The organism is Streptomyces sp. NPDC050534 (assembly GCF_044457745.1).
GTDB lineage: Bacteria > Actinomycetota > Actinomycetes > Streptomycetales > Streptomycetaceae > Streptomyces.
Map to the genome: position 1 here is coordinate 229,299 of NZ_JBITHF010000007.1, position 56,242 is coordinate 285,540.

The 56,242-nt window shown below is 71.4% G+C and carries 50 protein-coding genes and 1 pseudogene (2 of these 51 only partly in view); 35 read left to right on the forward strand and 16 right to left on the reverse strand.

Annotated features, from left to right (window positions below; translation table 11 throughout):
• Nucleotides 1–84: the 3' end of a proteasome subunit alpha gene (gene prcA / locus ACIBN2_RS23875; RefSeq protein ID WP_399137023.1), read on the forward strand. Its footprint begins 678 nt before the window's first position; 84 of the gene's 762 nt are visible here — the last part of the coding sequence; its start codon lies off the left edge, out of view; its stop codon occupies nucleotides 82–84.
• A gap of 70 nt (nucleotides 85–154) precedes the next feature.
• On the opposite strand, the gene ACIBN2_RS23880 is transcribed toward prcA, so the two are convergent.
• The gene (locus ACIBN2_RS23880) at nucleotides 155–1,171 is read right to left on the reverse strand and encodes a LacI family DNA-binding transcriptional regulator (protein WP_399137025.1); all 1,017 of its coding nucleotides are present in this window, start codon (nucleotides 1,169–1,171) and stop codon (nucleotides 155–157) included.
• A gap of 101 nt (nucleotides 1,172–1,272) precedes the next feature.
• On the opposite strand from ACIBN2_RS23880, the gene ACIBN2_RS23885 reads away from it, so the two are divergent.
• The 11 genes from ACIBN2_RS23885 (at nucleotide 1,273) to ACIBN2_RS23935 (ending at nucleotide 12,669) form a co-directional block, all read left to right on the forward strand.
• Complete coding sequence (locus tag ACIBN2_RS23885) at nucleotides 1,273–2,532, forward strand: MFS transporter (RefSeq protein WP_399137027.1); 1,260 nt, start codon at nucleotides 1,273–1,275, stop codon at nucleotides 2,530–2,532.
• 9 nt (nucleotides 2,533–2,541) lie between these two features.
• Entirely contained in the window at nucleotides 2,542–3,903 is a 1,362-nt protein-coding gene (gene pafA / locus ACIBN2_RS23890) for a Pup--protein ligase (protein WP_028801611.1), read from the forward strand.
• Between the two features lie 126 nt (nucleotides 3,904–4,029).
• Nucleotides 4,030–5,034 carry an FKBP-type peptidyl-prolyl cis-trans isomerase gene (locus ACIBN2_RS23895; protein WP_399137030.1) on the forward strand — a complete coding sequence of 335 codons (1,005 nt, stop codon included), beginning with the start codon at nucleotides 4,030–4,032 and terminating at the stop codon, nucleotides 5,032–5,034.
• A gap of 60 nt (nucleotides 5,035–5,094) precedes the next feature.
• Nucleotides 5,095–5,466 carry an FKBP-type peptidyl-prolyl cis-trans isomerase gene (locus tag ACIBN2_RS23900; RefSeq protein WP_399137032.1) on the forward strand — a complete coding sequence of 124 codons (372 nt, stop codon included), beginning with the start codon at nucleotides 5,095–5,097 and terminating at the stop codon, nucleotides 5,464–5,466.
• Nucleotides 5,467–5,597: 131 nt separating this feature from the next.
• A complete protein-coding gene (locus ACIBN2_RS23905) occupies nucleotides 5,598–6,551 on the forward strand; it encodes a helix-turn-helix transcriptional regulator (RefSeq protein WP_399137034.1) in 954 nt (317 codons plus the stop codon).
• 19 nt (nucleotides 6,552–6,570) lie between these two features.
• Nucleotides 6,571–7,611, forward strand: a complete 1,041-nt coding sequence (locus ACIBN2_RS23910; RefSeq protein WP_399137036.1) for a helix-turn-helix transcriptional regulator — start codon at nucleotides 6,571–6,573, stop codon at nucleotides 7,609–7,611.
• 69 nt (nucleotides 7,612–7,680) lie between these two features.
• Entirely contained in the window at nucleotides 7,681–7,974 is a 294-nt protein-coding gene (locus ACIBN2_RS23915) for a hypothetical protein (RefSeq protein ID WP_399137037.1), read from the forward strand.
• Between the two features lie 10 nt (nucleotides 7,975–7,984).
• Nucleotides 7,985–8,179, forward strand: coding sequence for a hypothetical protein (locus ACIBN2_RS23920; protein ID WP_393865078.1), 195 nt, complete (start codon nucleotides 7,985–7,987; stop codon nucleotides 8,177–8,179).
• A gap of 261 nt (nucleotides 8,180–8,440) precedes the next feature.
• Nucleotides 8,441–8,728, forward strand: coding sequence for a Sec-independent protein translocase subunit TatA (gene tatA / locus ACIBN2_RS23925; RefSeq protein WP_399137040.1), 288 nt, complete (start codon nucleotides 8,441–8,443; stop codon nucleotides 8,726–8,728).
• 47 nt (nucleotides 8,729–8,775) lie between these two features.
• Entirely contained in the window at nucleotides 8,776–9,726 is a 951-nt protein-coding gene (tatC, locus tag ACIBN2_RS23930) for a twin-arginine translocase subunit TatC (protein ID WP_399137041.1), read from the forward strand.
• Nucleotides 9,727–9,813: 87 nt separating this feature from the next.
• Entirely contained in the window at nucleotides 9,814–12,669 is a 2,856-nt protein-coding gene (locus tag ACIBN2_RS23935; protein WP_399137043.1) for a DEAD/DEAH box helicase, read from the forward strand.
• A gap of 58 nt (nucleotides 12,670–12,727) precedes the next feature.
• On the opposite strand, the gene atzF is transcribed toward ACIBN2_RS23935, so the two are convergent.
• From atzF to ACIBN2_RS23955, 4 genes are read right to left on the reverse strand one after another with little or no spacing between them, the layout of a single operon-like run.
• Complete coding sequence (gene atzF / locus ACIBN2_RS23940) at nucleotides 12,728–14,428, reverse strand: allophanate hydrolase (RefSeq protein WP_399137044.1); 1,701 nt, start codon at nucleotides 14,426–14,428, stop codon at nucleotides 12,728–12,730.
• Nucleotides 14,425–17,937, reverse strand: a complete 3,513-nt coding sequence (locus tag ACIBN2_RS23945) for a 5-oxoprolinase/urea amidolyase family protein (RefSeq protein WP_399137046.1) — start codon at nucleotides 17,935–17,937, stop codon at nucleotides 14,425–14,427. The genes atzF and ACIBN2_RS23945 overlap by 4 nt, the downstream gene beginning before the upstream one ends.
• Nucleotides 17,934–18,572 (reverse strand): urea amidolyase associated protein UAAP2, encoded by a 639-nt coding sequence (locus ACIBN2_RS23950; RefSeq protein ID WP_399137047.1) that lies wholly within the window; start codon nucleotides 18,570–18,572, stop codon nucleotides 17,934–17,936. Before ACIBN2_RS23950 ends, ACIBN2_RS23945 begins: the two co-directional genes overlap by 4 nt.
• A gap of 20 nt (nucleotides 18,573–18,592) precedes the next feature.
• Nucleotides 18,593–19,417: an urea amidolyase associated protein UAAP1 gene (locus ACIBN2_RS23955; protein WP_399137049.1), complete on the reverse strand. Its 825-nt coding sequence runs from the start codon at nucleotides 19,415–19,417 to the stop codon at nucleotides 18,593–18,595.
• A 171-nt stretch (nucleotides 19,418–19,588) separates the two neighbouring features.
• On the opposite strand from ACIBN2_RS23955, the gene ACIBN2_RS23960 reads away from it, so the two are divergent.
• The 6 genes from ACIBN2_RS23960 (at nucleotide 19,589) to ACIBN2_RS23985 (ending at nucleotide 25,090) form a co-directional block, all read left to right on the forward strand.
• Nucleotides 19,589–20,224 carry a TetR/AcrR family transcriptional regulator gene (locus ACIBN2_RS23960; RefSeq protein ID WP_399137051.1) on the forward strand — a complete coding sequence of 212 codons (636 nt, stop codon included), beginning with the start codon at nucleotides 19,589–19,591 and terminating at the stop codon, nucleotides 20,222–20,224.
• A 248-nt stretch (nucleotides 20,225–20,472) separates the two neighbouring features.
• Nucleotides 20,473–22,065 carry a sensor histidine kinase gene (locus ACIBN2_RS23965; RefSeq protein ID WP_399137053.1) on the forward strand — a complete coding sequence of 531 codons (1,593 nt, stop codon included), beginning with the start codon at nucleotides 20,473–20,475 and terminating at the stop codon, nucleotides 22,063–22,065.
• Nucleotides 22,062–22,469 carry a roadblock/LC7 domain-containing protein gene (locus ACIBN2_RS23970; RefSeq protein ID WP_016434374.1) on the forward strand — a complete coding sequence of 136 codons (408 nt, stop codon included), beginning with the start codon at nucleotides 22,062–22,064 and terminating at the stop codon, nucleotides 22,467–22,469. Before ACIBN2_RS23965 ends, ACIBN2_RS23970 begins: the two co-directional genes overlap by 4 nt.
• Nucleotides 22,466–22,876: a DUF742 domain-containing protein gene (locus tag ACIBN2_RS23975; protein ID WP_399137055.1), complete on the forward strand. Its 411-nt coding sequence runs from the start codon at nucleotides 22,466–22,468 to the stop codon at nucleotides 22,874–22,876. The genes ACIBN2_RS23970 and ACIBN2_RS23975 overlap by 4 nt, the downstream gene beginning before the upstream one ends.
• Nucleotides 22,857–23,477: a GTP-binding protein gene (locus ACIBN2_RS23980; protein ID WP_399137057.1), complete on the forward strand. Its 621-nt coding sequence runs from the start codon at nucleotides 22,857–22,859 to the stop codon at nucleotides 23,475–23,477. The genes ACIBN2_RS23975 and ACIBN2_RS23980 overlap by 20 nt, the downstream gene beginning before the upstream one ends.
• 128 nt (nucleotides 23,478–23,605) lie before the next feature.
• On the forward strand, nucleotides 23,606–25,090 hold the full coding sequence (locus ACIBN2_RS23985) for a cytochrome P450 (protein ID WP_399137058.1): 1,485 nt from the start codon (nucleotides 23,606–23,608) through the stop codon (nucleotides 25,088–25,090).
• 288 nt (nucleotides 25,091–25,378) lie between these two features.
• Here ACIBN2_RS23985 and ACIBN2_RS23990 read toward each other — a convergent pair whose 3' ends face one another.
• Both ACIBN2_RS23990 and ACIBN2_RS23995 read right to left on the reverse strand, forming a co-directional pair.
• On the reverse strand, nucleotides 25,379–26,665 hold the full coding sequence (locus ACIBN2_RS23990) for a hypothetical protein (RefSeq protein ID WP_399137060.1): 1,287 nt from the start codon (nucleotides 26,663–26,665) through the stop codon (nucleotides 25,379–25,381).
• Nucleotides 26,666–26,943: 278 nt separating this feature from the next.
• Complete coding sequence (locus ACIBN2_RS23995) at nucleotides 26,944–27,891, reverse strand: RluA family pseudouridine synthase (protein ID WP_399137061.1); 948 nt, start codon at nucleotides 27,889–27,891, stop codon at nucleotides 26,944–26,946.
• A 68-nt stretch (nucleotides 27,892–27,959) separates the two neighbouring features.
• Here ACIBN2_RS23995 and ACIBN2_RS24000 point away from each other — a divergent pair, with 68 nt between their 5' ends.
• Nucleotides 27,960–28,568: a GNAT family N-acetyltransferase gene (locus tag ACIBN2_RS24000; protein WP_399137062.1), complete on the forward strand. Its 609-nt coding sequence runs from the start codon at nucleotides 27,960–27,962 to the stop codon at nucleotides 28,566–28,568.
• Here ACIBN2_RS24000 and ACIBN2_RS24005 read toward each other — a convergent pair.
• The gene (locus ACIBN2_RS24005; RefSeq protein ID WP_399137064.1) at nucleotides 28,565–30,124 is read right to left on the reverse strand and encodes an amino acid permease; all 1,560 of its coding nucleotides are present in this window, start codon (nucleotides 30,122–30,124) and stop codon (nucleotides 28,565–28,567) included. The genes ACIBN2_RS24000 and ACIBN2_RS24005 overlap by 4 nt on opposite strands.
• Before the next feature lie 225 nt (nucleotides 30,125–30,349).
• Here ACIBN2_RS24005 and ACIBN2_RS24010 point away from each other — a divergent pair, with 225 nt between their 5' ends.
• From ACIBN2_RS24010 to ACIBN2_RS24020, 3 genes are all read left to right on the forward strand, one after another.
• Complete coding sequence (locus tag ACIBN2_RS24010; RefSeq protein ID WP_399137066.1) at nucleotides 30,350–30,970, forward strand: PadR family transcriptional regulator; 621 nt, start codon at nucleotides 30,350–30,352, stop codon at nucleotides 30,968–30,970.
• Nucleotides 30,971–31,141: 171 nt separating this feature from the next.
• The gene (locus ACIBN2_RS24015; protein ID WP_399137067.1) at nucleotides 31,142–32,158 is read left to right on the forward strand and encodes an ATP-binding cassette domain-containing protein; all 1,017 of its coding nucleotides are present in this window, start codon (nucleotides 31,142–31,144) and stop codon (nucleotides 32,156–32,158) included.
• Nucleotides 32,155–32,931, forward strand: a complete 777-nt coding sequence (locus ACIBN2_RS24020) for an ABC transporter permease (protein ID WP_399137069.1) — start codon at nucleotides 32,155–32,157, stop codon at nucleotides 32,929–32,931. The genes ACIBN2_RS24015 and ACIBN2_RS24020 overlap by 4 nt, the downstream gene beginning before the upstream one ends.
• A gap of 83 nt (nucleotides 32,932–33,014) precedes the next feature.
• On the opposite strand, the gene ACIBN2_RS24025 is transcribed toward ACIBN2_RS24020, so the two are convergent.
• On the reverse strand, nucleotides 33,015–33,863 hold the full coding sequence (locus tag ACIBN2_RS24025) for a siderophore-interacting protein (protein WP_399137071.1): 849 nt from the start codon (nucleotides 33,861–33,863) through the stop codon (nucleotides 33,015–33,017).
• A gap of 101 nt (nucleotides 33,864–33,964) precedes the next feature.
• On the reverse strand, nucleotides 33,965–34,894 hold the full coding sequence (locus ACIBN2_RS24030; protein WP_399137455.1) for a 5'-3' exonuclease H3TH domain-containing protein: 930 nt from the start codon (nucleotides 34,892–34,894) through the stop codon (nucleotides 33,965–33,967).
• Between the two features lie 193 nt (nucleotides 34,895–35,087).
• Between ACIBN2_RS24030 and ACIBN2_RS24035 the strand changes: the two genes are divergently transcribed.
• From ACIBN2_RS24035 to ACIBN2_RS24050, 4 genes are all read left to right on the forward strand, one after another.
• Nucleotides 35,088–36,140, forward strand: coding sequence for a glycine betaine/L-proline ABC transporter ATP-binding protein (locus tag ACIBN2_RS24035; protein WP_399137072.1), 1,053 nt, complete (start codon nucleotides 35,088–35,090; stop codon nucleotides 36,138–36,140).
• On the forward strand, nucleotides 36,133–38,745 hold the full coding sequence (locus ACIBN2_RS24040) for an ABC transporter permease/substrate binding protein (RefSeq protein ID WP_399137073.1): 2,613 nt from the start codon (nucleotides 36,133–36,135) through the stop codon (nucleotides 38,743–38,745). Before ACIBN2_RS24035 ends, ACIBN2_RS24040 begins: the two co-directional genes overlap by 8 nt.
• 695 nt (nucleotides 38,746–39,440) lie before the next feature.
• Complete coding sequence (locus ACIBN2_RS24045) at nucleotides 39,441–40,007, forward strand: helix-turn-helix domain-containing protein (RefSeq protein ID WP_399137075.1); 567 nt, start codon at nucleotides 39,441–39,443, stop codon at nucleotides 40,005–40,007.
• A gap of 5 nt (nucleotides 40,008–40,012) precedes the next feature.
• The gene (locus ACIBN2_RS24050; protein ID WP_399137457.1) at nucleotides 40,013–40,732 is read left to right on the forward strand and encodes a helical backbone metal receptor; all 720 of its coding nucleotides are present in this window, start codon (nucleotides 40,013–40,015) and stop codon (nucleotides 40,730–40,732) included.
• Here ACIBN2_RS24050 and ACIBN2_RS24055 read toward each other — a convergent pair.
• Nucleotides 40,659–41,825, reverse strand: a complete 1,167-nt coding sequence (locus tag ACIBN2_RS24055; protein WP_399137076.1) for a TDT family transporter — start codon at nucleotides 41,823–41,825, stop codon at nucleotides 40,659–40,661. The genes ACIBN2_RS24050 and ACIBN2_RS24055 overlap by 74 nt on opposite strands.
• 70 nt (nucleotides 41,826–41,895) lie before the next feature.
• On the opposite strand from ACIBN2_RS24055, the gene ACIBN2_RS24060 reads away from it, so the two are divergent.
• Nucleotides 41,896–42,807: a LysR family transcriptional regulator gene (locus ACIBN2_RS24060; protein ID WP_399137077.1), complete on the forward strand. Its 912-nt coding sequence runs from the start codon at nucleotides 41,896–41,898 to the stop codon at nucleotides 42,805–42,807.
• Nucleotides 42,808–42,858: 51 nt separating this feature from the next.
• On the opposite strand, the gene ACIBN2_RS24065 is transcribed toward ACIBN2_RS24060, so the two are convergent.
• Nucleotides 42,859–43,563, reverse strand: coding sequence for a gamma-glutamyl-gamma-aminobutyrate hydrolase family protein (locus tag ACIBN2_RS24065; RefSeq protein WP_399137079.1), 705 nt, complete (start codon nucleotides 43,561–43,563; stop codon nucleotides 42,859–42,861).
• 53 nt (nucleotides 43,564–43,616) lie between these two features.
• A complete protein-coding gene (locus tag ACIBN2_RS24070) occupies nucleotides 43,617–44,351 on the reverse strand; it encodes a FadR/GntR family transcriptional regulator (protein ID WP_399137081.1) in 735 nt (244 codons plus the stop codon).
• 93 nt (nucleotides 44,352–44,444) lie between these two features.
• Here ACIBN2_RS24070 and ACIBN2_RS24075 point away from each other — a divergent pair, with 93 nt between their 5' ends.
• The 4 genes from ACIBN2_RS24075 to ACIBN2_RS24090 all read left to right on the forward strand — a co-directional run bounded on the left by ACIBN2_RS24075 (nucleotide 44,445) and on the right by ACIBN2_RS24090 (nucleotide 48,937).
• The gene (locus tag ACIBN2_RS24075) at nucleotides 44,445–45,809 is read left to right on the forward strand and encodes a glutamine synthetase family protein (protein ID WP_399137083.1); all 1,365 of its coding nucleotides are present in this window, start codon (nucleotides 44,445–44,447) and stop codon (nucleotides 45,807–45,809) included.
• A gap of 11 nt (nucleotides 45,810–45,820) precedes the next feature.
• Nucleotides 45,821–47,194, forward strand: coding sequence for an aldehyde dehydrogenase family protein (locus ACIBN2_RS24080; RefSeq protein ID WP_399137085.1), 1,374 nt, complete (start codon nucleotides 45,821–45,823; stop codon nucleotides 47,192–47,194).
• Nucleotides 47,191–47,973, forward strand: a complete 783-nt coding sequence (locus tag ACIBN2_RS24085; protein ID WP_399137087.1) for a 3-oxoacyl-ACP reductase — start codon at nucleotides 47,191–47,193, stop codon at nucleotides 47,971–47,973. The genes ACIBN2_RS24080 and ACIBN2_RS24085 overlap by 4 nt, the downstream gene beginning before the upstream one ends.
• 67 nt (nucleotides 47,974–48,040) lie before the next feature.
• Entirely contained in the window at nucleotides 48,041–48,937 is an 897-nt protein-coding gene (locus ACIBN2_RS24090) for a DUF2510 domain-containing protein (protein WP_399137458.1), read from the forward strand.
• Between the two features lie 16 nt (nucleotides 48,938–48,953).
• Here ACIBN2_RS24090 and ACIBN2_RS24095 read toward each other — a convergent pair whose 3' ends face one another.
• Complete coding sequence (locus ACIBN2_RS24095; RefSeq protein WP_399137089.1) at nucleotides 48,954–50,156, reverse strand: amino acid deaminase/aldolase; 1,203 nt, start codon at nucleotides 50,154–50,156, stop codon at nucleotides 48,954–48,956.
• A gap of 280 nt (nucleotides 50,157–50,436) precedes the next feature.
• Here ACIBN2_RS24095 and ACIBN2_RS24100 point away from each other — a divergent pair, with 280 nt between their 5' ends.
• Both ACIBN2_RS24100 and mycP read left to right on the forward strand, forming a co-directional pair.
• A complete protein-coding gene (locus ACIBN2_RS24100) occupies nucleotides 50,437–51,990 on the forward strand; it encodes a hypothetical protein (RefSeq protein WP_399137091.1) in 1,554 nt (517 codons plus the stop codon).
• 77 nt (nucleotides 51,991–52,067) lie between these two features.
• The gene (mycP, locus tag ACIBN2_RS24105) at nucleotides 52,068–53,213 is read left to right on the forward strand and encodes a type VII secretion-associated serine protease mycosin (RefSeq protein ID WP_399137460.1); all 1,146 of its coding nucleotides are present in this window, start codon (nucleotides 52,068–52,070) and stop codon (nucleotides 53,211–53,213) included.
• Here mycP and ACIBN2_RS24110 read toward each other — a convergent pair whose 3' ends face one another.
• Nucleotides 53,214–54,173 carry a serine hydrolase gene (locus ACIBN2_RS24110; RefSeq protein WP_399137092.1) on the reverse strand — a complete coding sequence of 320 codons (960 nt, stop codon included), beginning with the start codon at nucleotides 54,171–54,173 and terminating at the stop codon, nucleotides 53,214–53,216.
• A gap of 150 nt (nucleotides 54,174–54,323) precedes the next feature.
• Between ACIBN2_RS24110 and ACIBN2_RS24115 the strand changes: the two genes are divergently transcribed.
• Nucleotides 54,324–55,079, forward strand: a complete 756-nt coding sequence (locus ACIBN2_RS24115) for an SseB family protein (protein WP_399137094.1) — start codon at nucleotides 54,324–54,326, stop codon at nucleotides 55,077–55,079.
• Here ACIBN2_RS24115 and ACIBN2_RS24120 read toward each other — a convergent pair.
• The gene (locus ACIBN2_RS24120; protein WP_399137095.1) at nucleotides 55,076–55,435 is read right to left on the reverse strand and encodes a DUF1844 domain-containing protein; all 360 of its coding nucleotides are present in this window, start codon (nucleotides 55,433–55,435) and stop codon (nucleotides 55,076–55,078) included. The genes ACIBN2_RS24115 and ACIBN2_RS24120 overlap by 4 nt on opposite strands.
• Nucleotides 55,436–55,780: 345 nt before the next feature.
• On the opposite strand from ACIBN2_RS24120, the pseudogene infC reads away from it, so the two are divergent.
• Nucleotides 55,781–56,242: pseudogene (gene infC, locus ACIBN2_RS24125) on the forward strand (translation initiation factor IF-3) (it continues 235 nt past the right edge of the window).

Consider the following 56,242-nt stretch of genomic DNA (forward strand, 5'->3'; position numbering starts at 1 on the left):
TCGCGGCTCCTGGAGAGCGGCGGGGCGGCCACCGAGGCCGAGAGCTCCGACGAGGCCGAAGGCCCGGACGCCGACGACGAGTAGTCCGCCTCCGCCTCACCTCACCTCACCCTTCGTGTGCCCCGGCCGCCGCCCGGCCGGGGCACAGGGCGTTCTAGGAGGCGCCAGGCGGGGCCGTGGACCCCCGTACGACCAACTCGACGGGGATGTCGCCGGCCTCCGGTGCACGGCCTTCCAGGACCGCCAGCAGGGCCCGCATGCCGCGCTCGCCGAACAGCTCGGCATCCAGGCGTACGGTCGTCAGCTCGGGATCGAGGGCGGTGGCGAGGGCGAGGTCGTCCAGACCGGTGACGGAGATGTCGTCGGGGACCCGCAGACCTAGCCGCCGGGCCGCCTTGTAGGCGCCGGCCGCCAGCTTGTCGTCGTCGCACACCAGGGCCGTGGGCAGGGGGCCGGGCGCCGACAGAGCCGCCTCTGCGGCGGTCAGGGCGCCCTCGATGGAGATCGGCGCCCGGGCCGTCCGTACGGAGGTGCCGGGCACCGCGCCGACGCGCAGGGCGAGCTCACGCGCACGTACCTCGAAGGTCCAGGACGCCACGTCCGCGGCCAGGTGCAGGAAGCGCCGGTGACCGAGACCCAGCAGATGGCCGACGACCTGGCGGACGCCGTCGGCGATGTCCAGGTTCACCGTCGCGGCGCCGAGGCTGCCCTCCGGGTCGCTGTCGAGCATCACCAGGGGCAGCTGGTCGCCGCGGATCGCGGTGAGGGCGTCCGCGGCCATGGAGGAGGCGATGACGCCGTCCAGGGCGGCCTGGGCGGACGCGAAGGGGTCGCGGGCGGGGCCGATGCCCTCGGGGGAGGGGTACAGGACGACGCCGAAGCCGTGCTCCGCGGCGACACGCGCGGCTCCCGTGTAGACGCCCGCGAAGAACTCGGTGGTCAGCGCCGGGACGACGAGCAGCACCGTACGGGTGCGGCCCAGGCGCAGATTCCGGGCGGCGAGGTTGGGGCGGTAGCCGAGCTCGCGTGCGGCCTCCCGTACGCGCTCGGCGGTGGCCTCGGAGACGCGGCCGCGCCACTTGTCGCCCAGCACGAGCGAGACGGCGGCCTGGGATACGCCCGCCGCCTGCGCGACGTCACGGCTGGTCGGGCGCGTACTGCTGCGTGCCACCGCGGGCCTGCTCTCTTCGACCGGGGCCTTCGCCTGGACTGTGAACAGCGCACATGCTACGTATGAGAGTCGGGGTTATACGTAACACTTGGAGGCGGGACATGGCCGCGGGATACCTGGAGATCCTCAGGGCGAGACACGCGGCCCGGCTGCTGACCGGCACGCTGGTGGGGCGGCTGCCCAACGCGACCGCCGCGATCGCCCTGGTGCTGTTCGTCCGCGCCGAGGGCGGCACGTACAGCCTGGCGGGTGTCCTCGCGGCGGTGTACGGCGTCGCCAACGCCGTCGGCCAGCCCGTCCTCGGCCGGCTGGTGGACCTCCACGGCCAGCCCCGTGTCCAGCTGCCCGCTGCCGTCCTGTCGGCCCTCGCGATGGCGGGCTTCGCCTTCTCGGGCACCGACCCGCTTCCGCTCGCCTGCGCGTGCGTGGCGGCCGCCGGGCTCTTCACACCGCCCCTGGAGGGCGGTCTGCGGGCCCTGTGGCCGTCGGTGCTGCGGCGGGAGGAGCAAGTGCACACGGCGTACGCCATGGACGCCGTGGCGCAGGAAGTCATGTTCACGGTCGGCCCGTTGCTGGTGACGCTGTGCGTGTCGCTCTGGTCGGAGCGGGCGGCCCTGCTGGCGCTCAACGCCGTGGGCGTGCTCGGCGCCCTGTCGGTGGTCCTCTCGCCGCCCTCGCGCGCGTGGCGTTCGGCGCCGCGCGAGGCGCACTGGCTGGGCGCCCTGCGCGCCCCGGGGCTGCTCGCGCTGCTGGGCGCGTTCCTGTTCGTCGGCATCGCGCTGGGCTCCATCACGGTGGCGTCGGTGCCGTACGCGGACGACCACGGCGGAGACGCCGTGTACGGCTGGCTGATGGCCGCGCTGGGGCTCGGCGCGCTCGTCGGAGGGACGGTCTACGGGGCGCGGCGGTGGACCGGCGAGCCCGCGCGCCGACTGCAGGTCCTCGTAGCCCTTCTGGCGGTGTGTTACCTGCCGCTGACGCTGATGCCCGGCGCGGTCGCCATGGTGCTGCTGACGGCCCTCGCCGGGCTGTTCCTGGCCCCCGTCATCGCCTGCGCGTTCGTGCTCGTCGACCGGCACGCGCCGACCGGCACGGTCACCGAGGCGTTCTCCTGGCTCGTGACGACGTTCACCGTGGGAGCGTCCGTCGGAACGGGCCTCGCGGGCCCGGTCGTCGAGGCGGGCGGGGCGCTGTGGGGCTTCGCCGTACCCGGCGCCGCGGGCGGTGTGTCGCTGCTGGTTCTGCTGGCCACCGGACGGGTCCTCGCAGCTCCCGCGGGTGGCGCGGTCGTTGCGGCTTCATCCGAAAATGATCCGAACCGAGCCGCCGAACCCCGTTTCAGCTCAGGGGATCGGGCGTAATGTTCACTCATGGACCGCCGCATTTTCGGGCTGGAGAACGAGTACGGCGTCACGTGTACGTTCAGGGGACAGCGCCGCCTGTCTCCCGACGAGGTGGCGCGGTACCTCTTCCGCCGTGTCGTGTCATGGGGCCGCAGCAGCAATGTCTTTCTGCGAAACGGCGCCCGCCTCTATCTCGACGTGGGCTCACATCCGGAATACGCGACACCCGAATGTGACAACGTGACCGAACTGGTCACCCACGACAAGGCCGGCGAGCGCATTCTGGAAGGGCTACTGGTAGACGCCGAACGACGCCTGCACGAGGAAGGAATCGCGGGCGACGTCTACCTCTTCAAGAACAACACCGACTCGGCGGGCAACTCCTACGGCTGCCACGAGAACTATCTCGTCGCGCGCCACGGGGAGTTCTCCCGGCTCGCGGACATCCTCATTCCGTTCCTGGTCACGCGCCAGCTGCTGTGCGGGGCGGGCAAGGTGCTGCAGACGCCGCGCGGCGCGGTGTACTGCGTCAGCCAGCGGGCCGAGCACATCTGGGAGGGCGTCTCCTCGGCGACGACCCGCTCCAGGCCGATCATCAACACCCGCGACGAACCGCACGCGGACGCCGAGCGCTACCGCCGCCTGCACGTCATCGTGGGCGACTCCAACATGTCCGAGACGACCATGCTGCTCAAGGTCGGCGCGACCGACCTGGTGCTGCGCATGATCGAGGCGGGCACCGTGATGCGGGACCTGACCCTGGAGAACCCGATCCGGGCGATCCGCGAGGTCAGCCACGACATCACCGGCCGGCGCAAGGTGCGTCTGGCCAGCGGCCGCGAGGCGTCCGCCCTGGAGGTGCAGCGCGAGTACTACGAGAAGGCCGTGGACTTCTGCGAGCGCCGGGGTATCCGCACCGGCACCGTCGAGCAGGTCCTGGAGCTGTGGGGCCGCACCCTGGACGCGATCGAGGCCGAGGACCTCGACCGGATCGGCACCGAGATCGACTGGGTCATGAAGTACAAGCTCATCGAGCGGTACCGGGCCAAGCACAACATGACCATGTCCCACCCGAGGGTCGCGCAGATAGACCTCGCCTACCACGACATCCACCGCCGTCGTGGCCTGTACTACCTGCTCGAGAAGAAGGGTCAAGCAGCGCGGATCTGCAACGACTTGAAGATCTTCGAGGGCAAGTCCGTTCCCCCGCAGACCACCAGGGCCCGGCTGCGCGGCGACTTCATCCGCCGGGCCCAGGAGCAGCGCCGGGACTTCACCGTCGACTGGGTCCACCTCAAGCTCAACGACCAGGCGCAGCGCACGGTGTTGTGCAAGGACCCGTTCCGTTCGGTGGACGACAGGGTGGAGAAGCTCATCGCCGGAATGTGAGCAACGCGTTCCGGTGAAAGGCCGGAACGCAACACGGGCGCCGTACGTTCTCAGTGCGGCGCCCTTCTCACGCCGTAGAGTTGCGCGCACGCCATCCACAAGATCGACCGATACGAGGCCCCCACCGTGCGCCGACGCTCCCTTCTGATCGCCGTACCCGCAGGACTTGTCACCGTCGCCGGCTGCGGCGACAACAACAAGTCCGACTCGAGCAAGGCCAGCGACAGCGCGTCGCCCTCCGCCTCGGCCACATCCGCCGCGCCGCCGCCGAAGGTCGTCGACGGCCCGCTGCCGGCCATCACGGCGGGTACGAAGTTCGGTGAGAAGCCGACCGTCGCCAAGGGGACCGGCGACCCGTCGAAGCAGCTCGCGGTGAAGACGGTGATCGCGGGAGGCGGCAAGACGGTCGCCGAGAACGACTATGTGCAGGCCCACTACCTCGGCCAGGTCTGGAACACGGCGAAGGTCTTCGACAACTCCTACGACCGCAAGACCCCGTTGCTCATCCAGCTCTCCGAGGGCAGCATCATCGACGGCTGGCGGTACGCCCTCCAGGGCAAGAAGGTCGGCAGCCGCGTCCTCTTCTCCGTGCCGCCCACCTGGGGTTACGGCAAGCAGGGCAATGCGCAGGCGGGCATCAAGGGCACCGACACGCTGGTGTTCGTGGCCGACATCCAGGGCGCGTTCAACGCGTCCAGCTCCGCCAAGGGCACCGACGTCCCGCAGAACGACGCGAGCCTGCCGAAGGTCGGCACCAACACCGACGGCAAGGCGCCCTCCATCGACATCCCCAAGAAGGACGCGCCCACCGGCCTGGTGGCGAAGTACGTCATCGAGGGCGACGGCGACGTGGTCGCCGCCAAGGACAGCGTCCTGGTGCAGTACAAGGGCGTGTTCTGGGACAACGGCAAGGAGTTCGACTCGACGTACAGCCGCAAGGCCCTGACGTCGTTCGGCCTCCAGCAGGTCGTCAAGGGCTGGGCGCAGGGCCTGACGGGCAAGAAGGTCGGCAGCCGCGTCCTCATCGTCATCCCGCCGAAGCTGGGTTACGGCGACAAGCCGCCGGCCGGCAGCGGCATCAAGAAGGACTCCGTGCTGGTCTTCTCGGTCGACATCCTCGCGAAGATGTAGCCCGCCGGGATGTAAGACTGTGTGTGTTGCCTTTCCGCAGACAAGCAGGAGCTGAAAGACGTGAGCATCGAGAAGCCCGAGGTCGACTTCCCGGGCGGCGAGCCCCCGGCGGATCTCGAGATCAAGGACATCTGGGAGGGCGACGGCGCTGTTGCGCAGGCGGGCCAGACCGTCACCGTCCACTACGTGGGCGTTGCCTTCAGCACCGGTGAGGAGTTCGACGCCAGCTGGAACCGCGGCACCCCGTTCCGCTTCCCGCTGGGCGGCGGCCGCGTCATCGCGGGCTGGGACCAGGGCGTGCAGGGCATGAAGGTCGGCGGCCGCCGCCAGCTGACCATCCCCGCCCACCTCGCCTACGGCAACCAGAGCCCGACCCCGGCGATCAAGCCGGGCGAGACTCTGATCTTCGTGGTCGACCTCGTCGCGGTCTGACTCCCGGATCCGACCGGACCCGATCACCTGGGGCCCATGCCTGTCCAGGCATGGGCCCTCGGCTTTTGCCACGCCACTTCGGGGCGGTACGGTCAACGTCGTCAAGCACCATAGGGAGGCGAAGGGCGTCGATGGCCATTGCCAAGGCGGAGCGGCTGATGAACCTCGCGCTGTGTCTGCTCGGGACCCGGCGGCCGCTCAGCAAGCGCGAGCTGCGCGAGTCCATCGAGGCCTACCTCGAAGCGGGCAGCGACGACTCCTTCAGCCGCATGTTCGAGCGCGACAAGGACGATCTGCGCGAACTCGGCCTGGTCATCGAGACGGTGGAGAACCTCGACGGCGAGACCGGCTATCTGGCCCGCCGCGACAGCAACCGCCTGCCCCCGATCACCCTCGACGCCGAGGAGGCCGCCGCCCTGGGGCTCGCCGCCAAGGTGTGGCAGCAGGCCCGGCTCGCCGGAGCGGCCAGCGGCGCCCTGCAGAAACTGCGCGCGGCCGGCCTGCCCGAGGACGTCGACCCGTACGAGGCCCATGGCGCCCTGGAGCCGCGCATCCCGGTGCACGAGGCCGCCTTCGAACCGCTGATGCTGGCCTGCCGCGACCGCCGTCCGGTCGCCTTCGACTACCGCAAGGCCACCGCCGCCCGCCCCGAGCCCCGGCATGTCGAGCCGTGGGCGCTGGAGTGCTGGCGCGGCCACTGGTACCTGGCCGGCTGGGATCGCGACCGGGGCGCCGAGCGCGTCTTCCGGCTCTCGCGGATCACCGGCAAGGTGCGCAGCCGCAGCGGGCAGTTCACCGCTGCCGTACCCGACGTGGTCACCGTCCGCGAGACCGTCGCGAGCTGGGCGGGGGAGACCGCCGACCGCTCCGCGCTGATCCGGCTGCGCGCGGGGGCGGGGTACCCCCTTCGGGCGAAGGCCACCGCGGTGCGGGAACTCGGCGACGGCTGGGACGAGTTGGAGATTCCGTACGGGCACGGGCTGGACGCCTGGCTGGTGGAGTTCGGGCCGGACGTGGTCGTCCTGGAGCCGGCCGAGCTGCGTGCGGACGTGGTGGACCGGCTGCAGGCCGTGGCCAAGGGCTGAGGGGGAGCGGAGCAGGACAGTGGCAGGTAAACCGGTCAGGCCCGTCAACGCCATCGACCAGACCCGGCGGATGCTCTCCCTGGTGACGTATCTCAAGGAGCGTCCCGGAGCGCGGGTCGAGGACGTCGCGCGCGCCTTCGGCATCACCGAGGACGAGCTGGTCTCCGACCTCGACGTGCTGCCCATGTGCGGCACCAGCTTCCGCGGCGGCGACCTGCTCGACATCGACACCGACGGCGAGCGCATCTGGTGGCACAACGCGGCCGCCCTCGGCGAGGAGGCGGCGGAACCCCTGCGGCTGGCCGCCGACGAGGCGACCGCGCTGCTGGTGGCCGCCCGCGCGGTGTCCACGCTCCCGGGGCTGCGCGAGGGCGACCGGCAGGCGCTGCTGCGCGCCACCGCCAAGGTGGAGACCGCGGCCGGCGAGGCGGCGGGCGCCAGCTCCCGGCTCTCGGTGACCTTCGAGTCCGAGGGCGGCGTCTTCGCCGACGTCGACCGCGCGATCGCGGAGCGCCGCCGGCTGTGGATCCGCTACTACTCGCCCGCGCGCGACGAGCTCAGCGAGCGGGAGATCGACCCCATCCGGCTGGTCAGCGTCGGGCACACGTACGTGGAGGCGTGGTGCCGCCGTTCCGAGGCGCGCCGCACCTTCCGGCTGGACCGGGTCGCCGAGATCAAGATCCTCGACGAGCCGGCCGCGCCGCCCGAGATCGAGCTGCGGGACCTGTCGGAGGGGCTGGTGCAGCCCGCCGCCGAGGACCCGGAGGTCGTGGTCGAGGTCGGCCCGGGCGGCCGCTGGGTCGCCGAGTACTACCCGCACGACAGCGCGGATGAGCTTCCGGACGGCGGGCTGCGTATCAGCCTGCGTACGCCCGACCCCGCCTCGCTGCGGCGGCTCGCGCTGCGGCTCGGGCGAGACGGCAGGATCGTCACTCCGCGTGACCTCGCCGACAGCGCCCGCCTGGCGGCCCGTGAGGCACTGGCTGCGTACGACGGCGCGGAGGCGCGGGGACCGCGCGGTGAGCTTGTGGTGGACGACGGGCAGTACGACAGGGAGTGAGCCGGGGGGAGGACCGGCACCGGCCGAGGCGCCCGAAGGCGAACGACCCGAGGTAGAGGAGCAGGAGCTTTGAGCGAGTCGTCGGTGTCTGGAGTGCAGGACATGTCGGTGGCGGCGGCCTTCGCCGGGATGAGAAGCGTGTCGCCGGTGACGTTCAGGGCGGGCTGCCCGGAGTGCCGCGGCAGCTTCGAGCTCGCCGCCGGTGCGCTGCGCCTCGCCATCGGCGCCTCGAGCCGCACCACCTTCTACTCCTTCACCTGCCCCGACTGCGGCTCCTCGGTCCGCAAGCCGGCCGGGGAGCGGATCGTGGAGCTGCTGACCGGCGGCGGGGTCAGGACCCTGCGGCTGCACCCCACCCTCTAGGCTCGACCCCATGTTCTGGCCGATGTTCGCGGTAGCTGTGGGTTTCCTGGGTCTCGCCGTGCTGGCGGTGTTCGCCGTGCGCGTGTTCCTGGAGGCGGAGCGTCTGGGCAGGCAGGTGACGGACTCGGCCCGCCGTATCAACCGGGCCGCCGAGGACCTGGAGCGGGCCGCCGTGAGCACGGCCCGCGCGGTGGACTCGGTCTGAGTGCCGCTGTGCGAGCCATGTGAGTCCTGTGCCGGAGGCGCTTTGGGCCGCTTCGGCCTGTCACCGGGGCCACCCTGGCAGGTACCCTGCTGGTCGCGGCCCGGAGAACGAGGCGCGGACCGCGGACCGGGAGTACGCACGGGGATTGCCTGACGTTTACCCCTGAGCGTTACGATCGCTGCCAAGACGGTCGATCGGACATCAGTCCGACCGGTCGGACAGCACCCACCCCCAGCCGCCTCGGTGAGAAGGTAAAGACTTATGTTCGGAAGGCTCGGCGCCCCCGAGATCATTCTCATCCTCGTCGTCGTCATCCTGCTGTTCGGCGCGAAGAAGCTTCCCGACATGGCGCGCTCGCTCGGCAAGTCCGCCCGCATCCTCAAGAGCGAGGCGAAGGCGATGAAGGAAGAGGGCAGCAGCACCGCCACGCCGGCCGGCCCGCCGAACAACGGCGAGCAGCCCCCGGCGCAGCGCACCATCCAGGCCGCCCCCGGCGACGTGACCAGCTCCCGCCCGGTCAACGAGCCGACGGACACCACCAAGGCCTGATGCTGGGCCGGACGCCTCCGGCCTGCCGCACGAGATGAGGATGTGGGTTGCCCAAGCCTGCCCGCAAGAAGGAGAAGGATCCCGAGGGGCGGATGCCCCTTGCGGATCACCTTCGTGAGCTCCGCAACCGGCTCGCGAAGGCCATGCTGGCCATCGTGGTCGTCACGGCCGTGGCCGCCTTCTTCTACAACGACATCATCAACTTCATCACCAAACCGGTGCTGGACTCGGTCGGCTGCGGCCAGACCTTCGAGCAGCTGGCGAAGTCGCACGTCAAGAACCACCAGTGCGCGCAGATCACGATCAACGGTCTGCTCACGCCGTTCACCCTGGCGCTGAAGGTGTCCCTGATGGCCGGCGTCGTGCTGGCCTCCCCGGTCTGGCTGTACCAGCTGTGGGCCTTCGTGGCACCCGGCCTGCACCGCCACGAGCGGAAGTACGCCTACGCGTTCGTCTGCACCGGCGCACCGCTGTTCTTCGCGGGCGCGTACTTCGCCTACCGGGTGCTGCCGACCACGGCGAAGGTGCTGATCGGCTTCACGCCGAAGGACGTCAACAACCTTCTGCCGCTGGACGATCTGCTCGACCTCGTCACGCGCATGGTGCTGGTCTTCGGCCTCTCCTTCGAGCTGCCGCTGCTGCTGATCATGCTCAACCTCACCGGGATCCTGACCGGCAAGCGGATGCTCGGCTGGTGGCGCGGGATGATCATGGCCATCACGGTGTTCGCGGCGATCGCGACGCCGAGCACCGACCCGCTGACCATGCTGGCGCTCGCCGGGCCGATCTGGGTGCTGTACTTCGGCGCGGTGGTCTTCTCGCTCCTGAACGACCGGCGCAAGCGGCTGCGCGACGCCGAGGGCCCCGACGACGACGAGGCCTCGGACCTGGACCTGACCCCCGAGGACATCGGCGAGGTCGAGACGGTCTCCGCCAGCCGGGCGCTGCCCGAGCAGGCGAGCACGGACCGGGTCAACGGCTATGACGACGTGACCTGAGTCCCGGCCCGGACAAGTCCGCGAGAGGTGCCCCCGTCCCCGGTGACGTGGGCACCTCTCGGCGTTTGACGGCCCGGGTTCCGGATAATGATCGTCCTGTTGTCAGTGTGGCCCGGTACGCTCGAAAGCACGATGACAGAGGACCTCTCCCCGGCCGAGCGGTACGCGGCTGCCCGCAGGCGCGCTGCCGAGCAGGCCACCGCGCTCGCCTCCTTCCGCGAGATGTACGACTTCGGCCTCGACCCCTTCCAGATCGAGGCCTGCCAGGCGCTCGAAGCGGGCAAGGGCGTACTGGTCGCGGCGCCCACCGGCTCAGGCAAGACGATCGTGGGCGAGTTCGCCGTCCACCTCGCCCTGGAACAGGGCAAGAAGTGCTTCTACACGACCCCCATCAAGGCGCTGTCGAACCAGAAGTACGCCGACCTGTGCCGCCGTTACGGCGCGGACAAGGTCGGCCTGCTCACCGGCGACAACAGCGTCAACTCCGGCGCCCCGGTGGTCGTGATGACCACCGAGGTGCTGCGGAACATGCTGTACGCGGGCTCGCAGACGCTCCTGGGCCTCGGCCACGTGGTGATGGACGAGGTGCACTACCTCTCCGACCGCTTCCGCGGAGCCGTGTGGGAGGAAGTGATCATCCATCTCCCCGAGTCGGTGACCCTGGTGTCACTGTCCGCGACCGTCTCCAACGCCGAGGAGTTCGGCGACTGGCTCGACACCGTTCGCGGCGACACCGAGGTGATCGTCTCCGAGCACCGGCCCGTGCCGCTGTTCCAGCACGTGCTCGCCGGGCGGCGGATGTACGACCTCTTCGAGGAGGGCGAGGGCAGCAAGAAGGCCGTCAACCCCGACCTCACGCGCCTGGCGCGCATGGAGGCGAGCCGCCCTTCCTACCAGGACCGCAGGCGCGGCCGGGCGATGCGCGAGGCCGACCGCGAGCGGGAGCGCAGACAGCGGTCGCGGGTGTGGACCCCGGGACGCCCGGAGGTCATCGAACGGCTCGACGCCGAGGGCCTGTTGCCCGCCATCACCTTCATCTTCAGCCGCGCGGCCTGCGAGGCGGCCGTTCAGCAGTGCCTGCACGCCGGACTGCGGCTCAACGACGACGAGGCGCGCGGCAAGGTGCGCGCCCTCGTCGAGGAGCGCACGGCGTCCATCCCGACCGAGGACCTGCACGTCCTCGGCTACTACGAGTGGCTGGAGGGCCTGGAGCGCGGGATCGCGGCCCACCACGCGGGCATGCTGCCGACGTTCAAGGAGGTCGTCGAGGAACTCTTCGTGCGCGGCCTGGTGAAGGCCGTGTTCGCGACCGAGACGCTGGCACTGGGCATCAACATGCCCGCGCGCTCGGTGGTGTTGGAGAAGCTCGTCAAGTGGAACGGCGAGCAGCACGCCGACATCACCCCCGGCGAGTACACCCAGCTGACGGGTCGTGCGGGCCGGCGCGGCATCGATGTCGAGGGCCACGCCGTGGTGCTGTGGCAGCGCGGCATGAGCCCCGATCACCTGGCGGGGCTGGCGGGTACGCGCACGTATCCGCTGCGCTCCAGCTTCAAGCCCTCGTACAACATGGCGGTCAACCTGGTCGAGCAGTTCGGCCGGCACCGCTCGCGCGAGCTGCTGGAGACGTCCTTCGCGCAGTTCCAGGCCGACAAGTCGGTCGTCGGGATCTCGCGGCAGGTGCAGCGCAACGAGGAGGGCCTGGAGGGCTACCAGGCCTCCATGACCTGCCACCTCGGCGATTTCGAGGAGTACGCGCTCCTCAGGCGCGAGCTCACGGACCGGGAGACCGAGCTGGCCCGGCAGGGCGCCGCACAGCGGCGCGCGGAGGCCGCGGTCTCGCTGGAGAAGCTCAAGCCGGGGGACGTCATCCACGTACCGACGGGCAAGTACGCCGGTCTCGCGCTGGTGCTGGATCCGGGGCTGCCCGCCGGGCGGTCCAACGGCCATCGCGGCTTCGAGCACCACGACGGGCCGCGTCCGCTGGTGCTGACGGCGGAGCGTCAGGTCAAGCGGCTGGCGTCGATGGACTTCCCGGTGCCGGTCGAGGCGCTGGAGCGGATGCGGATCCCCAAGTCCTTCAACCCCCGCTCCCCGCAGTCCCGTCGGGACCTCGCCTCGGCGCTGCGCACCAAGGCCGGGCACATCCCGCCCGAGCGGGCCCGCAAGAAGCGGTCCCTGGCCGTCGACGACCGCGAGATCGCACGGCTGCGCACCGCGATTCGCGCGCATCCCTGCCACGGGTGCAACGACCGTGAGGACCATGCGCGCTGGGCCGAGCGGTACCACCGGCTGCTGAAGGACACATCGCAGCTGGAGCGGCGTATCGAGGGCCGTACGAACACGATCGCCCGGACCTTCGACCGGATCGTGGCGCTGCTGACCGAGCTGGACTATCTGCGGGGTGACGAGGTCACCGAGCACGGCAAGCGGCTGGCCCGGCTCTACGGCGAGCTGGATCTGCTGGCGAGCGAGTGCCTCCGGGCCGGGGTCTGGGAAGGGCTCGGTCCCGCGGAACTGGCCGCGTGCGTCTCGGCGCTGGTGTACGAGGCGCGGGTCGGCGACGACGCGATGGCCCCGAAGCTGCCGTCCGGCAAGGCCAAGGCCGCGCTCGGTGAGATGGTGCGGATCTGGGGGCGGCTGGACGCGCTGGAGGAGGACTTCCGGATCACGCAGACCGAAGGGGTCGGGCAGCGCGAGCCGGATCTCGGGTTCGCCTGGGCCGCGTACATGTGGGCCAGTGGTAAGGGGCTGGACGAGGTCCTTCGGGAGGCGGAGATGCCGGCCGGGGACTTTGTGCGGTGGTGCAAGCAGGTGATCGACGTGCTGGGGCAGATCTCGGCGGCGTCGACTTCTGTGGAGGGCTCGACTGTGGGGAAGGCCGCGCGTAAGGCGGTTGAGGAGTTGCTGCGGGGGGTTGTGGCCTACTCGTCCGTTGGGTGACGGGTGTTGTTCGGCGGGTGCGGGTCTGTTGTGGCTGGTCGCGCAGTTCCCCGCGCCCCTAAGAACCCTGCCCTGAGCGGTCGTTCAGATAGGTCCGCCAGCTGCCGTGATGTGTGATGTCCTCGGCGTTCTGCAGGGCACTCGGTTCGCACAGGAAGCCGGGGGCTCGGGTGCCGTCCGCGAGTTCGACGCTGCCCAGGGTCATCGGGCGGGGAAGTGCCGCCAGCAGGCGGCCCAGGCCGGTCGCCGGCAGGTGCCAGATCTCCGTCTCGATCTCGGCTCCGCCCTCGCCCACGTACACCAGGCCGGGCTTGGGCGGCGTCGTCTGCAACGCGTGCAGGCGGTAGACGGGGGCCGTTGTGGTCGTACGGTCCAGGTGGGCGCCCAGGCCGAGGAGTTGGGGGTTCAGGGGCTGGCCGGTCAGGTGTGCGCCCATCACCGCGAGCCGTGTTTCCGGCTGAAGCAGTCCGGCGATTCGGGCCAGGCGTTCGTCCGTGAAGGCCGGCCCGATGAGCATGACGCCGAAGGGGAGGGCGTTCACCTCGGCGGCCGGGACGGCCACCGCCGCCAGGTCGAAGAGGTTGGTGGAGTTGGTGAAGCGGCCGAGGCGGGCGTTGGCGGTCAGGGGGTCGGCCGCCACCTCGGCGAGGGTCGGGTGGCCCGTGGTGGTGGGGAGCAACAGGGCGTCCGCGTCGGCCAGTTCGCCCAGGGCCCGGGCGCGTAGCGCCGCCAGGCGGTCCATGTCCGTGAAGAGGCGGTGGGCCGGGATGTCGCGGGCGCGGGTGATGATGCCGGCGACGGTGGGGTCGAGCGCCGTGGTGGCCTCACCCTCCTCCGCGATCAACTTGTCGACAAAGGCTCCTACCGCCGTGTAGCGCTCCGCGACGAACGCGCCGTCGTAGAGCATCGCCGCCGCCTCGGTGAACGGGGTCAGGTCGAGGGTGCGTACGTCGGCGCCGGCCGACTCGAGCTGCCGCACGGCCGCTTCGTACGCCTCCGCCCAGCCCTCGTCCAGCTCGCCCAGCTGGTCGCGGGGCGGGACGGCGACGCGCCACGGGCCCGGGGCGCGCCGGGGGAGCGGAGGCAGGTCCCGGTCCGCTGGGGCGGCCATGAAGGACAGTGCCCGCTCGGCCTCCGGGAGGGTGCGGGCGAACACCGTCACACAGTCGAGAGAGGCGCAGGCCGGGACCACTTGGGCCGTCGGGACCAGGCCGCGGGTCGGTTTGAGGCCGACGATGCCGTTGAGGGCGGCCGGGACCCGGCCGGAGCCCGCGGTGTCGGTGCCGAGCGCGAGGTCGACGATGCCCAGGGCCACCGCGACGGCTGATCCCGAGCTGGAGCCGCCGCTGATGCGGGACGGATCGTGGGCGTTGCGGACGGGGCCGTAGGGCGAGCGCGTGCCCACCAGGCCCGTGGCGAACTGGTCCAGGTTCGTCGTGCCCAGCACGAGCGCGCCCGCCGCGCGGAGCCGGGCGACGACCGGTGCGTCACCTTCGGGCCGGTAGGCGTACGCCGGGCAGCCCGCGGTGGTGGGCAGGCCGGCCACGTCGATGTTGCCCTTCACCGCCAGCAGGCGCCCCGCGAGCGGGAGCCGCTCACCCGCCGCCACGCGCGCGTCGATCGTCCGGGCCTCCGCTTCGGCCTCCGCCCGTGGGCGCAGATCGATCCAGATCTCGGGGCGGTCGACGGCCGCGATGCGGTCGTGGGCGGCGCGCACTCGGGTCACTGCGGACATCTCTCGCTCCTCGGTCTGTCTCACTGCGGCGCCGGGGCCAGGACCAGCAGTGCCGTTCCCGCCTCGACCTGGTCGCCCGGCCCGGCCAGGATCTCCGTCACCACGCCGCCCGCCGGCGCGTGCACCCTGGATTCCATCTTCATCGACTCCAGGGCCAGGAGCGGTTGTCCTGCCTCCACCTTGTCACCGGGCTTCACGTTCAACTGCCAGACGCAGGCGGCGAACTCGGCCTCGATGAGCCGGCCGCCCGGCGGGACCGTCACCTCGGCCGGGGGAGCCGCCGGTGCGGTCGCCGCCTCCGCGCGTGCGAACTCGCCCGCCGCCTCCCACGCGTCCCGCTCCGCCGCGAAGGCCGTCTGCTGCCGGGACCTGAACTCCTCTATGGAATCGGCGTTCTCGGTGAGGAACCGCTGATATCCGGCGAGCGAGAAGGTGCCCTCCTCGATGCGGGGCACGAAGCGGCCGGACGTGATGTCGGCGCGCAGTTCGAGGAGTTCCTCCGCGTCCACCGGATACCACCGGATGCGGTCGAAGAAGCGGAGCAGCCAGGGCGAGCCCGGCTCGAACGCGCCCCGCTGCTGCCAGCCCGACCACACCTGCGTCGTACGCCCCACGAACTGGTAGCCGCCCGGACCCTCCATGCCGTATACGCACAGGTAGGCGCCGCCGATGCCGACCGAGTTCTCGGCCGTCCAGGTGCGTGCCGGGTTGTACTTCGTGGTCACCAGGCGGTGCCGCGGGTCCAGCGGGGTGGCGACCGGTGCGCCCAGGTACACGTCGCCCAGGCCCAGAACGAGGTACTCCGCGTCGAAGACGGTGTCGTAGACGTCGTTCACCGACTCCAGGCCGTTGACCCGGCGGATGAACTCGATGTTCCACGGGCACCAGGGCGCGTCGTCGCGGACGCCCGCCATGTAGCGGGCGATCGCCTCGCGGGTCGCCGGGTCGTCCCAGGAGAGGGGGAGGTGGACGGTGCGGGAGGGGACGACGAGCTCGTCCGTGGGCGGGAGCGCGGCCGCGATCTCCCGTACCCGGCGCAGGAGTTCGTGCTGGGCCAGGCGGCCGGGGACCGTCCGGATCTGCAGGGAGCGGATGCCGGGGGTGAGGTCGGTGACGCCGTCGAGGGCCGCCGCGGCCACCGCTTCCATCAGTGCGTGGACGCGCATGCGGAGCGCCAGGTCGAGCTGCATCGGCCCGAACTCGACCAGCAGGTTGTCGTCGCCGCTGCGACGGTAGGTGACGTCGCCGTCCCGGGCCAGTACGCCGCCGTCCTCGATGTCCGCGCGCGGCGAGCCGTCGACGGCCACCGGCGTGAAGCGCACCGTGTCGCCTGGCCGGAGCTGGCCGAGCTTCCAGCGTTCGGTGCTCAGGACGGTCGCAGGACAGACGAATCCGCCGAGCGAGGGGCCGTCCGGGCCGAGCAGCACGGGCATGTCGCCGGTGTAGTCGACGGCGCCGACGGAGTAGGGCGTGTCGTGGATGTTGGACGGGTGCAGGCCCGCCTCGCCGCCGTCCGCGCGCGCCCAGCGCGGCTTGGGCCCGACCAGCCGTACACCGGTGCGGGCCGAGTTGAAATGGACCTTCCAGTCGGCGGCGTAGAAGTCGTGGATGTCGTCCTCGGTGAAGAACTCCGGTGCGGCGTGCGGGCCTTCGACGGCGCCGATCTGCCACACGGCGCCGAAGGCCGGGCGGGGCTCGCGGGGCACCGGGGCGCCCTCGGTGACGGTGCCTCCGTGCAGCACGTCTCCGGTGCGCAGCGCCCGGCCGCCGTGCCCGCCGAAGCGGCCCAGCGTGAACGTGCTCGCGCTGCCCAGGAAGTCCGGCACGTCCAGGCCGCCGGCGACGAGGACATACGTGCGCAGGCCGTGCTCGACCGGTGCGCCGATCCGCAGGACTGCGCCCGCCGGCACCGTGGCCGGTTCCCACTGGGCGACGGGGGCGCCGTCGACGGTGACCTCGGCCGCGGCGCCCGTCACGCACACGGTCGTGGGGTGGGTGAATCTCAACGCCGGGCCCTGGAGCGTGCATTCGAGCCCCGGCGTGCCTTCGGCGTTGCCGAGCGCCCGGTTGCCGAGCCGGAAGGACAGGTCGTCCATCGGCCCACACGGCGGCACGCCGACCTGCCAGTGGCCGGTGCGGCCGGGCCAGTCCTGCACGGTGGTCAGCGTCCCGCCGGAGACGACCTCGATCCGCGGGGTCGGGTCGCAGACGTGGGCGAGCGTCGCCGTGGAGTGCACGGCCCCGGCGAAGTCCCCGTCGGCGAGTGCCGCGCGCACCAGCCCCAGGTTGGTCTCGATGCCGTCGACACGGGTGCGGGCCAGCGCCTCGTCCAGCCGGCGCAGGGCATGGGCGCGGTCGGAGCCGTACGCGATCACCTTGGCGAGCAGCGGGTCGTAGGCGGTCGTCACCTCGGTGCCGGTTTCCACCCAGCCGTCGACGCGGACGTCCGGCGGGAACTCGACCCGCGTCAACAGACCCGCGCCGGGCCGGTGTTCGCGTGAGGGGTCCTCGGCGTAGAGACGGGCCTCGACGGCGTGGCCGCGGGGGGTTCCCGGTTCGCGTACGACGTCGGTCTCGCCGCGCGCCAGGCGCAGCATCCAGGCGACGAGGTCGATGCCGTAGATCTCCTCGGTGACCGGATGCTCCACCTGGAGGCGGGTGTTGACCTCGAGGAAGTACGCCTCCTCGCGGGCGGCGTCGTGGACGAACTCGACGGTTCCCGCCGAGCGGTATCCGACCGAGGCGCACAAGTCACGTGCGGAGGCGGCGAGTTGCTCGCGCACGTGGGGCGGGAGGCCCGGTGCCGGTGCCTCCTCCACGACCTTCTGGTTGCGGCGCTGGAGGGAGCAGTCGCGGTCGCCGAGGGTGACGACCCTGCCCGTGCCGTCGCCGAAGACCTGCACCTCCACATGGCGGGCGTGCTCGACGAGCCGCTCCAGGAAGACGCCGGCGGAGGAGAAGGAGGCGGTCGCGACGCGCTGCACCCGCTCCCAGGCGTCGGTCAGTTCGGCCACGGATCGACAGGCCGACATGCCGATACCGCCGCCACCGCCGGTCGCCTTGAGCATGACCGGGTAGCCGATGCGCTCGGCGGCGGCCACGGCGGAGTCCAGATCCGGGAGCAGACCCGTGCCCGGAGCAAGCGGCACTCCCGCCGCCTCGGCCGCCGCCCGCGCCGTGTGCTTGGCACCGAACAGCTCCAGTTGCTCGGGCGTCGGACCCACGAACACGATGCCGGCGTCCTCGCAGCGGCGGGCGAAGGCGGCGTCCTCCGAGAGGAAGCCGTAGCCGGGGTGGATCGCGCCCGCGCCGCTGTCCTTGGCCGCCTTCAGGACCAGGTCGGCGTCGAGATACGACTCCTTCGCGTGCGCGGGGCCGAGCCGGACCGCCTCGTCGGCGAGCCGGACATGGGGCGCGGTGCGGTCCGGGTCGGAGTACACGGCCACCGTGCGCAGGCCGAGTTCGCGGGCGGTGCGGATGATCCGGACCGCTATCTCGCCCCGGTTGGCGACGAGCAGGGTGTCGAAGGTCATGCGGCATCTCCCGGAGCGGCGGCCTGGATCGTCATCTGCACGGCCGTCGGCTCGAAGCCGTTGCAAGGGTTGTTGATCTGGGGGCAGTTGGAGACGAGCACCAGCACGTCGCGTTCCGCGCGCAGGGTCAGCTTCAGCCCGGGTGCCGAGATGCCGTCGACGATGCCGAGGGTGCCGTCCTTCTCGACCGGCACGTTCATGTACCAGTTGATGTTGGATACGAGGTCGCGCTTGCCGAGCCCGTAACGGGCGCCCTCGGCCAGGAAGTTGTCCACGCACGCGTGCTGCGACCAGGTGTGGTGGCCGTACCGGAGCGTGTTCGACTCCTTGGAGCAGGCGCCGCCGAGCGTGTCGTGCCGGCCCACCTCGTCGTCCACGACCGTCATCAGCGGGGAGTGCTCGTTGCTCATGAGCGCGCTGCCCGTGGTCAGGAAGATGGTGCCCTGGGCCTGGATCGTGTCGGGGGCGCTGTAGCGCACGGACGTGTCGTGGGCGTCGTAGACGAGGAAGTCGACGGCCTGGTTGCCGTGCAGGTCGGTGATGGTCAGCGTCTGGCCGGCACGGATCACGGACGACCAGGCGGCCCGGGCGGGAACGACGGCCGTGCGTGCGGTCGTCGGTGTGCTCGTGCTCATGGCTGCTGGTGTGCTCGTGCTCATGCGAGCCCCCTCGCGGCAAGGAATTCGGCGGTGTTGAGGAAGGCACGGCGGCCCTCGGGCGTGGCCTGCCACAGCGGGTCGCCCGGGCCGGTCGGCGCGGCGCGCCAGGCGAGGACCTCCAGCGGGGTGCTGAGGTAGCCGGGGCGTGGGTCGACGGGATGCGGGACGTTGGCGATCAGCACGGTCAGGTCCTGCTCGGCGCGGAGCGTGACGCTGCCGCCGGGGCCGGCGGAGCCGGTGAACTCCAGGCCACCGTCCTCGCGCACCTCGACGCCTTGGAAGAACGACAGGGACGGCGGCAGGTCGCGCGGCTCCAGGCCGTTCTTCGCGGCTGCCAGCTTCAGCAGCTCGCGGCCCGCGGGCGAGGCGGACTGCGGGGCGCCGTCGCCGTACCGCTCGGTGTTGCGTGCGAGGGTGGAGGTGCCGCACAGCGCGTCGTGCCGCCCGGAGGTGTCGGCGATCACGGAGGCCAGCACCCGGCCTTGGTCGGACAGCAGGAGACGGCCCTCGCCGAGATACGCGTTCCACTGGACCTTCACCGTGTCGGCGACGTTCAGACGCTCCCAGGGCCGGTCGGCCACGTGCAGCAGCAGGTGGGCGCAGGCGTCGCCGAGCTGGTCGGTCAGACGCAGCTCGGTGCCGCGGGCCAGCACCCGGTGGGTGTAGTTGCCGCCCGCCACGGTCTCGGCCCACACCAGGTGGCCCGCCGAGCAGGGCGGGTCGGGCCAGTCGGCGGCCGGGACGACGGGCATGGCCTCGGCACGGGCGCCCTCCTGGGCGCGTGCGTGGTCGCGGGCTCCGTAAGTGGTGGCTGTCGCCATCGCGGGACCTCCGGCTCCGGGTTGTCTGTCGGGCGTGCGTCTTCCGGTAATTTCTGTCGCGCGACAGAAATTAGGAGGCGGGCGGGTCGCCGGTATTGCCCGCGCGTTGCCGGCCCGTTACCGAGCCCTCACGAAGATCGCTCCGGCCCGCTGTGTGCGAGGATCGAACGCATGGGAACGCCGGGTGAAGGACGCGGCCGCCGGGTCGGCCGGCCGCGGGCGGCGCAGCGGCCGGACAGCGGACTGCAGCCGCGCGACGAACTGCTCGCGGCCGCCGCCGAGTTGTTCACCACCCGCGGCTACGCCGCCACCACCACCCGCGCGGTCGCCGAGCGCGCGGGCATGCGGCAGGCCTCGATGTACCACTACGTCTCCGGCAAGGAGGAACTCCTCGCCGCCCTGCTGGAGTCCACGGTCACGCCCTCGCTGGCGTACGCCCGGCGGCTCCTCGCCGACGACGCGACCCCGCCCGAGAAGCGGCTGTGGCAGCTGTGCCGGCAGGACGTTGAGCTGCTGTGCGGCGGCCGGCACAACCTCGGTGGCCTCTATCTGCTGCCCGAGGTGCGTGCCGAGCGGTTCGCCGGGTTCCACGCCGTACGCGACGAACTCAAGGACGCCTACGGCCAGTTGCTCGCCGCCACGGCCTCCGGGAGCGGGCTCGCCAAGAGCGAGCTCGGCCTGCGGACGGACCTGGTGTTCGGTCTGATCGAAGGTGTGATCCTGGTGCGCCGATCCGACCCGGAGCGGCCGGTACGGGCGTTCGCCGAGGCCACCGCGGACGCGGCCCTGCGGATCGCCGGAATCTGATCTTCACCCGTCACGGTGAGTGTCTTCAAACGGCCGTACGCCGTGACGTACGGTGTTCGAGTGGTCCCTGAGCGTGTAAATGGGCCGAGGGTACTCCTCGGATGTGACCCGTTTCAGGCGCTTGCTGAATATGACACGGCGATGATCCGGTCGGACTAAGCTCGCCCGCAGCGCACCGAGTTGATGTGTATTCGTGCGCTTGTTCCCTATATGTGCGACTCCCCGTCGATTCGTCTCAGAGGGCCTACATGGTGAGTGTCCAATCCCCTCCCCGGCGCCGTGAACTCCCGTATGCACGTGTGCTGTTGCTGCCTGCCATAGCGATGGCCGCGGCGACCGGAGCAGCCGCCGCCACGGTGACCGAGCCGGCCCGGGCGGCCGTCGTCTGGTGCGGTGTCGTCGCCACGCTGCTCGTGATCGCGACAGCGGCCGAAGCGGTCCGGCGCGGCCGCACCCTGCACACCCTGCGCGAGGAGAGCGCCCGTCACACCGCGTATCTGGAACGGCGCGTCGCCGGCCACGAGCAGGAGATGCAACGTCTCGCGCACGAGATCGCCCCGACCGCCATCTACTATCTGCGCGGCGGGAATTCCCCCCAAGAGGTGATTCGCCAACTCGGCGACTACGACCCCTCCTACCGCGATCTGCCCGTGGCCCAGGTGGCCCTGCTCAAGCGCGTGCTCGACATCGTCGACACCGAGGAAGCCATGCGGGACTCCTCGCAGCGCTCCTTCGTCAGCATCGCCCGGCGCGTGCAGGCCATCGTCCACCAACAGGCCAAGGAACTCCGGGAGATGGAGGAGGACCACGGCCGTAACCCCGAGGTCTTCGACGACCTGCTGCGCATCGACCACGGCACCGCACTGATCGGCCGGCTCGCCGACTCGATCTCCGTGCTCGGCGGTGGCCGCCCCGGCCGCCAGTGGCCGCAGCCCGTCCCGCTGTACAGCGTGCTGCGCGGCGCCATGTCCCGGATCCTGGAGTACCGGCGCATCTCGCTGGACAACATCGCCAAGGTCAACATCCGCGGCATCTCCGTCGAGCCGGTCATCCACGCCTGCGCCGAGCTCCTCGACAACGCCACGCGCTACTCGCCCCCGCAGACCAAGGTGCACGTCACGGCCACCGAGGTGCAGACCGGTATCGCCATCGAGATCGAGGACGCCGGCGTCAGCCTCAGCGAGGAGGCCCGTGCCCGGGCCGAGGGCATGCTGGAGCGCGCCCAGGCCGGTGTCGACCTCCAGGACCTCGGCGAGTCCCCGCGCCTCGGCCTCGCCGTCGTGGGGCGCCTGTGCAAGACGTTCGACATGCAGATCTCGCTGCGTGCCTCGGCGTACGGCGGAGTCCGCGCCGTCCTCGTCGTACCGCGCGTGATGATGACCAGCGATCCCGCGCCCGGCCTCGCCCACGGTGTCGGCGCGACCGCCGCGCCCAAGCTCGAGATCGGCGGTATCGAGGGTCCCCAGCGTGCCCCCAAGCGGCGGCGTCCCACCAGTCCGCGCATCCCCGCCGGCGTGTCCATGGAGGACGAGGTCCCCGAGGTCACCGAATGGACCGCCGGTGGTCTGCCGCAGCGGCGCAGCCGGGTCAAGGTTCCGCTCAGCCAGCGGCTCGCCGAACAGGCCGCCGCCGAGGAGGCGGAGCGGGAGGCCCAGGCGTCCCGGCCCTCCTGGGCGGCGCCCGTGCCCGAGCCCGAGCCCGAGGAGAAGGAGCCCGAACCCGGCCTGTGGGTCGAGGCGTTCTGGGAGGGGCTCAAGGGCGACCCGGACCCGACCGCATTCACCCAGCCGACCACTGAGCCGGCCCGCATCGAGGCCGACGACGAGAGGGACCACAAGTGATCCAGCAGCGAGCCAACTTCGACTGGATGCTCAAGGATCTCGCCGACGGAGTACCGGGCATCGAGATGATCGTCGTGCTCTCCGCCGACGGCCTGCGCATCGCTCGCTACGGGGGAGATCCCGACGCCGCCGACCGCGTCGCCGCCGCCTGTGCGGGACTGCAGAGCCTCGCGGGTGCCGTCGCCCACGAGATCCCCGGCAGTGACGGCCGGATGAAGCTGGTCATCATCGAGATCAACGGCGGCTACTTCTACCTGATGGCCGCCGGGGCGAACGCCTATCTCGCCGTCCTGTCCGACGTGGTCGCCGAACCCGGCCTGATGAGCAACCGCATGCGCGACCTCGTCGTACGCATCGGGGCCCATCTGACCAGCCCGCCCCGCCGCAACGGGCAGACCGTATGACTCCTCCGCAACGCCGGCGGCGATACCCCAGCCAGGAAAACGCAGAACCACCCCCGAAACCGAAACCGGCGAAAGAGGGCGACGCGAAGGCCCCGGAGCGGCTCTATGTGGTGGCCGGACCGGACGGCGAGCGCGCGGACATCGACCTCGTCACGTTAATCGTGGCGCGCGCCGACCCACCGCCCTCGGCCACCCCGGAGCAGACCGCGATGCTCCGGCTCTGCACGGCACCCCTCTCGGTGGCCGAGCTCTCGGCCTATCTGAGCCTGCCGTTCAGCGTGGTGACCGTGCTGCTCACCGACATGCTGACGGCAGAGCTGGTGCAGGCGCGCGCCCCCATCGTCCGGCAGGCGCTCCCCGACCGTTCCCTCCTCGAAGCGGTGATGCATGGACTTCAAAGGCTCTGACACCATCCCCGGACCACGCACAGAGGATCATCTGCCGCACACGGCGACGGCCGCGGTGAAGATCGTGATCGTGGGCGGCTTCGGAGTCGGCAAGACGACGATGGTCGGCTCGGTCAGTGAGATCAGGCCGCTGACCACCGAGGAGACCATGACGCAGGCCGGCGTCGGGGTGGACGACAACTACGGCTCCGACACCAAGACGGCCACCACCGTGGCGATGGACTTCGGCCGGATCAGCATCACCGAACAGCTGGTGCTCTACCTCTTCGGCACCCCGGGCCAGGAGCGCTTCTGGTTCCTGTGGAACGGGCTGTTCGAGGGCGCGCTCGGCGCGGTGGTGCTGATCGACACCCGCCGGCTCGAGGTCAGTTTCGACGTCATAGGACGTCTGGAGGAGCGCGGTGTGCCCTTCGTGGTCGCCGTCAACTCCTTCCCGGACGCGCCCCGTTACCCCATCGCCGACCTGCGCAGCGCCCTCGACCTGGCCGCGGAGATCCCGATCATCGAGTGCGACGCGCGCCGCCGGGCCTCCAGCCGCGACGTCCTGATGACACTGCTGCGCTTCCTGCACTCGCTGGCGAGGACGAAGGCTTCCACGTAGGCCCCGCCCCCAACTTCAGAGCCGCACGTGCGGGGCTACACCGTCAGAACCTCACGTGCAGGACTTCACGAGCAGAACCCACACCTGCCGAACCACACCTTCAGAACTTCAGCTTCGGAGCGACCATCGTGACGCCTGAACACCTCTCCCCGACCGGTACGGACGCCCCCCTGGCCGGCCCGCCCCCCGGCTGCCCCGCGCACGGCATCGGCCCCGGCGGGCTGCGCCGGCTGTACGGCCCCGAGGCGGAGAACCTGGGAGCCGTGTACGAGAAGCTCCGCGACGAGCACGGGCCGGTGGCTCCGGCGCTGCTGCACGAAGACGTGCCGATCTGGGTGGTGCTCGGGCACAGTGAGAATCTGCATATGGTGAGCACGCCCGCGCAGTTCTGCAAGAACAACCGGTTGTGGAAGCCGATGCAGGACGGGACGGTCAAGCCCGACCATCCGCTCATGCCGCACTTCGCCTGGCAGCCCATCTGCGCCCACGCCGAGGGCGACGAGCACGTGCGGCTGCGCGGTGCGGTGACCGCCGCCATGTCGACCATCAACCACAGGGGCGTCCGCCGCCATATCAACCGCGCGACCCAGCACCTCGTCAACAAGTTCTGCGAGGAGGGCAGGGCCGACCTGGTCGGCCAGTTCGCCGAGCACCTGCCGATGGCGGTGATGTGCCAGGTCCTCGGCATGGCCGACGAGTACAACGACCAGATGGTGCATGCCGCTCGCGACATGCTGAAGGGCACCGAGACCTCCATCGCCAGTAACGCGTACGTCATGGACGTCCTGATGCGGCTCACCGCCCGACGCCGGGCCGCCCCCGAGGACGACTTCACGAGCCATTTGATCAACCACTCGGCGCGGCTCAACGACGAGGAGGTGGGCCAGCACCTGCGCGTCGTCCTGATGGCCGCCTATGAGGCGACGACCAACCTCCTCGCCAACGTGCTGCGCCTGGTGCTCACCGACCCGGGATTTCGCGCCCAGCTCAACGGAGGCCAGATGACGGTGCCTCAGGCGGTCGAGCAATCCCTGTGGGACGAGCCGCCGTTCAGCACCGTCTTCGCCTACTTCGCCAAGGTGGACACCGAACTGGGGGGCCAGCGCATCCGCAAGGGCGACGGCCTTCTCCTCGGCATCGCGCCGGGCAACGTCGACCCACGCGTCCGCCCCGATCTGTCGGCCAACATGATGGGCAACCGCTCCCACCTCGCCTTCAGCGGCGGCCCGCACGAGTGCCCGGGCCAGGACATCGGCCGCGCGATCGCCGACGTCGGCGTCGACGCGCTGCTGAACCGGCTTCCGGACATCCAGCTCGACTGCAACGAGGACGAGTTGCGCTGGCGGGCGTCCATCTCGAACCGGCACCTGGTGGCACTACCGGTCCACTTCGACCCGAAGCCGCAGCAGGACGTGAAGGCGAAGCCCGACCACGCCGCCGTTCCGGCGCAGCGCACCGACTGGCAGGTTGGCGCGCCGAGTCCCGAGTACGCCCCCGTGGCCCCGGCGGCCCAGCCGACCGTACCGCCCCGGCAACCCGCCCTGGCGCCCGAGGAGCCGGCCCGTCCTGCCGGCGCCTGGCGGCGCTTCCTGCGGTGGTGGCGCGGCAACTGACCGGCCCGGTCGATGCGGGAGAACCACGCCTCGAGCGTTCGGGTGCTGCGGAAACCGTGTTCTGCTCGTTCGTGACCGGATCTGTGAGTTCCCGGCGCGGGCGGGCGAGTACGGTCTGCGTGACGTGGCTGCCGCACGGAACAATGGCCGGAAAGTGAAGTTTGTCGACGACTTGCCCCCTGTGGAACACAGGAATATGCCGGGCGTGTAGGCCGTTTCGGGGGCTGCGGCCTACACGTCAGCCCCCGATGAACTTTCCTGCGGCGGACATCGCGTCTGCGACGCTCGTCATCCAGCGCGACGGTGTGACCACACGAATCGGCGAGCCTCGTCGACTTCGCCGCCGTGAAAGACCTCGTCAAGCCATTCATCTGTCGGCACTTCGCCGAAAAGCCGCCTCAGTTCGCGCGCCATCGGCGGAGCAAGCGGGAATCGCTTCCCGTGCCGGCGTTCCTGGTACCGGTCCTGGATCTGCACGAAGAGGAAACCGCTGCGGCCGAAATGGACCAACGGCTCGGGTGCGCCGGTGAAGACCAGGTCATCGATGAGATCAAGGTAGATCGACCGGTAGCTGGCCTTCCTTTTCTCCGACCGCTGACCATTCGACGTCGGTTGGTGGTTGTCCACCGAGTAGATGCCGAGGGTCGATTTGCACAGGTCCATGGAGAGGCAATCGCACACGGCGCTGTCCATGAGCCATGAGAAGGACACCGGACCTGTTGCGCTGTTCCGCGCAACCATGATGGCGGTCCCGTACGCATTTCCGGTGTTACCCCGGAAAATGACCCCGTCCCACATGTCCGGCGAGTTCTTCAGTTCGTCATGGAGGCCGATGTGCTCGTCCCCGGGGCGGAAGTCCATCTTTTCCGCGTACTGCACAATGGACTGCCTGATCAGCGACAGCAGCGCATGGACCGCGTCCCGCCCCCAGTCGGCCGCGTCCATCGCCTCTACCAGGTCACGTACGGAGCGGCCGTACATGCGGAAGCGGCCACTCACCAGATCGAGCGGGGGTATGCAGATGTCGTCGAGGATGGTGGCGAAGGCGATGTAGTGAAGACCCAGCGGGTCTGCGCCGTATTGCTCACCGCACCAGCAGGCCATCCACTGGATGGTGTCGCGGCATGCGCGTGACACCGTGTCAGCGGCGCTTGCGTCACGTTTCTTCGTCCAGTCGGAATAGTGTTCCGGAGTGTCGCCGAGTCGTCCCCCGACCGTATCCCACCGTTCCACGACTTTTTCCAGCAAGGGCCACACGTTTATTCGGTGGCACTGCGCGACCGGGCCTACGTAGCCGTCTGCGCCCATCACGGTGTAGAGGTGGGCGGTCTGCTTGTTGTAACGCGACCTCGTGGTGGCAGGGTTGACAGCTGTCACCGGGTCCCGCGGGTAATGCAGGTACGTGCACGCTGTGCTTCGATCGCAATTCGTGCCGCACCAGAGTTCATGCGAACGATGAAGTAATTCCTGAATGCCGCGTGCGTCTGACAGCAGCTCCAGAGCCTCCTGCGCGGAGCCCTTCCAGGCGAGCATGTCCGGGGTTACCACCGTGACTTCGACGCGACGTGATTCCATGACCGAGCCTCCGCAAGAACATCCCACTTCTGGCCGTAATCCCCAGCGTGCGCGCGACGTCGGTCCTCGTGAAGGAGCACGGGAGGAGCGTACGACGGCATACGAGGGGCGCACTTGGTTGAAATGTTGTCATGTGCCGCAACGATCCGAAAGAGTTGGTTCTGATTCGGTCATGGCTATGCGGGTGAACTGATGGGGAACCCGGGGCACTTGTTGCCGCCGGTGCGAGAAGCGTTGCGGACAGGGGTGGTGGCTGCGCGCGATGGGCCCTTCGCCGATCAGGTCGCCCAGTCCTCGTACGCCCCCCAAGCCTCCAGCACCCGCCCGCTCCGGAACCGGTGCTCCACCCCCGTGACCGGATCGGTGAAGGTCAGTGCGCGGGCCAGTAGTTGCAGGGGGCGGCGGAAGTCGCCGGCGGGTACGGGGGCCGTCACCACGGGGTACAGGGGGTCGCCGAGGATGGGCACGCCGAGTGTGTTCATGTGGACGCGCAGCTGATGGGTCTGCCCGGTGCTGGGGAGCAGCCGGTACCGCGCGGGTCCGCCGGTCCGGTGCTCCGTCAGCTCGACGCGGCTGACGGCGTTCGGCTCGCCCTCCACCTCGTACGCGGCGAGCACCCCACGCTCCTTCACGATGCGGCTGCGCACGGTCCGGGGGAGGGCGAGACCGGGATCGTACGGCGCCACCGCCTCGTACTCCTTGCGGACCCGCTTGTCGCGGAACAGGGACTGGTACGCGCCGCGTTCCTCAGGGCGGACCGTGAACAGCACCAGCCCGGCGGTGAGCCGGTCCAGCCGGTGCGCGGCGCCCAGGGCCGGGATGTCCAGTTCCCGGCGCAGCCGCGCGAGCGCGCTCTCGGTGACATGGCTGCCGCGCGGGGTGGTGGCCAGGAAGTGCGGCTTGTCGACGACGACGATGTGCTGGTCGCGGTGGACGATCTCCAGCGGGAACGGCACCGGTACCTCCGGGGGCAGCTCCCGGTGGAACCACACGAACATGCCGGGTTCGTACGCCGCGTCGGGCGCCACGGCCCGCCCGTCGGCCCCGACGATGTCCCCCGCGGCGAACATCCCCTCGACGACGCCGGCGCCCGCGCCGCTGAGCCGCTCGACCAGGTACTCCCGTGCGGTGGCCCATGCCCCTTCGAGGGGCAGCCGCACCCGCACCGGATCGATCCCCAGCCGCTGCGGCAGGGGAGAGGGCGGAACGCGCGGCCGTCGTGTCATCACGATCAAGACTACGGCGCCGGAAAACCCGTTGGGGCCGGCCGCGCGACGCGTGCAGGATGCGGACCATGCCGTACACCACCAGCCCCGTCCTGCCCGCCGGAACCCTCAGCCGCTCGCCGCAGCCCGTGCTGGACACCGGGGACGGGCTGGTCCTGCGACCCTGGCGGATCGAGGACGCGTCCGCCGTGCACGAGGCCTTCCAGGATCCGCTGATGCACCAGTGGCACCTGATGACCAGCGGCTCGGAGGCCGAGGCCGCCGGCTGGGTCGAGCGCTGGCTGACGGAGTGGGAGGAGGAGCGCATCGCGCAGTGGGCGGTGGCCGACGCGGGAAGCGATCTGCTGCTGGGGCGGGTGGCGCTGCGTGACATCGTGCTCGCCGACGGCCTGGCGAAGATCGCGTACTGGACCACGGCGGCGGCCCGCGGCCGGGGCGTGGCCGTCCGCGCAACGGCCACGGTCACCCGCTGGGCCTTCGAGGAGATCGGCTTCCACCGTCTGGAGCTGCTGCACGCCGGGGCGAACCAGGCATCCTGCCGCGTCGCCGCGAAGGCGGGCTTCGTTCTGGAGGGCGTGAAGCGCAGCGCCTTCCTTCATCCCGACGGCTGGCACGACATGCACCTGCACGCCCGCGTCCGCGTCGACCGGCCCGGCTCACGGCTCCCGGCTTCCTAGACCTCCACCTCCTGAACGGCCGCCTCCGGTACGGCGCTTCGGTCCGCCGTGCGCCTCCGGTACGCCCGGTATCCGGCACCGATCACGAGCGTGGCCGCCAGGAAGAGGACCGTGAACCACTGGAAGTACCAGTGCCCGCCCGCCGGGTCGTACACCGCCGCCCGGGGCCACGCCAGGTTGAGGGTCATGAGCAGGCCGTAGAGGAGGGCGAGGGCGTTGACCGGGACGCCCCAGCGGCCGAGGGAGAAGAGCATGCCGCCGGCCTCGTCGGTGCCCTCCGTGGAGAACCCGCCGCGCAGCCGCCGGATCAGGAGCGGGCCGGTGACCATCGCGTACGCCAGGTACAGCAGCACGATGCAGGTGGTGCCGATGGCCAGGAACGCGTCAGGCGAGGCGAAGTTGAGCAGGAGCAGGGCCGCCGCGAGGACGCCGACCACCAGGGCCGGGGCGCCGGGCATCCCGGTGCGCGGGTTGACGTGTGCGAGCCGTGCGGAGAAGGGGAGTTGGCCGTCGCGGGCCATGGAGAACAGCATCCGGCAGGCCGCCGTCTGGATGGCGAGGGTCGCCACCGCGATCGCCACCACCACGTCCGCGAGCAGGACCTTGCCGACGCCGTCGCCGAGGCTGCTGGTCAGCACGTAGCTGAGACCGTCGACTCCCAGGTGCCCGTCGGTCAGGCTGGGCGCGGCGAGCAGACCGCCGAGGACGACCAGGCCGCCGAGGAGCCCCGCCGCCCCCAGGGCGGTGAGGATCGTGCGGGGCGCGGTGCGGCGCGGGTGATGCGTCTCCTCGCTCATCTCGCCGGCGCTGTCGAAGCCGATCATCACGTACGCCGCCGTGAACGACCCGACCAGCAGCGCCCCCAACAGGCCCGATCCTGCGGCCCCTTGGGTGTGGAAGGTGATGCCGGGGGAGCGCCGGGAGTGGGTCAGCAGCAGGACGACGATCAGGACCGCGCCGATGATCTCGGCGGTGACGCCGACGCGGTTGACCACGGACATCACCCGGTTGTCCAGGATGTTCACCAGGGTGGTCAGTACCAGCAGGACCACGCCCAGCACCGCCGCGTTCGCAGCGCCGTCGGGCGAGGTGGGCGCCGGGTCGGTGCCCACCAGCTGGAAGCCCGGCCAGATCGCCGGCAGCACCATCTGCAGCGCCAGCGCCGCCGCCGCGACCACCACGATCTGCCCGATCACCATGATCCAGCCCGCGAACCAGCCGAAGGCGGGGGTGGCCAGGCGTGAGGACCACTGGTAGATGGCGCCCGAGATCGGATAGCGGGCGGCCAGCTCCGCGAAGCACGCGGCGACCGCCAGCTGCCCGACCAGCACCACCGGCCAGGTCCAGAAGAAGACGGGCCCGCCGAAGGCGTACCCGAAGGCGAAGAACTGGAAGACCGTCGTCAGCACGGAGATGAAGGAGAACCCGGCCGCGAACGAGGCGTAGCGGCCCAGGCTGCGATGCAGCTCCTGGCGGTAGCCGAACTCGGCGAGCGAGCCGTCGTCGGGGGAGTGGGGCGGGTCGGGGCGTACGTCGGAGGGGGTGGTTGTCGTCACGGCGGCACCTGCCTTCGGCGCGGATTCCTGAGGGCGTGGAATTCCTGTCGGGCGACAGAAATTAGGGACGGGCTGTTTCCTGCGCGTCACGCCGGCATGTCCACGGCGGGCCCAAGTCCTCACGTGCTTGCTCTGCACCCGAAAACGCGATACATCGTGTGTATTGACGACCGCTCGCGGATCGCGATATGTTCGCGTACGGATATTCGGGACGGGGTGATGGTCATGGCGATGAAGCGCCGCAAGCTCGGCAACCCGCTGGCGCTGGCCGTGATGGTCACGCTCTGGCAGAAGCCGATGCATCCGTACGAGATCGCGCAGACGCTGCGCCGTCAGGGCAAGGACGTCAGCACGAAGATCAACTACGGCTCGCTCTACACGGTCGTGCAGAACCTCCAGAAGCACGGCTTCGTCGAGGTCGCCGACGTCGAGCGGCAGGGCAACCGCCCCGAGCGCACGGTCTACGGGCTCACCGAGGCGGGGCGGGAGGAGATGGCCGACTGGCTGTCCGATCTGCTGGCCGTCCCCGCCAAGGAGTTCCCGATCTTCGAGACGGCGCTCTCGCTGCTCGGCGCCCTGCCTCCGGACGAGGTGGTGCGGCTGCTCGAGGAGCGGCTGCAGAACCTGGAGGTGGAGGTGGCGAGCGGGCGCGCGGCGCTGGAGAAGCTGTGCGAGACGCTGCCGCGGCTCTTCCTCGTGGAGGTCGAGTACCAGTTGCACATGGTCGAGGCGCAGGCGCGGTGGGTCCGCGGTTTCCTCGAGGAGATCGAGAAGGGCACACTGCCCGGCGTCGACGGGTGGCGCCACTTCCACGAAACGGGGGAGCTGCCACCGGAGTTCAGATAACGAGAAGGACCCCGGCCGGGCTGTTGCAGCAGCGTGGCCGGGGTCTCGAACCCCGAGCTGGATCCGCCGTGCGGCGGCTCCGGGCGATCGAGGTGCGGCACACCCAGGATAGCCCGGCGCTCCCGGCACGGACGGATCAGCTGTCATCCGCTCATCAGGAGAGCTGTCGTCATGAGTACTACGCGTGCGCCCGCAGTGGAGGCGCGTCAGCTGATCAAGACCTACGCCGGTGACGTCACCGCCTTGCGCGGCATGGACGTCACCGTCGAACCGGGCACCGTCTTCGGGCTCCTCGGGCCCAACGGCGCCGGCAAGTCGACCACCGTCAAGATCCTCACCACCCTCGCGAAGCCCGACTCGGGCGCCGCGACCGTCGCCGGGCACGACGTGCTGCGCCACCCCGACCGGGTGCGCCGCGCGATCGGCGTGGTCGCCCAGAGCTCCGGCGCCGACCCGGTCGCCACGGGCCGCGAGAACCTCCAACTCCAGGGCAGGCTCTACGGGTTGAAGGGCGCAGCCCTCGCCAGGCGGGTGGACGAGCTGCTCGGCCGCTTCGGGCTCGGCGGCGCCGCGAAGCGTCCGGTCAAGGGCTACTCCGGCGGGATGCGGCGCCGCCTCGACGTCGCACTCGGCCTGGTGCACCGGCCCGAAGTGCTCTTCCTGGACGAGCCCACCACCGGTCTGGACCCCGAGGCCCGTACCGCGATGTGGGACGAGATCGACCGGCTGGCGGGCGAGGAGGGTCTGACCATCCTGCTCACCACTCACTATCTCGACGAGGCCGACCGGCTCGCCGAGCGCATCGCCATCGTCGACCGCGGACGCGTCGTCGTCGAGGGCACGCCGGACTCCCTCAAGGGCGAACTGCGCGGCGACGCCGTCCATCTGGAGCTGCGGGAAGTGGTCGGCGAGGCCGGCCGCACGCTCCTCGAGGGAGCCATCGGCCGGATGTCCGGCCTGCACGAGGTGCTGGTCGACGGGCGCCGTGTGAGCGTCCGCGCCGACGACGGGGCGGCGGCCGTACCCGCGCTGCTCGGGGCCCTGGAGCGGGCCGGGGTCGGGGTCGCCGCCGCGACCGTGGCCCGGCCCTCCCTCGACGACGTCTACCTCCGCTACGCCGGCCGCCGTTACTCCGAGGCCAACGCCGAAACCACCGACAACCTCGTCCTCGCCGGAGGTGCGCAGTGAGCACGGCCGTCTCCCAGACCTGGTACATGACCCAGCGTCAGCTCATGGTGTTCACCCGGCAGCCGGCGTACGCGATCATCACGCTGATCCAGCCGGTGATCTGGCTGTTCCTGTTCGGCAACCTCTTCAAGAAGGTCGTCGAGCTGGGCGGCTTCGGGACCACCAGCTATCTCGACTACCTGGTCCCGGGCGTGGTGGTGATGAGTGCGCTCAGCTCCAACATGTGGGCCGGCATGGGCACGTTGGAGGAAATCCAGCGGGGCACGCTCAACCGTTTCCTGACCACGCCGGTCAGCCGCGCGGCGCTGATGAACGGCAACGTCGTCAACAACGGCCTGATCACCGCCTTCCAGTCGGCCGTCATCGTGCTGCTAGCGCTGGCGGGCGGCGCGGACTACCCGGGCGGCATCGTCGGGGTCGCGGTGCTGGTCGTCGCCTCCGTGCTGCTCGGCACGATCTTCGGGGCGCTGTCCAACGCGCTGGGCATGCTGGTGCAGGAGCGCGAGTCGATCATCGGCATCAACACCTTCCTGCTGCTGCCGCTGACGTTCCTTTCGAGTGCCTTCATGGCGCCGTCGCAGATGCCGGACTGGATGCAGCACATCGCCGACTTCAACCCGCTCAACTGGGCGATGGTGGCGGGACGTTCGGCCCTGTCGGAGAACCCGGACTGGGGCGACGTGTGCAGCCGGGGCGGGGCGCTCCTCGCGCTCGCGGTGGCCGCGGTGTGGCTGTCGATCCGCACGTTCCGTTCGTACCAGCGGAAGGTGTGAGCACGGGCCGTGTGCAAGGCGAAGGGGCGGCACCTCGGCGAGGCGCCGCCCCTTCGGGGCGTCTCAGGTGTCGGGCGGCCGTCTCACGCGGCGGGTGCCGAGCTCTCCTGCTCCTGCTCGATACGGGCGTTCCACTCCCGCTTGGAGGCCTGCCAGCCGTCCTCGTTGTGGCCGAGCCGCCAGTAGCCGGAGATCGACAGGTCCTCGCGCGGGATCTGGAGCTCGACCCGCAGCAGCTGGCGCAGCTCCTTCACGAAGTGCGCCTCGCCGTGCACGAACGCGTGCATCCGGCCCTCGGGGAACTCCAGCGCCCGCACGGTCTCGCTGAGCAGCTCGCCCACGCGGCGCTCGCCGCGGTGCAGCCAGACGACCTGCACGTCGGAGTCGATCTTCTGCTCCTCCTCGGGGCCGGAGACCTCCACGAAGGCATGGGCCGTGACGTTGTGGGGCAGCGACTCCAGGGCGCGGGCGATGGCGGGCAGCGCGCTCTCGTCGCCGGCCAGCAGATGCCAGTCCGCGCTCACGTCGGGGGCGTAGGCGCCACCGGGACCCATGAAGTGGACCGTCTCGCCGGGCCGGACGCGCGCCGCCCAGGGGCCGGCCAGGCCCTCGTCGCCGTGGATGACGAAGTCCAGCGCCATCTCGCGGGACTCCGGGTCCCAGGCGCGCACGGTGTACGTCCGCGTCACCGGCCACTGCTCGCGCGGCAGGTCCTCGCGGATGCGCTCCAGGTCGAAGGGCTCCGGGTAGGTCACGCCGGCGGCCGGGGGGAACAGCAGCTTCACGTAGTGGTCGGTGCAGGTGTCGGCCGTGAAGCCGGCCAGCCCATCGCCGCCGAGGACCACGCGCTGCATGTGCGGGGTCAGCCGCTCGGTGCGGACGACCTGCGCACTCTGCGCCCTCCGCGGCTTGCGAGCCGGACGTTCTGCCATGGCGACCTCCCACACTTCCATGCTTAGGCTTACCTAAGTTAGCACCTCTCCGGTCGTGAACACGCTATCTGCCCCCACAATTCAGGGAACGGGGACATTGTTTACCTCTCCAGCGTGGTCAGCAGACGCTGCAGCGATCCGCCGAGGCCCCACCGTGCCGCCAGCTCGTCCAGCGCCGCCCGGTCGCGCGGGGCGTGCGGCAGCGCCGTGTCGACGTCCGGCAGGGGAACGTCGTCGGCGACCTTGACGACCTTCGGCGCGACCGCGACGTAGGGCCGCGACTCGTCGAGCCGCTTGCGCTGCGACGGCGTGAGCTTCGCCTTCGGGTCCTCGACCGCGGCCATGATCCCGGCCAGGTCCCCGAACTCGTCGAGCAGCTTGGCCGCCGTCTTCTCGCCGATGCCGGGCACGCCCGGCAGCCCGTCACTCGGGTCGCCGCGCAGCAGCGCCAGATCCGCGTACCCCCTGCCGTCGACCCCGTACTTCCCGCGCAGCCACGCCTCGTCGGTGAGCTGGAGCGTGCCGACGCCCTTGAGCGGGTAGAGCACGCGCACCCCGCGCGCGTCGTCCACCAGCTGGTACAGGTCGCGGTCGCCGGTGACGATGTCGACCGGGCCCTTCGCGCGCGCCGTGAACGTCCCGATCACGTCGTCCGCCTCGTACGGCTCCACGCCCACGCGCGCAATGCCGAGCGCGTCCAGGACGGCCTCGATGACGGGCACCTGCGGGGAGAGGGTGTCGGGCACCTCCTCCTCGTCCGGTCCCGCCGCGTGCTCCTCGGCGACGCGGTGCGCCTTGTAGGAGGGGATCAGGTCGACCCGCCACCGGGGGCGCCAGTCGGCGTCCATGCAGGCCACGAGGTGGTCCGGCCGGTGGTCCTTGACCAGGCGGTCGATGAATTCGAGCAGCCCGCGCACGGCGTTCACCGGCGTCCCGTCCGGGGCCTTCACGGACTCCGGGACGCCGAAGTAGGCGCGGAAGTAGAGCGAGGCGGTGTCGAGGAGCATCAGTCGTCCGGTCACGTCTCGCATCATGCCGTACGGCACCGACAGTCACCCCGCCACGACTCCGGGGTGACAGTTGTGAGCGCCTTGTGAACTGGCCCACTGGTGCGTTTGGACTGGACCACTTCGGGCAGGCGCGGCCCCGGAGCGATGCGGTTGCACCTTCAACCGGTTACGGCCCGTCGGCTCCCAGTTTCTGTCGTCGAGGCAAGAGGTTCGCGTGTCATCAAGGCTTGAGGCCGAGCATCTCTACAAGGTGTTCGGCAGACAACCAGTCAAGGCGGTCGAGCGGCTGCGCCAGGGGGCCGGCCGCGAGGAGCTGCGTGCCGATGGCACCACCGCCGCCGTGATCGACGCCTCCTTCACCGTCGAACCGGGCCAGATCTTCGTCGTCATGGGCCTGTCCGGGTCCGGCAAGTCCACGCTGCTGCGCATGCTCAACGGTCTGCTGGAGCCGACCGCCGGACATGTCAGCTTCGACGGACAGAACCTGACCGCGCTCGGTGCCCGCGAGCTGCGCGAGGTGCGCGCACGGAAGATCAGCATGGTCTTCCAGCACTTCGCGCTGTTCCCGCACCGCAGCGTCCTCGAGAACGCGGCCTACGGCCTGGCCGTGCAGGGCGTGCCCCGCGCCGAGCGCGAGAAGCGCGCCGGCGAGGCGCTGGCTCTGTGCGGTCTGGCCGGCTGGGAGAAGTCCTGGCCCGACGAGCTCTCGGGCGGCATGCAGCAGCGCGTCGGTCTGGCCCGCGCCCTCGCCACGGATGCCGACCTGCTGCTGATGGACGAGTCGTTCAGCGCACTCGACCCGCTGATCCGCCGTGACATGCAGGACCAACTCCTGGAGCTGCAGCGGACGCTGAAGAAGACCATCGTCTTCATCACGCACGACCTGAACGAGGCCATGCGCCTGGGCGACCGTATCGCCGTCATGCGCGACGGCGAGATCGTCCAGACCGGCACGGCCGAGGACATCCTGCTGCGGCCCGCCAACGACTACGTCGAATCCTTCATCCAGGACGTCGACCGCTCCCGCGTGCTGACCGCGTCCGCCGTCATGGACCGGGACGTCCGCGGCGACGAGGCCGACTGCGGCTGCGAAAGCGGCTGCGAGACCGCGACGCCCGACACGCCGTTCACCGAACTCTGCGCGATCAGCGCCCGGTTGACGCACCCCGTGGCCGTGCTCGACGAGAAGCGCGAGCTCGTCGGAGTGGTACCGAGGCAGCGCCTGGTCGGCTTCCTCGGCGACGAGAAGGCGGTGGCCCGTGCCTAGAATCCCCCTCGGCAACTGGGTCAACGACATGGTCGACTGGCTGCTGAACCACGCGGCCTGGCTCTTCGACTTCTTCAAGACCGTCTTCACGGGCACCTACGACGGCATCAACGCCGTCCTCCAGGCTCCCCAGCCCCTGCTGCTCGCGGGCATCTTCGCGGTGCTCGCCTTCTGGCTGCGCGGCACGCTCGCCGGCGTCCTGACGTTCGTGGGCTTCGCCTTCATCGACTCCCTCGAACTGTGGGGCGACGCGATGGTGACGCTGTCGCTCGTCCTCGTCGCCACGATCATCGCGCTGGTGATCTCGGTACCGGTGGGCATCTGGGCCGCGCGCTCCAGCCGGGTCAGCGGACTCGTCCGCCCGATCCTGGACTTCATGCAGACGCTGCCCGCGATGATCTACCTCATCCCGGCGATCCTGTTCTTCGGCACCGGCGCCTCCGCGGGCATCGTCGCGACCCTGATCTTCGCGCTCGCCCCCGGCGTGCGCATGACCGAGCTGGGCATCCGGCAGGTCGACAAGGAACTGGTGGAGGCCGCCGAGGCGTTCGGCACGACGCCTCGCGACACCCTGCTGCGCGTGCAGCTGCCGCTCGCGCTGCCGACCGTCATGGCCGGCGTGAACCAGGTCATCATGCTCGGCCTCTCCATGGCCGCGATCGCCGGCATGGTCGGCACCGGCGGCCTCGGCGGCGACGTCAACGAGGCCATCGGCCAGCTGAACGTCGGCCTCGGCTCCGAGGCCGGTGTGGCCATCGTGATCCTCGCGATCTACCTGGACCGCATGACCGGTGCCCTGGGCACCCACGTCTCCCCGCTGGGCCGCCGCGCCGCCGCCAAGGCGCGCGCCGCGCACGGCCTGAAGCTGTGGTCGTACCGGCCGAGCCCGCAGATCGCGGTGGTCGGCGTCGTGGTCCTCGCGCTCGTGGCGGGCGGCATGGGCTTCTTCGGCGGCAACTCGGACGGGTCCGCCGCCGTCGCCGACGGCAAGAACGTCGGCCAGGGCAAGAAGATCTCGATCGGCTACATCCCCTGGGACGAGGGCGTCGCCTCCACCTTCCTCTGGAAGGAGATCCTGGAGCAGCGCGGCTACCAGGTCGACGTCAAGCAGTTCGACGCCGGCCCGCTCTACACCTCCCTCGCCCAGGGCAACGTGGACTTCGAGACGGACTCCTGGCTGCCGACGACCCACGCGCAGTACTGGAAGAAGTACGGGAGCAAGCTCGACGACCTGGGCTCCTGGTACGGCCGGACCTCGCTGGAGCTGACGGTGCCCGCGTACATGAAGGGCATCGACTCCCTGGCGGACCTCAAGGGCAAGGCGTCCACCTTCGGCGGCAAGATCACCGGCATCGAGTCGAGCGCCGGTGAGATGGCCCTGCTCAAGAGCAAGGTGCTGAAGGCGTACGGCCTCGACAAGGAGTACAAGGTCGTCGACAGCTCCACGCCCGCCATGCTGGCCGAGCTCAAGCGCGCGTACAGCAAGCAGGAGCCGATCGTCACCACGCTGTGGTCGCCGCACTGGGCGTACAACGACTACAAGCTGAAGAAGCTCAAGGACCCCAAGGGCGCCTGGGGCAAGGGCGACGGCGTGCACACGCTCGCCCGCAAGGGTTTCGCGAACGACAACCCCGTCGTCGGCAAGTGGCTGAAGAACTTCCGGATGACCGAGAAGCAGCTCACCAGCCTCGAGGCCGAGATCAACAAGGCGGGCAAGGGCAAGCAGCAGGACGCCGTGCGCGCCTGGCTGAGGGACAACCCGGGTGTCGTCGACAAGCTGGCCCCGGTCTCCGGCGGCGCGGCCCCGGCCGAGGCCAAGCGGGCGGTGAACGTGGCCTGGTTCCCCTGGGACGAGGACGTCGCCGTCACCTACCTGTGGAAGAACGTCCTGGAGCGGCGCGGCTACAGGCTGAACCTCAAGCAGATGGACGTCGGCCCGGTCTACACCGGCCTCGCCTCCGGTGACCTGGACGTCAACTTCGACGCCTGGCTGCCGTATGCCCAGAAGAACTACTGGGACAAGAGCAAGGACAGCCTGAAGGACCTGGGCACCTGGTACCGGCCGACCTCGCTGGAAGTCGCCGTGCCCTCCTACGTGAAGGGCGTCAAGACGCTCGAGGACCTCAAGGGCAAGGCGAGCACCTTCGACGGGAAGATCATCGGCATCGAGCCGGGCACCGGCGAGATGAACCTCCTGAAGACGAAGGTCCTGCCCGGCTACGGCCTGGACAAGGAGTACAAGGTCGTCGACGGCTCCACGCCGGCGATGCTGGCCGAGCTCAAGCGCTCCTACGCACAGAAGAAGCCCGTGGCCGTCGTGCTGTGGTCGCCGCACTGGGCCTACAGCCGCTACGACCTCACCAAGCTGAAGGACGACAAGAAGCTCTTCGGCGAGGGCAACACGATCCGCACCATCACGAACGAGAAGTTCACCGGGCAGTACCCGCAGCTCACCAAGTGGATCAAGGGTTTCCGCATGAGCGAGGGCGAGCTCGGCAGCCTGGAGAGCGAGATCAACCAGCAGGGCCAGGGTCATGAGGAGCAGGCGGTCGCCGCGTGGGTCAAGAAGCACCCCGACGTGGTCGGCCGGATGACACCGCAATGACCCCGGGTACGAAAAGGATCCGGCCAACCACATAGCGCTACCTCTTCACCCGAGCCTCACCGCCCACCTGTCCGGGGCGCCGACGGCTCCGCGCCCGAGCGGCGCGGAGCCGAAGGCGCCCCGGAGGTGTTTTCGCCGCCCGCAGGCGCCGCCGGAGCGGACGGCCACCGACCGCCGGCCGCGCCGCGCAGCACCAACTTCCGGCCGTGGTGCGGGACTTCACCGCTGACCGCGCAAGCCCTGATCACGGGCGTGATCGCATTCCCGCGGCACGGAATGGCCGCCGGGAACACACACGAGCCCCGGCGCATTGAAAGGGAGAAAGGGAATGTCGTCCCGGCCGCCGTTCCCGGCGCGGCGGGGCCCATCGCGGCCGCTGACGTACGCCCCCGAATTCGCCGCCCGGCGTTCGGGCCGGTCGGTGGTCCGGTGGCCGGACCGCGGTGGTGCCGGCACCGTCCCCGCCGACGTCCGGCACGGCCGGCCGGCCCTCCTGGTCAGCGTCTTCGTCCCGAAGGAGGTATCCGCGCACAGCCGGTCGGTTGTGCTCATCGCCCGTCACAAGTTGGCGAATTGACCGCATGCTGTGTTTACGAGGATGTGACGGGCGCGTGAAACGGTTTGCCGAACCTGCGTAAGGTGCAGAGAACTCATCAGAACTACCGGGACCACGACACAAGGAGGGAGCCGGAGCGATGGGCGACCACAAAGAACAGCCGTTGCGCGTGGGCGCGGCCGTACGGCGACGGCGCCGGGCGCTGCAGCTCACCCTCGCCGTCGTGGCCGAGCGCAGCGGCCTGTCGGTTCCGTTCCTGAGCCAGGTCGAGAACGACCGCGCGCGGCCCAGCAGAGCCTCCCTGGAGAAGGTCGCCGACGCCCTGCGCACCACCGCCGTCGAACTCCTCGCGGCAGCCGACCCGGCGTGCAGCGTCGACGTCGTGCGCGCCGAGGTGTGCGAGCCGGCCGAGGGACCGCGGCAGCGTTCCCTGGTGCGGGGTCATCACCAGATGCACGCCTCGGAGTTCACCGGCGACCATGACGCGGGCCGTGAATTCCAGCACCGCAACGACCAGTTGATGTACGTCGCCGACGGCGCCGTGGAGATCGAGGCGGAGGGGCGCGCCTACCGGCTCGGCCGCGGGGACACGCTCTACCTGACGGGCGGCGTGCGCCACCGGTGGCGGGCGACGGTGTCGGACACCCGCGTGATCGTCGTCGCGGTGGCGGAGCACGTCGAGGCGGTCCAGAACCGGTCGCGGTAGTGCCGATCCGCGTCGTCTCCCTCGTGCCGTCGCTGACGGAGGCGGTGGCGGTCTCGCTGCCCGGCGTCCTCGTCGGCGCGACGGACTGGTGCACCCACCCCGCGGACCTCGGCGTCCCGCGCATCGGCGGCACCAAGAACCCGAAGCTCGACCGGGTCCTCGCCCTCGCCCCCGACCTGGTGGTCGCGAACGAGGAGGAGAACCGCGCGCCCGATCTGGCGGCCCTGCGCGCGGCGGGCGCCGAGGTCCTGGTGACCGAGGTGCGCAACGTGCCGCAGGCGTTCGGGGAGCTGGAGCGCGTGCTCCGGGCGTGCGGGGCGGCCTCCCGGCCGCGCTGGCTGGACGAGGCGGAACGCGCCTGGTCCGAGCTGCCCCCGCAGGAGCGCCGTACGACGGCCGTGGTGCCGATCTGGCGCCGCCCCTGGATGGTGCTGGGCCGCGACACCTTCGCCGGCGACGTCCTCTCCCGGCTCGGCGTCGACCACCTCTACGCGGCCCACCCCGACCGCTATCCCCGCGTCCCCGTCGAGGAGCTGCGGGCGGCGGCGCCGGACGTCGTCGTCCTGCCGGACGAGCCGTACCGCTTCACCGCCGGGGACGGCCCGGAGGCGTTCCCGGGGCTGCGGTGCGCTCTCGTCGGCGGACGTCATCTCACATGGTACGGACCGTCGTTGGCCGAGGCTCCGCGGGTGCTGGGCGAGGCGCTGCGAGCAGCTCGCCGCTGACCAGGCCGCGGGCCGTGCGCAGGGCGGCGGTGCCCCAGGCGGCGACGAGCAGGAGATACAGGCCGAGCGCGAGCCAGTCGTAGGCGAGGAGACCGGTGCGGCGGGCGAGGGCCTCGGCGCCCGTGACACACGTCCCGACGGGGAAGGTGAACGCCCACCACGTCATCGAGAACCCCATGCCGTGCCGGCGCGCCCGCACCACATGCGCGGCGGCGAACGCGAGCCACAGCAGCGCGAAGCCCATGACCGGCACGCCGTAGAGGACGGCGAGGACACCGAATCCGTCTTTGTACGGCGCCGGTACGGCCCCGGGCGCGGCGTCCGCGAGCTTGCCCACGGCGGTCGTGGACTGGCCGAGCGGGCCCAGCACCAGGAACAGGGCAGGGGTCAGCGCGAGGGGCAGCGGCCCGCCGGTGATCAGCCGGGCGAAGATCACCGGCAGCATCACCAGGGTCGCGAGCAGGCTCAGCCCGAACATCGCGAAGCAGGCGAGAAGCAGCGTCGCCCGGGGCTGCCCAGGCGGCAGATGCGGCACGAGCAGCGGCCCGACCGCCGCGGACACCATGGGCGCGACGAGCGGCAGCAGCCAGACGGGCGACGCCTGCCCGGGCTCGATCCGGTGCCTTACGGCCATCAGATACGGCACCGCCACGGCGGCCGCCAGCCCGACCACCGTCCCGGCGGTGAACAGCACGGCGTCGAGGGCGACGGCGCCCCGCAGGCCGATCCAGTCCCGGCCGACCACCATGGCACCCCCGCCGACGGCCAGCAGCGCCATGGACAGGCAGCCGTAGAACGGCGCCGCGGCCGGGTCGAGGAGATGGGCGCGGGCCTGGTCGCGGTGGTACGTCCAGTGCACGGCGCGGGCGGCGAGCAGGGCGAGCAGAAGTCCGAGGGAGAGCGCCCACACGGCGGCGCAGGCGGTGCGCAGGCCGGGGACGTGCAGGGGGAGGGCCGCTCCCGCGGTGCCGACGATGGCGGTGCCCATGACGGAGGCGTACCAGTTGGGTCCGAGGTGACGGACGGCTGTGGCGCGGGGGACACGTGGGGCACGCGGGGTGGCGTGCGGAAGGTGCTGGGCTGCGGTGACCATGTCCTCACGGTCTCGCCGTCCGGGAGGCGCGACCAGGGAGTACCGGTCTATCAGGGCATAAGCTGGGTTTATGAGCGAAGTGGAGGCGCAGGGCTCGCTGTCGCATCGGGTTCCGGATCTGGGCGCGCTGGAGCTGCTGCTGGCGGTGGCGCGGCTCGGGAGTCTCGGCGGGGCGGCGCGCGAACTGGGCATCACGCAGCCCGCTGCCAGCAGCCGGATCAGGTCGATGGAACGGCAGTTGGGCGTGGCCCTCGTCGACCGGTCGCCGCGGGGCTCCCGGCTCACCGACGCCGGTGCGCTGGTCACGGACTGGGCCCGGCGGATCGTGGAGGCGGCGGAGGCGTTCGACGTGGGGGCGCAGGCGCTGCGGGACCGGCGGGACTCGCGGCTGCGGGTGGCGGCGAGCATGACGATCGCCGAGTATCTGCTGCCGGGCTGGCTGCTGGCGCTGCGCGCCCAGCGCCCGGACACGGCGGTGTCCCTGCTGGCCGGCAACTCGGCGACGGTCGCCGAGCAGTTGCTGTCCGGCGAGGCGGATCTCGGCTTCGTGGAGGGGGTCGACGTGCCGCACGGCCTCGACTCCGCGGTCATCGCCCGCGACCGCCTGATCGTGGTCACGGCGCCCGCCCACGCGTGGGCCCGCCGGCGCAAACCCCTGGCCGCCTCGGAGCTGGCGGCGACCCCGCTGATCCTGCGGGAGAAGGGCTCCGGGACCCGGCAGGTCCTGGACGCGGCGCTGGGTGGTCTGGCGCGCCCCCTGATCGAACTCTCCTCGACGACCGCGGTGAAGGCGGCGGCCGTGAGCGGAGCGGGTCCCGCGGTGCTGAGCGAGCTGGCCGTGGGGGAGGAACTGGCGATGCGGCGGCTGGTCCGGGTGCCGGTGGAGGGGGTCGCCCTGGCGCGCGACCTGCGGGCGGTGTGGCCCACGGGTCATCGACCGGCGGGTCCGGCACGGGAGTTGCTGTCGCTGACGCGGGGCTAGCGCTTCTCCCCGCCCCGGCGGGGGGCGAACGAGCCGTCCGCGCCACGAGCCTCAGGATGCCGCCGCACGTCCCCGCGCCGCCTCCACCAACCCCCGCATCACCCGCGGATCGTCGCCCATCTCCGGATGCCACTGCACCCCCAGCACCCACCCGTCGGCCGGCGGCAGCTCCACCGCCTCCACGGTCCCGTCCGCCGCGTGGGCCGACGGCACGAGCCCGGTGCCGAGGCGGTCGACCGCCTGGTGGTGGTACGTGGGGACGGACGTCTCCTCCGGGACCGCGGCGGCGTACCGCGTGCCCGGCACCGGCTTGACCGGGTGCCGGCCGAAGACGCCCACGACCTCCGCGTGGCCGTCGAGGTGCTGGACCAGCGTGCCGCCGAGGGCGACGTTCAGCAACTGCATGCCCCGGCAGATGCCCAGCAGCGGCACCCGCGCGGCCAGCGCGGCATCGATCAGCGCCAGTTCCCAGGCGTCCCGGACAGGGGCCGGCGGTCCGGTCCGGGGGTCGCGCTCGGCGCCGTAGCGGACCGGCTCGACGTCCGGCCCGCCCGCGATCACCAGGCCGTCCAGCCGGGACACGACGTCCGCGGCCCGCGGCACCTCGTCCGGCGGCAGCATCACCGCGACCCCGCCCGCCCGCTGCACGAGCCGCGGATAGCCGGCCGGCAGCAGCGCGGCCTCCAGCTCCCACACGCCCCAGCGCGCCCCGGCCTCCAGATACGTACTGATGCCGATCAGCGGCTCGCCCGCCATACGTCCTCCAGCCCGGAGCAATGGATCCAGTCCATACCTTTGGCCATGCGATGTCACGCCAGGAAGCCCCTGAGCAGCGCCGCCGTCCCCGCGCAGTGCTCCCGCATCATCTCCCGCGCCCCGTCCGCGTCCCGGTCCAGCACCGCCTCCACCAGCGCGACATGCTGCCGCTGCGAGTGCTCGAGGTTGCGCACCAGGAGCGGGATGCAGTCGAGCAGGTCGTTCACCGTGGCCCGTACGGCCGCGTACTGCGCGGTCAGCGTGGGTGATCCGCACAGTTCCGCGAGGGTGAGGTGCAGCAGGGTGTCCAGCCGGCGGTAGTCGGCGAGAGGCGCGTCGCCCGTGCGGTCCAGCGCCTCGCGCAGCCGGTCCGCCTGCTCCTCGCCCAGGCCGTGCGTCGCGCACAGACCCGCCGCCCCGACCTCCAGGACCTCCCGGAAGCGCAGCACGTCCTCGATGTCGACCTCGGTGATCCGGCGCCGCAGCTCGTCCTCGCCGCCCGCGTCCGTGCGGGGCAGGACGAACGTTCCGCCGTACCGCCCGCGCCGCGACTCCACCAGGCCCTGGTCCTGCAGCACCTTGAGCACCTCGCGCAGCGTGACCCGGCTGATGCCGAGCCGCTCGGCCAGCTCCCGCTCGGCCGGCAGCCGCCCGCCCCCCGGCACCAGGCCCAGCCGTACGACCTGCAGGATCTGCTCCAGCGCCTCCTCGAAGCCGTTGCCCGCCCGCACCGGCCGCAGCACCGGCGTCAACCGGTCCCCCGGGCCGCCGTCCGGATCCGCCGACATACCGCCGCACCCCCTTCCCAAGCAATGGTTCTCCGGAATACCTTATGGCTTCCGGCCCGGTGGAAAAAGCGCAGCAGCCGAAGGAGATCTCCCGTGGCAGACCGCACACCCCCGCTCGGCGTCGAGGAGCTGCACGCCCTCGTCGCGAGCGGGGAGATCGACACCGTCGTCCTGGCCTTCCCCGACATGCAGGGGCGCCTCCAGGGCAAGCGGTTCGCCGCCCGCTTCTTCCTCGACGAGGTCCTCCACCACGGCACCGAGGGCTGCAACTACCTCCTCGCCGTCGACACGGAGATGAACACCGTCGACGGTTACGCCATGTCCTCCTGGGACCGCGGCTACGGCGACTTCGCCATGCACCCGGACCTCAGCACCCTGCGCCGCGTTCCCTGGAACGCCGGTACGGCCATGCTGATCGCCGACCTCGCCTGGGGCGACGGCTCGCCCGTCGTCGCCGCCCCGCGCCAGATCCTGCGCCGCCAGCTCGACCGTCTCGCCGAGCACGGCCTCACCGCCAAGGTCGGCACGGAGCTGGAGTTCATCGTCTTCAAGGACACCTACGAACAGGCGTGGGACGCGGGCTACCGAGGGCTGACGCCGGCGAACCAGTACAACATCGACTACTCGGTGCTCGGCACCGGCCGGATCGAGCCCCTGCTGCGCCGCATCCGGAACGAGATGGCGGGCGCCGGCCTCACCGTCGAGTCCGCCAAGGGCGAGTGCAACCCCGGCCAGCACGAGATCGCCTTCCGCTACGACGACGCCCTGGTCACCTGCGACCAGCACACGATCTACAAGACGGGCGCCAAGGAGATCGCCGCCCAGGAGGGCGTGTCGCTCACCTTCATCGCCAAGTACAACGAGCGCGAGGGCAACTCCTGCCACATCCACCTCTCGCTCGCGGACGCCGCCGGGAACAGCGTCATGCCCGGTGAGGGGGAGGGCGGCATGTCGGACGTCATGCGGCACTTCCTGGCCGGACAGCTCGCCGCCCTGCGGGACTTCTCGCTGCTCTACGCCCCCAACATCAACTCCTACAAGCGGTTCCAGCCGGGCTCCTTCGCCCCGACCGCCGTCGCCTGGGGCCACGACAACCGCACCTGCGCCCTCAGGGTCGTCGGCCACGGCCGGTCCCTGCGCTTCGAGAACCGGCTGCCGGGCGGCGACGTCAACCCGCACCTCGCCGTGGCCGGGCTGGTCGCGGCCGGCCTGCACGGCATCGAGCGGAAGCTGGAGCTGCCCGAGCCCTGCCCGGGGAACGCGTACACCGCCGAGTACGAGCACGTCCCGACGACCCTGCGCGAGGCCGCGGACCTCTGGGAGAACAGCCCGATCGCCAGGGCCGCCTTCGGCGACGAGGTCGTCGCGCACTACCGCAACATGGCGCGGGTCGAGCTCGAGGCCTTCGACGCCGCAGTGACCGACTGGGAGCTGCGCCGCTCCTTCGAACGCATGTGAGAGGTTCCCCGTTGTCCCACGAGCACGAGCTCCGCGTCCTCAACCCCGCCACCGAGGAGGTCGTCGCCACCGTCCCCGCCGCCACCGCGGCCGACGTGGACACGGCCGTCGTACGAGCCGGCCGCGCGCAGGAGCGGTGGGCCGCCCTGCCGCCCGCCGACCGGGCCCGGCTGCTGCGCCGCTTCGCCGACGTCGTCGACGCCCACGTGGAGGAACTGGCGCAGCTGGAGGTCCGTGAGGCGGGCCACGTCCTCGGCAACGCCCGCTGGGAGGCCGGCAACGTCCGCGACCTGCTGCTGTACTCCGCGGGCGGCGCCGAACGCCTCCTCGGCAAGCAGATCCCCGCACCCGGCGGCTGGAACGTCACCTTCCAGGAACCGCTCGGCGTGGTCGGCGTGATCGCCCCCTGGAACTTCCCGATGCCCATCGCCGCCTGGGGCTCCTTCCCGGCCCTCGCCGCGGGCAACGCGGTCGTCCTCAAGCCCGCCGAGACCACCCCGCTGACGGCCCTGCGACTGGCCGAACTCGCCCTGGAGGCAGGGCTGCCCGAGCATTTGCTCCAGGTCCTCCCGGGCCACGGCAGCGTCGCCGGACGCGCCCTCGTCGACCACCCCGACGTGGCGAAGATCGTGTTCACCGGCTCCACCCGCACCGGCCGCGAGGTCATGGAGCGCTGCGCCCGCCTGGTCAAGCCGGTCACCCTCGAACTCGGCGGCAAGAGCCCCAACATCGTCTTCGCCGACGCCGACCTCAAGACGGCCGTCGACCCCTTCTCCTTCCTGGACAACTCCGGCCAGGACTGCTGCGCCCGCACCCGGATCCTGGTCCAGGAGCCGGTGTACGAGGAGGTGCGCGAGCTGCTCGCCGACGCGCTGGCCGGCGTGGTCGTGGGCGACCCCGCCGACGAGAAGACCCAGATGGGCCCGCTGATCAGCCGTCAACAGCTGGACCGCGTACGGTCGTTCGTGCCGGACGACGCCCCGGCCCTGCGCGGCGGCGCCCCCGACGGGCCCGGGTTCTGGTTCCCGCCGACCGTCCTCACCGGCGAGCGGCCCGACTCCGACGCGGCCCGCGAGGAGATCTTCGGCCCGGTCGCCGTCCTCCTGCCCTTCACCGACGAGGCGGACGCGGTCCGGCTCGCCAACGACACCCCGTACGGTCTGGCCGGCTCCCTGTGGACCCGCGATCTGGGCCGTGCCCTGCGCGTCTCCCGGGCGGTCCGCGCCGGCAACCTCTCCGTCAACTCCCACTCCAGCGTCCGCTACTGGACCCCGTTCGGCGGCTTCAAGCAGTCCGGTCTCGGCCGTGAGCTCGGACCGGACGCCCTGGCCGCCTTCACCGAGACCAAGAACGTCTTCATCAGCACGGAGGGCCCCGCACAGTGACCGACACCCCTGTCTGCCGACGCCTGGTCGGCCGTACCGCCGTCATCACCGGAGCCGGCAGCGGCATCGGCCTCGCCACCGCCCGCCGGCTCGCCTCCGAGGGCGCGCACGTGGTCTGCGGCGACGTCGACGAGGCCCGCGGCAAGGCGGCGGCCGAGGAGGCCGGCGGCATCTTCGTGAAGGTCGACGTCACCGACGCCGAGCAGGTCGAGGCCCTGTTCAGGACCGCCTTCGACACCTACGGCAGCGTCGACATCGCCTTCAACAACGCGGGCATCTCCCCGCCCGACGACGACTCCATCCTGGAGACCGGCCTGGAAGCCTGGAAGCGCGTCCAGGAGGTCAACCTCACCTCCGTCTACCTGTGCTGCAAGGCCGCCATCCCGTACATGCGGCAGCAGGGCAAGGGCTCCATCATCAACACGGCGTCCTTCGTGGCGCGGATGGGGGCGGCCACGTCCCAGATCTCGTACACCGCGTCCAAGGGCGGCGTGCTCGCCATGTCCCGCGAACTGGGCGTGCAGTTCGCCCGCGAGGGCATCCGCGTGAACGCGCTGTGCCCGGGACCGGTCAACACCCCGCTGCTTCAGGAGCTGTTCGCGAAGGACCCGGAGCGGGCCGCCCGCCGCCTGGTGCACATTCCGGTCGGCCGGTTCGCGGAGGCCGGGGAGATCGCCGCCGCGGTCGCCTTCCTGGCCAGCGACGACTCGTCCTTCGTCAACGCCACCGACTTCCTGGTGGACGGCGGAATCTCGGGCGCGTACGTCACACCGCTCTAGTCGCACCGCTCTGGGCGGGACACCGTGTACTGATCGTCAGGCCTCGTCCTAGAGTGCCGGGATGAGCATGTCGCCCCCGCCCGGCTGGTACCCCGACCCGTCGGCCCCCCACCTGCAGCGCTGGTGGGACGGCACCGCCTGGACCGAGCACCGCAGCGCGGCCGCCGTGCCCGCGGCGCAGCCGGCCGGGGGCGGTGGTCCCGGCCGTGCGAAGGTCGTCGCGCTGGTCGCGGCCGGGGCCGTGCTCGTCGCGGCGATCGTCACGGGCGCGGTCTTCCTCGGCGGGAGCGACGACGGGGACGGCCCGGACGTGCGGACCGCGCCCAACCCCGTCGCCTCCGGCGTCGGGCCGACGAGCGAGGGACCCTCGCCTTCGCAGTCCTCCGCCGAGGACCCGTCCGTCGTCACCGACCAGCTCAACGGCATCACCCTGCCGCTGCTCGACGGCTGGGTCAGGCCGCAGTACGTCGCCGAGGACGACGTCGTCATGACGACCGACGGGACCTACGACTGCCCCGGCGACTCGGGCGTGTGCCGGCACGGCCTCATCAGCTCCCGCACGGTGAGCCAGAGCGACCAGAGCTCCCCACGGGCGCTCGCCGGGCAGGACATCGCCGACGCCGCCGACGCCGCCTACGACCGCGACCTGGTCGGCAGGAGGCCCTTCGGCGGCATCGAGTCCCACCGGCAGGTCGGGTCCGGCCAGATCGCGGTCGCGGGCCGGGCCGGATACTTCGTGCGCTGGCGCGTCAGGACGGCCAAGGGCCCCGGCGGCTACGTCGAGTCGCTCGCCTTCCCCTCCACCGTCGGCACCGAGGCGCCGGTGATCGTCCGGTTCGTCTTCGACGCGGGCGAGGCGGGCCCGCCGCTCGCCGACATGGACCGGATCGCCAGGGGCATCCGCTCGATCGACGACGCGGCGACCGGGGGCGGGGTCGGCAGCAGCATCGGCCCGACGAAGTGACCGGCCGGCCCGCGGCTCACAGGAAGGTGTGCCCCTCCCCGCGATACGTCGGGACCGTCGCCGTCACGGCATCGCCCTCGACGAGATGCAGCACGTCGAACCGTTCGCACAGCTCACCGGCCTTGGCGTGCCGGAACCACACCTTGTCGCCGAGCAGCAGATCGTCCGCCGGGGAGCCGAGCAGCGGCGTCTGCACCTCACCCGGGCCCTCCTGGGGGTCGTAGCGCAGTCCCTCGGGCAGGTGCGGGACCGGCAGCCGGTCGGGCCCGGCCGCACCGGAGGCGGGATAGCCGCCGCCCAGCACCGTGACCACGCCGACGCCAGGCCGGCGCACGACGGGCAGGGCGAACAGGGCCGCCGGACGCCCGCTGAAGGACGTGTAGTTGTCGAACAGCCGCGGCACGTACAGCCCGGAGCCGGCGCCGATCTCGGTGACCGCGTCCTCCGCGGCGGTGTGCTGCACGCTGCCCGTGCCGCCGCCGTTGACGAACTCCAGGTCGGGCACGACGGCCCGCACCGCCCGCACGACCGCGCCGCGCCGCTCGGCCAGCTCCCGGCGGGCGGTGGCCTGCATGAGCCGTACGGCACGCGACCGCAGCGGCTGCCCGGCGACGGAGTCGCCGACGCCCGCGATGTGCCCCTCGTAGGCCATGATCCCCACGACCTTGAAGCCGGGCCGCCGCGCCACCGCCCGGGCCATGTCGGCGACCTGGGCGGGGGAGTGCAGCGGCGAGCGGCGCGCGCCGACGCGCACGCGGCCCCCGAACAGCTTGAGCGAGGTGTCCAACTCCAGGCAGACGCGGATGACTTCACGTCCGCCGTCGCGTGCCTCGTCGATGAGGCGGAGCTGCGCGGGGTCGTCGACCATCACGGTCACGGCGGCGGCGAGCTTGGGGTCGGCGGCGAGCTCCGCGTAGGAGGCGCGGTCCGCGGAGGGGTAGGCGAGCAGGATGTCGTCGAACCCGCTGCGCGCCAGCCACAGGGACTCCGCGAGCGTGAAGGCCATGACGCCCGTGAACCCGTCCTTGTCCAGGACCCGCTCCAGCAGGGCCCGGCAGCGTACGGACTTGCTCGCGACGCGGATCGGCTTGCCGCCGGCGCGGCGGACGAGATCGTCCGCGTTGGCGTCGAAGGCGTCCAGGTCCACGATGGCGAGCGGTGCGTCGAGGTGGGCGGTGGCCCGGTCGTAACGGGCCCGGTCGGCGGCGCGCGCAGTCATGAACGAAGCCTGCCAGACAGGATTACCGCAGGGTAGGGGGACGTTCCGGGCAGATGCCCCGGGCTCGTGGACTGGTTCCCGTATCGACAGGAGCAACCCGTAGAGTGACGCGCACGTACGACGGACCGACGTCGGCCGCGCACCTCGCACGGGATGTCTCTCCGTTCGTACGGGTAGGCGTGCCCGGGGGACGGAGCGAAACCCGGTGTCGACCGGTTGAGCGCACGGACGGCGGCCCGCGTACAGGTAGTCGGCCCGGGCGCGAGGAAACGGGGGGTGCATGAGCACGGAAGCGCGGCACGCCTCCATTCCGCCACGCCCGTCCAAGCCCCCGGCGCCCGGCCCGGACCAGACGGCACCCGAACCCACGCGCCCCCCTGACGACACCACCGCGTCCGGCGGCGTCTGGTCGCCGTGGCGCGATTCCCAGCCGTTCGACGCGTTCGCCCGCCGCGGTTCTGCCGATGACGCCGAGGAGCTCCCGGCGGCCCGACCGGCCGGCGAGGACCGGAGCGGCACGTCGCCCGAGCGTCAGGACCGTTCCGGCGCGGGGCCGTCGAACGGGCCGGGGGCCGGAGCCGGCCCGGACCGTGACACCGAGCGCTCCCCGGACACCCGCACCCGCTTCCCGAGTCTGCGGGCGCCGTCCGGCCCGCCCCCGCCGCAGGCATCGGCCCGCTTCCCGGACGCTCCGCCGTCCACCGGGAGCGAGGCACGGCGCGAGGAACGGCGCGAGGAACGGCGCGAGGAACGGCGCGAGGAACGGCGCGGCGGCGCCGGCCCGGAGGCGCCCGGCAGGGCCGTGCCGCCGCGCCCGGCCCACCGCCCCACCGAGCCGCCGCACCGCACGGGCGCCCCCGCGGAGACACCCCAGGAGGCCACCAGGCGCCTGCGCCCGGTCCCCGCGCGGACCGCACCCGTACCACCCCTCGCGCGGGACGCCGCGGGCCCCGACCCCGCGCTCTCCTGGAGCGCTCCGAGCGCGCCCGGCCGGACCCCGGGATCCCCGCGGCCCGTCGTGTCGTTCGGGCAGCCCGAGGGGTACGACGAGCAGGCCCGGCCGCGGCCGCTCGGGGTGCGGGTGCGTCCGCGCACGGCCGCCGTCGGCGTCTGCCTCGTGCTCGGGCTCGGCCTCATCGGCGGTGCCGTGACCGGCAGTTGGCTGGTCGGCGGCAGTGGTGGCGACGGCGGAGCGCCGGACACCTACGCCGCGGCCGGCACGCTGTGGCACAGCGTGCCCGTGGACAGGCTGTTCCCGCCGACCGTGCAGGGCACGGGCGCCGGGCCCGGCGGCGCCGACCGCACCTGGACACGCGTCGCCGTCGCACCGGACACCGGCTGCAAGAACGCCTTCGACCCGCTCCTCCACAAGGCTCTCGCCCCCGCCGGCTGCCGCCGGCTGCTGCGCGCCACCTACACCGACGCCACGCAGAGCTTCGTCACCACCGTCGGCCTGATGTTCACCAAGGCCGACGCCGCGTCCATGGACGCCCTCGCCAGACGCTTCCGGAACGAGGGGCTCGGCACCCGCACCGATCTCATGCCCCGCCCCTACGCCGTGAAGGGCACCGCCGCCGCCCGGTTCGGCCCCGGGCAGCGCGCCTCGTGGACCGTCTCCGTGCTCACCGACGCCCCCGTCGTCGTCTACGCCGTCTCCGGCTGGGCCGACGGCCGCAGCGTCGACACCCCGGTCCCGGCGGAGCAGGCCACGCAGTCCGGCGCGGCCTCCGCACCCGCCCAGGCCGGCCTCGGCAACGAGGCCCAGGGACTCGCCGACCGCATCGAACGGTCCCTGCGCAAAGACGTCACCTCGCCCACGGAGAAGCCCTCGTGAAGCGTCGTACCGGAGCGAGTACCCGAGCGAGTACCCGAGCGAAGACCTGGTCAGGGGCGAAGCACCGCCTCGGAGCGCTGAGCGTCCTCCTCGCCGCCTCGATCGCCCTCGTCCCGCCCGCGGTCGCGCACGCCGACGGCATCCGCGCCCAGCAGTGGGCCCTCGATGCCATGCACGCCCAGCAGGTCTGGCAGACCACCAAGGGCAAGGGCATCACGGTCGCCGTCCTCGACACCGGCGTCGAGGCCGGACACCCCGACCTCGCGGGCAACGTGCTGGCCGCGAAGGACATGATCGGCTTCGGGGCGAAGCAGGGTGACCGGGCGTGGGCCCGGCACGGCACCGCCATGGCCGGGATCATCGCCGGTCACGGCCATGGCCCCGGTGACGGCGACGGGGTCATGGGCGTCGCCCCCGAGGCGAAGATCCTCCCCGTCCGCGTGATCCTCGAGGACGGCGACCCGGCTCGCACCAAGGCCCGCAGCACCCGCGGCAACGCCCTCGCCGAAGGCATCCGGTGGGCCGCCGACCACGGCGCCGACGTCATCAACCTCTCCCTCGGCGACGACTCCGCCTCCGCCCACCCCGAACCCGCCGAGGACGAGGCAGTCCAGTACGCCCTGAAGAAGGGCGTCGCGGTCGTCGCCTCGGCCGGCAACGGCGGCGAGAAGGGCGACCACGTCTCCTATCCGGCGGCCTACCCGGGCGTCATCGCCGCGACCGCCGTCGACCGCTTCGGCACCCGCGCCTCGTTCTCCACCCGCCGCTGGTACGCCACGGTCAGCGCCCCCGGCGTCGACATCGTGATCGCCGACCCCGACCACAAGTACTACGAGGGGTGGGGCACCAGCGCGGCCTCCGCGTTCGTCTCCGGCGCGGTCGCCCTCATCAAGGCCGCCCACCCCGGGCTCACCCCCGCGCAGATCAAGCAGCTCCTCGAGGACACCGCGCGCAACGCCCCCGCCGGCGGCCGCGACGACTCCCGCGGCTTCGGCATGATCGACCCGGCGGCCGCCGTCAAGGCCGCCGGCCGCCTCAAGCCGGAGGGCCTGCAGGTGGCGTCGTACGGCGACAAGTACTTCGGCCCCGGCCCGGACGCCGCCAAGTCCGGCGACGACACCAGCGGTTGGGCCGCCCCGCTCGCGGGCAGCCTCGGCGGGGTCCTGCTGGTGATGGCCGTGGTCATGTGGCGCGGCCGCCGCGGCCGCCCCGAGGACTCATAGTCAGTCGCCGTCGGCCAGCGCCCCGACGGCGGCCTTCGCCGCCGCCTCGACCAGCGAGATCCCCTTCGCCTTCGTCGAGTTGCCGTTCGACAGCACGGCCACCAGGCAGTCGCGGTCGTCCACCGTCACGCGCCCGATGCTGTTGATGTCCCACAGCCCCGTCGTGCTGCGGGCCAGCCAGCCGTTCTTCAGCGCCCACCGCGAGCCGTCGGCCGCGGCCGAGACCCCCCAGTCCTGGTCGGCGGCGATCTGCCCCATCAGCCCTCGCAGATACGTCCGCGATGCCTCGCTCAGCTCCGAGTCGTCGCCGAACACCTGGCGCAGCAGCGTGAGTTGATCGGCGGCCGTGGTCTGGGTCAGCCCCCACAGCATGCCCTCGCCGCCCTCGGTGCCCGTGAGCCCGAAACGCTCGTTGGCGGCGTCGAGACCCTCCGCCCGGCCGATGATCCGCCACAGCGCCGACGCGGAGTCGTTGTCGCTGTTCTCGATCATCGCGGTGGCGTACGTCTTCTCGCTCGCGCTGAGATGCCGGTCGGCGTCCTGCGCCTGCAGCAGCAGCGTCGCCAGGATGTCGACCTTGACGATGCTCGCGGTGTCGAAGGCGCCGCCCCCGAAGGAGGCGTTCGCGGCGGAGCCGAGGTCCAGCACCGCCACCGACACGTCCGCACCGTCCTCGACGGACACCGACCTCATGGCCGCGGTCAGCAGCGCGTCGTGGTCGACCGCCGCCTGTGTCACGGATTCCACCGATTCCTCTCCGGCCGCCGCGGCCGAGGTGGAGGCCGACGCCGTCGCCGGAGACGATACGGGGCTCGTTCCGGAGTGCGCCTGGGCCTTCACGTACACGGTCCCGGCGGCCGTACCGCCCACGACGGTCACGGCGGCGAGGGCGAGGTGGAGCAGGGACCGTGTCCTGGGCGGGCGCGAGCGGCGGCCTCTGCGGGCTCTGGGGGACTCCATGCCCGCGATGCTCGGTGCGGCGACTGTGCGTGCCGTTGGACGGATGTTAGATGCACGTCAAGGGTTTCTGAGAAAGCCGTGAAGGCGGTGAACGACCGGTTTCCGGGGCCGCACAAGCCCAGCAGCATCCCCCCTATAGGGTCGGTGACCGTGGCGAACAAGAACATTCCCGACTCAGGCTTCCCCGACGACGACGGCTCCGCCGACCCCCGGCTGAGCGCGGCGCTCACCGCCTGGGCCGAGGACCGCACCGCCGTGGGCCCCGTCCTGGAGGCACTGAAGGGCGCCCGGCTCCTCGTCCCGGTGGTGGCCGTCCTGGGCGAGGTGGAGGAGGACGAGAACGGGCTGCGCCGCGAGAAGACGAGCGACATGGCCGTGCCGACGCTGAAGGCCGGGTCCCGGACCGCCCTGCCGGCCTTCACCTGCACCGACTCGCTGGCCCGCTGGGACCCGGCGGCCCGCCCCGTCGCCGTACCCCTGCTCCAGGCCCTCCAGGCGGCGGCGCACGAGAAGGCGGACACCGTGGTCCTGGACCTGGCCGGGCCGGTGCCGTTCGAACTGACCGGGCCCGCGCTGCTCGCCCTCGCCGAGGGCCGTACGACGACCGACCCGCTCACCGACCCCGCGGTGCGGGAGGCCGTCCGCGGCGCCGTCGCGGCCGAGCCGTCCGTCCTGCGCGCCCATCTCGGGCCCGGCCGGGCCGACGGCACCCTCGCCCTCGTGCTCGACGCGTCCGCCGCGCCGGCCGAGGCCGCCCGCGCTCTCGCCGGGCGCCTCGCCGCCGACGAGACGCTGAGGGCCCGCCTGGTGCACGGCCTCGACCTGGCACTGCTGCCGGCCGGGGCGACGCCGCCGGGCGAGCCCTTGTACGTACGGGAGGGTCGTAAACCTACTGCCCGGGACTAGCCGTAGATCGGGCCGGTGTACTTCTCGCCCGGCCCCTGACCCGGCTCGTCCGGCACGAGGGACGCCTCGCGGAAGGCCAGCTGGAGCGACTTCAGGCCGTCGCGCAGCGGGGCCGCGTGGAAGGAGCTGATCTCGGTCGCGGACGCGTCCAGCAGACCGGCGAGGGCGCTGACCAGCTTGCGCGCCTCGTCCAGGTCCTTGTACTTGTCGCCCTCCTCGGTCAGGCCGAGCTTCACCGCGGCGGCGCTCATCAGGTTGACGGCGACCGTCACGATCACCTCGACCGCGGGGACCTCGGCGATGTCGCGGGTCATGGCGTCGAAGTCGGCGGGGGACTCAGGAGAGGTGTCACTCATGTCCCACACGATAGGGCCCGGTGCACACCGGTTCGCACCACCCCCGGGGAGCTGCTAACCTTGTGTGACGACCGGCTGGACGTGCGCGACAGCGAGCGGCCCGGCCCACAAGTGGAGGCTCCGATCTCCCACCTGTCTGTCCCCTGGGACGGCGGGTCACCCCGGTCAGGCGACCACCATCGTTCCGTACGGACGATGGAGTCGTCCGAAAGCGCGCCCCGCGGCATCGCGGCGGTGCTCCGGTAGTGCTTGGAGCCCCGCACGTGATCGTCCGGGGCATTTTTTGTGCTTCGGTGCGGTTAGGTCTGTCGAAAAGAGACAAACGCGGCTGTCCGCCAGACCGCCGTGTGGTGCTAACCGAGGAGGATCCATCAGCGCCGAGCCCCGCATCAACGACCGGATTCGCGTTCCCGAGGTGCGACTTGTCGGTCCCAGTGGCGAGCAGGTGGGCATCGTCCCGCTGGCGAAGGCACTGGAGCTTGCCCAGGAGTACGACCTCGACCTCGTCGAGGTTGCGGCGAACGCCCGGCCGCCCGTGTGCAAGCTCATGGACTACGGGAAGTTCAAGTACGAGTCGGCCATGAAGGCCCGTGAGGCGCGCAAGAACCAGGCGCACACGGTCATCAAGGAGATGAAGCTCCGGCCGAAGATCGACCCGCACGACTATGACACCAAGAAGGGTCACGTCGTCCGGTTCCTCAAGCAGGGCGACAAGGTCAAGATCACGATCATGTTCCGTGGTCGCGAGCAGTCCCGGCCCGAGCTGGGCTACCGACTGCTGCAGCGGCTCGCGGAGGACGTCCAGGA

What these genes read in the sequence shown, in the direction of transcription:
- ACIBN2_RS23885 (WP_399137027.1), top strand. Translation starts at nt 1,273, where the DNA reads ATGGCCGCGGGATACCTGGAGATCCTCAGGGCGAGACACGCGGCCCGG.
- pafA (WP_028801611.1), top strand. Translation starts at nt 2,542, where the DNA reads ATGGACCGCCGCATTTTCGGGCTGGAGAACGAGTACGGCGTCACGTGT.
- ACIBN2_RS23905 (WP_399137034.1), top strand. Translation starts at nt 5,598, where the DNA reads ATGGCCATTGCCAAGGCGGAGCGGCTGATGAACCTCGCGCTGTGTCTG.
- ACIBN2_RS23920 (WP_393865078.1), top strand. Translation starts at nt 7,985, where the DNA reads ATGTTCTGGCCGATGTTCGCGGTAGCTGTGGGTTTCCTGGGTCTCGCC.
- tatA (WP_399137040.1), top strand. Translation starts at nt 8,441, where the DNA reads ATGTTCGGAAGGCTCGGCGCCCCCGAGATCATTCTCATCCTCGTCGTC.
- ACIBN2_RS23935 (WP_399137043.1), top strand. Translation starts at nt 9,814, where the DNA reads ATGATCGTCCTGTTGTCAGTGTGGCCCGGTACGCTCGAAAGCACGATG.
- ACIBN2_RS23945 (WP_399137046.1), bottom strand. Translation starts at nt 17,937, where the DNA reads ATGACCTTCGACACCCTGCTCGTCGCCAACCGGGGCGAGATAGCGGTC.
- ACIBN2_RS23950 (WP_399137047.1), bottom strand. Translation starts at nt 18,572, where the DNA reads ATGAGCACGAGCACACCGACGACCGCACGCACGGCCGTCGTTCCCGCC.
- ACIBN2_RS23955 (WP_399137049.1), bottom strand. Translation starts at nt 19,417, where the DNA reads ATGGCGACAGCCACCACTTACGGAGCCCGCGACCACGCACGCGCCCAG.
- ACIBN2_RS23960 (WP_399137051.1), top strand. Translation starts at nt 19,589, where the DNA reads ATGGGAACGCCGGGTGAAGGACGCGGCCGCCGGGTCGGCCGGCCGCGG.
- ACIBN2_RS23965 (WP_399137053.1), top strand. Translation starts at nt 20,473, where the DNA reads ATGGTGAGTGTCCAATCCCCTCCCCGGCGCCGTGAACTCCCGTATGCA.
- ACIBN2_RS23975 (WP_399137055.1), top strand. Translation starts at nt 22,466, where the DNA reads ATGACTCCTCCGCAACGCCGGCGGCGATACCCCAGCCAGGAAAACGCA.
- ACIBN2_RS23980 (WP_399137057.1), top strand. Translation starts at nt 22,857, where the DNA reads ATGGACTTCAAAGGCTCTGACACCATCCCCGGACCACGCACAGAGGAT.
- ACIBN2_RS23990 (WP_399137060.1), bottom strand. Translation starts at nt 26,665, where the DNA reads ATGGAATCACGTCGCGTCGAAGTCACGGTGGTAACCCCGGACATGCTC.
- ACIBN2_RS23995 (WP_399137061.1), bottom strand. Translation starts at nt 27,891, where the DNA reads ATGACACGACGGCCGCGCGTTCCGCCCTCTCCCCTGCCGCAGCGGCTG.
- ACIBN2_RS24000 (WP_399137062.1), top strand. Translation starts at nt 27,960, where the DNA reads ATGCCGTACACCACCAGCCCCGTCCTGCCCGCCGGAACCCTCAGCCGC.
- ACIBN2_RS24010 (WP_399137066.1), top strand. Translation starts at nt 30,350, where the DNA reads ATGGCGATGAAGCGCCGCAAGCTCGGCAACCCGCTGGCGCTGGCCGTG.
- ACIBN2_RS24015 (WP_399137067.1), top strand. Translation starts at nt 31,142, where the DNA reads ATGAGTACTACGCGTGCGCCCGCAGTGGAGGCGCGTCAGCTGATCAAG.
- ACIBN2_RS24025 (WP_399137071.1), bottom strand. Translation starts at nt 33,863, where the DNA reads ATGGCAGAACGTCCGGCTCGCAAGCCGCGGAGGGCGCAGAGTGCGCAG.
- ACIBN2_RS24030 (WP_399137455.1), bottom strand. Translation starts at nt 34,894, where the DNA reads ATGCGAGACGTGACCGGACGACTGATGCTCCTCGACACCGCCTCGCTC.
- ACIBN2_RS24045 (WP_399137075.1), top strand. Translation starts at nt 39,441, where the DNA reads ATGGGCGACCACAAAGAACAGCCGTTGCGCGTGGGCGCGGCCGTACGG.
- ACIBN2_RS24055 (WP_399137076.1), bottom strand. Translation starts at nt 41,825, where the DNA reads ATGGTCACCGCAGCCCAGCACCTTCCGCACGCCACCCCGCGTGCCCCA.
- ACIBN2_RS24060 (WP_399137077.1), top strand. Translation starts at nt 41,896, where the DNA reads ATGAGCGAAGTGGAGGCGCAGGGCTCGCTGTCGCATCGGGTTCCGGAT.
- ACIBN2_RS24065 (WP_399137079.1), bottom strand. Translation starts at nt 43,563, where the DNA reads ATGGCGGGCGAGCCGCTGATCGGCATCAGTACGTATCTGGAGGCCGGG.
- ACIBN2_RS24070 (WP_399137081.1), bottom strand. Translation starts at nt 44,351, where the DNA reads ATGTCGGCGGATCCGGACGGCGGCCCGGGGGACCGGTTGACGCCGGTG.
- ACIBN2_RS24090 (WP_399137458.1), top strand. Translation starts at nt 48,041, where the DNA reads ATGTCGCCCCCGCCCGGCTGGTACCCCGACCCGTCGGCCCCCCACCTG.
- ACIBN2_RS24095 (WP_399137089.1), bottom strand. Translation starts at nt 50,156, where the DNA reads ATGACTGCGCGCGCCGCCGACCGGGCCCGTTACGACCGGGCCACCGCC.
- ACIBN2_RS24100 (WP_399137091.1), top strand. Translation starts at nt 50,437, where the DNA reads ATGAGCACGGAAGCGCGGCACGCCTCCATTCCGCCACGCCCGTCCAAG.
- ACIBN2_RS24110 (WP_399137092.1), bottom strand. Translation starts at nt 54,173, where the DNA reads ATGGAGTCCCCCAGAGCCCGCAGAGGCCGCCGCTCGCGCCCGCCCAGG.
- ACIBN2_RS24120 (WP_399137095.1), bottom strand. Translation starts at nt 55,435, where the DNA reads ATGAGTGACACCTCTCCTGAGTCCCCCGCCGACTTCGACGCCATGACC.